General features: G+C 70.5%; 43 protein-coding genes and 1 pseudogene (2 of these 44 running past the window's edge). 23 read left to right on the forward strand and 21 right to left on the reverse strand.

Annotated elements, in window-relative coordinates; translation table 11 throughout:
• On the forward strand, nt 1-980 hold the end of the coding sequence (locus tag ACFY1J_RS05670) for a Dyp-type peroxidase (RefSeq protein ID WP_390730733.1). It extends 1,336 nt beyond the left edge of the window; only the last 980 of its 2,316 coding nucleotides appear in the window; its start codon lies beyond the left edge, outside the window; it ends in the stop codon at nt 978-980.
• Nucleotides 981-1,052: 72 nt separating this feature from the next.
• Here the strand turns inward: ACFY1J_RS05670 and ACFY1J_RS05675 are convergent, their stop codons facing one another.
• Complete coding sequence (locus ACFY1J_RS05675) at nt 1,053-2,582, reverse strand: helix-turn-helix domain-containing protein (RefSeq protein WP_390707437.1); 1,530 nt, start codon at nt 2,580-2,582, stop codon at nt 1,053-1,055.
• Nucleotides 2,583-2,959: 377 nt separating this feature from the next.
• On the opposite strand from ACFY1J_RS05675, the gene acnA reads away from it, so the two are divergent.
• Together acnA and ACFY1J_RS05685 are read left to right on the forward strand one after the other, a co-directional pair.
• Nucleotides 2,960-5,677 (forward strand): aconitate hydratase AcnA, encoded by a 2,718-nt coding sequence (gene acnA / locus ACFY1J_RS05680; RefSeq protein WP_390707436.1) that lies wholly within the window; start codon nt 2,960-2,962, stop codon nt 5,675-5,677.
• 202 nt (nt 5,678-5,879) lie between these two features.
• A complete protein-coding gene (locus tag ACFY1J_RS05685; RefSeq protein ID WP_390730734.1) occupies nt 5,880-7,361 on the forward strand; it encodes an ATP-binding protein in 1,482 nt (493 codons plus the stop codon).
• 71 nt (nt 7,362-7,432) lie between these two features.
• On the opposite strand, the gene ACFY1J_RS05690 is transcribed toward ACFY1J_RS05685, so the two are convergent.
• On the reverse strand, nt 7,433-10,153 hold the full coding sequence (locus ACFY1J_RS05690; protein WP_390707435.1) for a SpoIIE family protein phosphatase: 2,721 nt from the start codon (nt 10,151-10,153) through the stop codon (nt 7,433-7,435).
• A 360-nt stretch (nt 10,154-10,513) separates the two neighbouring features.
• On the reverse strand, nt 10,514-10,927 hold the full coding sequence (tnpA, locus tag ACFY1J_RS05695; protein WP_390707434.1) for an IS200/IS605 family transposase: 414 nt from the start codon (nt 10,925-10,927) through the stop codon (nt 10,514-10,516).
• A gap of 43 nt (nt 10,928-10,970) precedes the next feature.
• On the opposite strand from tnpA, the pseudogene ACFY1J_RS05700 reads away from it, so the two are divergent.
• Both ACFY1J_RS05700 and ACFY1J_RS05705 read left to right on the forward strand, forming a co-directional pair.
• Nucleotides 10,971-11,102, forward strand: a pseudogene (locus ACFY1J_RS05700) (cellulose binding domain-containing protein); the annotation flags it as partial.
• A gap of 318 nt (nt 11,103-11,420) precedes the next feature.
• The gene (locus tag ACFY1J_RS05705) at nt 11,421-14,687 is read left to right on the forward strand and encodes a GH92 family glycosyl hydrolase (protein WP_390730735.1); all 3,267 of its coding nucleotides are present in this window, start codon (nt 11,421-11,423) and stop codon (nt 14,685-14,687) included.
• A 73-nt stretch (nt 14,688-14,760) separates the two neighbouring features.
• Here the strand turns inward: ACFY1J_RS05705 and ACFY1J_RS05710 are convergent, their stop codons facing one another.
• Nucleotides 14,761-15,144, reverse strand: a complete 384-nt coding sequence (locus ACFY1J_RS05710; RefSeq protein ID WP_390707432.1) for a hypothetical protein — start codon at nt 15,142-15,144, stop codon at nt 14,761-14,763.
• A 27-nt stretch (nt 15,145-15,171) separates the two neighbouring features.
• Nucleotides 15,172-18,915, reverse strand: a complete 3,744-nt coding sequence (locus ACFY1J_RS05715; RefSeq protein ID WP_390730840.1) for a GH92 family glycosyl hydrolase — start codon at nt 18,913-18,915, stop codon at nt 15,172-15,174.
• A 402-nt stretch (nt 18,916-19,317) separates the two neighbouring features.
• Here ACFY1J_RS05715 and ngcE point away from each other — a divergent pair, with 402 nt between their 5' ends.
• From ngcE to ACFY1J_RS05765, 10 genes are all read left to right on the forward strand, one after another.
• Entirely contained in the window at nt 19,318-20,763 is a 1,446-nt protein-coding gene (gene ngcE / locus ACFY1J_RS05720; RefSeq protein WP_390707431.1) for an N-acetylglucosamine/diacetylchitobiose ABC transporter substrate-binding protein, read from the forward strand.
• Between the two features lie 65 nt (nt 20,764-20,828).
• Nucleotides 20,829-21,764, forward strand: a complete 936-nt coding sequence (locus tag ACFY1J_RS05725; protein WP_316752706.1) for a sugar ABC transporter permease — start codon at nt 20,829-20,831, stop codon at nt 21,762-21,764.
• A gap of 17 nt (nt 21,765-21,781) precedes the next feature.
• On the forward strand, nt 21,782-22,705 hold the full coding sequence (locus ACFY1J_RS05730) for a carbohydrate ABC transporter permease (protein ID WP_390730736.1): 924 nt from the start codon (nt 21,782-21,784) through the stop codon (nt 22,703-22,705).
• 209 nt (nt 22,706-22,914) lie between these two features.
• Nucleotides 22,915-24,114, forward strand: a complete 1,200-nt coding sequence (locus ACFY1J_RS05735) for an ROK family transcriptional regulator (RefSeq protein ID WP_363294381.1) — start codon at nt 22,915-22,917, stop codon at nt 24,112-24,114.
• Between the two features lie 122 nt (nt 24,115-24,236).
• Nucleotides 24,237-25,340: a sugar ABC transporter substrate-binding protein gene (locus ACFY1J_RS05740; protein WP_390707429.1), complete on the forward strand. Its 1,104-nt coding sequence runs from the start codon at nt 24,237-24,239 to the stop codon at nt 25,338-25,340.
• Nucleotides 25,341-25,586: 246 nt separating this feature from the next.
• Complete coding sequence (locus ACFY1J_RS05745) at nt 25,587-26,378, forward strand: ATP-binding cassette domain-containing protein (protein ID WP_390707605.1); 792 nt, start codon at nt 25,587-25,589, stop codon at nt 26,376-26,378.
• Nucleotides 26,375-27,697 carry a sugar ABC transporter permease gene (locus ACFY1J_RS05750; protein WP_390707428.1) on the forward strand — a complete coding sequence of 441 codons (1,323 nt, stop codon included), beginning with the start codon at nt 26,375-26,377 and terminating at the stop codon, nt 27,695-27,697. Before ACFY1J_RS05745 ends, ACFY1J_RS05750 begins: the two co-directional genes overlap by 4 nt.
• Nucleotides 27,698-27,907: 210 nt before the next feature.
• Complete coding sequence (gene dxs, locus ACFY1J_RS05755; RefSeq protein ID WP_390707427.1) at nt 27,908-29,836, forward strand: 1-deoxy-D-xylulose-5-phosphate synthase; 1,929 nt, start codon at nt 27,908-27,910, stop codon at nt 29,834-29,836.
• 153 nt (nt 29,837-29,989) lie between these two features.
• Nucleotides 29,990-31,513, forward strand: coding sequence for an amino acid permease (locus ACFY1J_RS05760; protein WP_390707426.1), 1,524 nt, complete (start codon nt 29,990-29,992; stop codon nt 31,511-31,513).
• Nucleotides 31,514-31,586: 73 nt separating this feature from the next.
• On the forward strand, nt 31,587-33,035 hold the full coding sequence (locus ACFY1J_RS05765; protein ID WP_390707425.1) for an ArnT family glycosyltransferase: 1,449 nt from the start codon (nt 31,587-31,589) through the stop codon (nt 33,033-33,035).
• On the opposite strand, the gene ACFY1J_RS05770 is transcribed toward ACFY1J_RS05765, so the two are convergent.
• Entirely contained in the window at nt 33,032-33,412 is a 381-nt protein-coding gene (locus tag ACFY1J_RS05770; RefSeq protein ID WP_390707424.1) for an NTP pyrophosphohydrolase, read from the reverse strand. The two genes, ACFY1J_RS05765 and ACFY1J_RS05770, sit on opposite strands and share 4 nt — an antisense overlap.
• A gap of 264 nt (nt 33,413-33,676) precedes the next feature.
• Here ACFY1J_RS05770 and ACFY1J_RS05775 point away from each other — a divergent pair, with 264 nt between their 5' ends.
• Entirely contained in the window at nt 33,677-34,693 is a 1,017-nt protein-coding gene (locus tag ACFY1J_RS05775) for a hypothetical protein (RefSeq protein ID WP_390707423.1), read from the forward strand.
• 18 nt (nt 34,694-34,711) lie between these two features.
• Nucleotides 34,712-35,095, forward strand: coding sequence for a hypothetical protein (locus tag ACFY1J_RS05780; RefSeq protein WP_390707422.1), 384 nt, complete (start codon nt 34,712-34,714; stop codon nt 35,093-35,095).
• A gap of 71 nt (nt 35,096-35,166) precedes the next feature.
• On the opposite strand, the gene ACFY1J_RS05785 is transcribed toward ACFY1J_RS05780, so the two are convergent.
• From ACFY1J_RS05785 to ACFY1J_RS05805, 5 genes are all read right to left on the reverse strand, one after another.
• Entirely contained in the window at nt 35,167-37,296 is a 2,130-nt protein-coding gene (locus tag ACFY1J_RS05785) for a 3-hydroxyacyl-CoA dehydrogenase NAD-binding domain-containing protein (protein ID WP_390730737.1), read from the reverse strand.
• Nucleotides 37,293-38,510 (reverse strand): thiolase family protein, encoded by a 1,218-nt coding sequence (locus ACFY1J_RS05790; RefSeq protein WP_390707420.1) that lies wholly within the window; start codon nt 38,508-38,510, stop codon nt 37,293-37,295. The genes ACFY1J_RS05785 and ACFY1J_RS05790 overlap by 4 nt, the downstream gene beginning before the upstream one ends.
• Nucleotides 38,511-38,787: 277 nt before the next feature.
• A complete protein-coding gene (locus ACFY1J_RS05795) occupies nt 38,788-40,077 on the reverse strand; it encodes an HRDC domain-containing protein (protein ID WP_390707419.1) in 1,290 nt (429 codons plus the stop codon).
• A gap of 171 nt (nt 40,078-40,248) precedes the next feature.
• Nucleotides 40,249-40,911, reverse strand: coding sequence for a response regulator transcription factor (locus tag ACFY1J_RS05800; RefSeq protein WP_263213751.1), 663 nt, complete (start codon nt 40,909-40,911; stop codon nt 40,249-40,251).
• A gap of 266 nt (nt 40,912-41,177) precedes the next feature.
• On the reverse strand, nt 41,178-41,858 hold the full coding sequence (locus ACFY1J_RS05805; RefSeq protein WP_390707418.1) for a DUF3000 domain-containing protein: 681 nt from the start codon (nt 41,856-41,858) through the stop codon (nt 41,178-41,180).
• A 96-nt stretch (nt 41,859-41,954) separates the two neighbouring features.
• Here ACFY1J_RS05805 and hemE point away from each other — a divergent pair, with 96 nt between their 5' ends.
• On the forward strand, nt 41,955-43,022 hold the full coding sequence (gene hemE, locus ACFY1J_RS05810; RefSeq protein ID WP_390707417.1) for a uroporphyrinogen decarboxylase: 1,068 nt from the start codon (nt 41,955-41,957) through the stop codon (nt 43,020-43,022).
• Nucleotide 43,023: 1 nt separating this feature from the next.
• On the opposite strand, the gene ACFY1J_RS05815 is transcribed toward hemE, so the two are convergent.
• Complete coding sequence (locus tag ACFY1J_RS05815; protein ID WP_390707416.1) at nt 43,024-43,848, reverse strand: rhomboid family intramembrane serine protease; 825 nt, start codon at nt 43,846-43,848, stop codon at nt 43,024-43,026.
• 92 nt (nt 43,849-43,940) lie between these two features.
• On the opposite strand from ACFY1J_RS05815, the gene ACFY1J_RS05820 reads away from it, so the two are divergent.
• Nucleotides 43,941-44,228: a hypothetical protein gene (locus tag ACFY1J_RS05820; protein WP_390707415.1), complete on the forward strand. Its 288-nt coding sequence runs from the start codon at nt 43,941-43,943 to the stop codon at nt 44,226-44,228.
• Here ACFY1J_RS05820 and ACFY1J_RS05825 read toward each other — a convergent pair.
• Both ACFY1J_RS05825 and ACFY1J_RS05830 read right to left on the reverse strand, forming a co-directional pair.
• Entirely contained in the window at nt 44,225-45,622 is a 1,398-nt protein-coding gene (locus ACFY1J_RS05825; protein WP_390730738.1) for an FAD-dependent oxidoreductase, read from the reverse strand. The genes ACFY1J_RS05820 and ACFY1J_RS05825 overlap by 4 nt on opposite strands.
• Before the next feature lie 37 nt (nt 45,623-45,659).
• Nucleotides 45,660-46,622, reverse strand: a complete 963-nt coding sequence (locus ACFY1J_RS05830; protein WP_390730739.1) for a DUF4349 domain-containing protein — start codon at nt 46,620-46,622, stop codon at nt 45,660-45,662.
• Nucleotides 46,623-46,778: 156 nt separating this feature from the next.
• Here ACFY1J_RS05830 and hemG point away from each other — a divergent pair, with 156 nt between their 5' ends.
• Nucleotides 46,779-48,233 carry a protoporphyrinogen oxidase gene (gene hemG, locus ACFY1J_RS05835; protein ID WP_390707412.1) on the forward strand — a complete coding sequence of 485 codons (1,455 nt, stop codon included), beginning with the start codon at nt 46,779-46,781 and terminating at the stop codon, nt 48,231-48,233.
• Nucleotides 48,234-48,238: 5 nt separating this feature from the next.
• Nucleotides 48,239-48,970, forward strand: a complete 732-nt coding sequence (hemQ, locus tag ACFY1J_RS05840) for a hydrogen peroxide-dependent heme synthase (RefSeq protein ID WP_390730740.1) — start codon at nt 48,239-48,241, stop codon at nt 48,968-48,970.
• A gap of 429 nt (nt 48,971-49,399) precedes the next feature.
• Here hemQ and ACFY1J_RS05845 read toward each other — a convergent pair whose 3' ends face one another.
• The 5 genes from ACFY1J_RS05845 to ACFY1J_RS05865 form a co-directional block, all read right to left on the reverse strand.
• A complete protein-coding gene (locus ACFY1J_RS05845) occupies nt 49,400-51,058 on the reverse strand; it encodes an alpha/beta hydrolase (protein WP_390730741.1) in 1,659 nt (552 codons plus the stop codon).
• 134 nt (nt 51,059-51,192) lie between these two features.
• On the reverse strand, nt 51,193-51,978 hold the full coding sequence (locus tag ACFY1J_RS05850) for a TIGR04222 domain-containing membrane protein (RefSeq protein ID WP_390707409.1): 786 nt from the start codon (nt 51,976-51,978) through the stop codon (nt 51,193-51,195).
• Nucleotides 51,979-52,074: 96 nt separating this feature from the next.
• Complete coding sequence (locus ACFY1J_RS05855; RefSeq protein ID WP_390730742.1) at nt 52,075-52,848, reverse strand: DUF4142 domain-containing protein; 774 nt, start codon at nt 52,846-52,848, stop codon at nt 52,075-52,077.
• Between the two features lie 146 nt (nt 52,849-52,994).
• Nucleotides 52,995-54,308, reverse strand: a complete 1,314-nt coding sequence (locus ACFY1J_RS05860) for a DUF692 domain-containing protein (RefSeq protein WP_390707407.1) — start codon at nt 54,306-54,308, stop codon at nt 52,995-52,997.
• 145 nt (nt 54,309-54,453) lie between these two features.
• On the reverse strand, nt 54,454-55,203 hold the full coding sequence (locus ACFY1J_RS05865; RefSeq protein WP_390707406.1) for an aminoacyl-tRNA hydrolase: 750 nt from the start codon (nt 55,201-55,203) through the stop codon (nt 54,454-54,456).
• 35 nt (nt 55,204-55,238) lie between these two features.
• Here ACFY1J_RS05865 and ACFY1J_RS05870 point away from each other — a divergent pair, with 35 nt between their 5' ends.
• Nucleotides 55,239-56,120: an ATP-binding cassette domain-containing protein gene (locus ACFY1J_RS05870; protein ID WP_390707405.1), complete on the forward strand. Its 882-nt coding sequence runs from the start codon at nt 55,239-55,241 to the stop codon at nt 56,118-56,120.
• Complete coding sequence (locus tag ACFY1J_RS05875) at nt 56,117-56,788, forward strand: ABC transporter (RefSeq protein ID WP_390707404.1); 672 nt, start codon at nt 56,117-56,119, stop codon at nt 56,786-56,788. Before ACFY1J_RS05870 ends, ACFY1J_RS05875 begins: the two co-directional genes overlap by 4 nt.
• Here ACFY1J_RS05875 and ACFY1J_RS05880 read toward each other — a convergent pair.
• Both ACFY1J_RS05880 and ACFY1J_RS05885 read right to left on the reverse strand, forming a co-directional pair.
• The gene (locus tag ACFY1J_RS05880; protein ID WP_390707403.1) at nt 56,780-56,962 is read right to left on the reverse strand and encodes a hypothetical protein; all 183 of its coding nucleotides are present in this window, start codon (nt 56,960-56,962) and stop codon (nt 56,780-56,782) included. The two genes, ACFY1J_RS05875 and ACFY1J_RS05880, sit on opposite strands and share 9 nt — an antisense overlap.
• 18 nt (nt 56,963-56,980) lie before the next feature.
• A protein-coding gene (locus tag ACFY1J_RS05885; RefSeq protein ID WP_390707402.1) for a polysaccharide deacetylase family protein crosses the window boundary here: on the reverse strand, nt 56,981-57,671 show its 3' portion. Its footprint extends 164 nt past the window's final position; the window shows 691 of its 855 coding nt (coding positions 165-855); its start codon lies off the right edge, out of view; the stop codon is at nt 56,981-56,983.

Consider the following 57,671-nt stretch of genomic DNA (forward strand, 5'->3'; position numbering starts at 1 on the left):
AGAGCCGCACCAACGGCGACCGGAAGACCACCGTGCTGTCCTTCCGGCCCTTCGTGACCACCGAGGGCTCCGTCTACGCCTTCACCCCGTCGATCACCACCCTGCGCGGCCTCACCCAGGGCCGGCTGCAGGCCGCGACCTCGATCGGCGGCACGCAGAACGGAAGCCAGGAGTGGACGACGACGGGCACCGGACAGACCCGCCCGCCGCAGCCGCCCGTGCAACCCGGCCCGGTCGACGAGATCCTGCCCTGGCCGGACACGGAGGAGCGGGCCTGGACCTTCTCCGGCCGCACCGTCCGTGTCGTCGGCACCGGCGCCGCCGAGACCGGCGCGCTCACCACGGGCAGCGACGACCGCACCGGCGTCGTCGTGGACACCGCCGCGGACCTCTCCACCTGGCCCGCGCTGGCCGGGGTCGAACAAATCGACGCGATCGTGCCGGTCCCCGACGAGCAGTCCGTGAACGGCGAGAGCAGCTACTGGCTCTTCCACACCGTGGGCGGCACCCAGGTCTACCGCCGCATCTACATCTCCTGCGACGCCCGGCACGCCTGCCGCAGCGTCGGCGACGACCGGGCACTCAGCGCCTGGCGCTCCCTCAAGGACGTCACCCGGGTCGACGCGGTACTGCCGGTGCCGGACCAGCGCCGCGTCGACGGCAAGACGCAGTACTGGCTCTTCCACACCACCGCGCAGGGCCGGCGCTACCGTCTGATCTCCATCGCCGACGGCGGCATGCACACCGACGAAGTGGTCCGCGGCGACCGCGACCTGACCCAGTGGACCTCCCTGCGGGGCATCACCGAGGTCGACGCCTTCCACTTCGTCCCCGGCAAGTACCGGATGAACGGCCAGACCTGGACCTGGGTCTTCCACGACCGGCGGTACCGCCTCATCAGCATCGCCGACGGCTTCGGCCACGCCGACACCCTGCTCCGCGAGGACCGCCCGAATACCGCGTGGTTCCGCGGGGTCTGACCACCCGACCGAACGGACCGGCCCGGCGGAGCGATGCTCCGCCGGGCCGGTCCGTCGTTCCGATCCGGGACGTCAGATGTCCCGGAAGATCTCGATCTGCGCCCCGATCGAGTTGAGCCGCTCCGCGAGGTCCTCGTAACCCCGGTTGATGACATACACGTTGCGCAGCACGGAGGTGCCCTCCGCCGCCATCATCGCCAGCAGGACGACCACCGCGGGCCGCAGCGCGGGCGGGCACATCATCTCGGCGGCGCGCCAGCGGGTCGGGCCCTCGACCAGCACGCGGTGCGGGTCGAGGAGCTGGAGCCGGCCGCCGAGGCGGTTGAGGTCCGTCAGATAGATGGCCCGGTTGTCGTAGACCCAGTCGTGGATCAGCGTCTTGCCCTGGGCGACCGCCGCGATGGCCGCGAAGAACGGGACGTTGTCGATGTTCAGGCCCGGGAACGGCATCGGGTGGATCTTGTCGATCGGCGCCTCCAGCTTGGAGGGCCGCACGGTCAGGTCCACCAGTCGGGTGCGGCCGTTGTCGGCGACGTACTCCGGGGTGCGGTCGTGGTCGAGGCCCATCTCCTCCAGGACCGCCAGCTCGATCTCCAGGAACTCGATCGGCACCCGGCGCACCGTCAGCTCGGACTCCGTGACGACCGCGGCGGCCAGCAGGCTCATCGCCTCGACCGGGTCCTCGGAGGGGGAGTAGTCGACGTCGGCGTCGATGTCCGGCACACCGTGCACGGTGAGGGTCGTCGTGCCGATGCCCTCGACCTTGACGCCCAGCACCTCCAGGAAGAAGCAGAGGTCCTGGACCATGTAGTTGGAGGACGCGTTGCGGATGACGGTGACGCCGTCGTGCCGGGCGGCGGCCAGCAGCGCGTTCTCGGTCACGGTGTCGCCGCGCTCGGTCAGCACGATGGGCCGGTCGGGCCGTACGGAACGGTCCACCTGGGCGTGGTACTGGCCCTCGGTGGCGGCGATGTCGAGCCCGAAGCGGCGCAGCGCGATCATGTGCGGCTCGATGGTCCGCGTGCCGAGGTCGCAGCCGCCGGCGTACGGCAGCTTGAACCCGTCCATACGGTGCAGCAGCGGGCCGAGGAACATGATGATGGAGCGGGTGCGCACGGCCGCGTCGGAGTCGATGGCGTCCATGTCGAGTTCGGCCGGCGGCACGATCTCCAGGTCGACGCCGTCGTTGATCCAGCGGGTCCGCACGCCGATCGAGTTGAGCACCTCCAGCAGGCGGTACACCTCCTCGATCCGGGCGACCCGACGCAGCACCGTGCGGCCCTTGTTGAGCAGGGTCGCGCACAGCAGGGCCACGCAGGCGTTCTTGCTGGTCTTCACATCGATGGCCCCGGACAGCCGGCGGCCGCCGACCACTCGCAGATGCATCGGGCCCGCGTAGCCCAACGAGACGATCTCACTGTCCAGGGCTTCACCGATTCGAGCGATCATCTCAAGGCTGATGTTTTGGTTGCCGCGCTCGATGCGATTGACAGCGCTCTGACTTGTGCCGAGCGCTTCCGCGAGCTGCGCTTGTGTCCAGCCACGGTGTTGCCGGGCGTCACGGATGAGCTTGCCGATGCGTACGAGGTAGTCGTCTGCCATGAGGCTGAGGCTATCTCAGATATGAGATGGCGCCTGTTGAGGGGTCCATTCGGGTGATGAGGTGTCAGTGTACTTCTTGATGAAGGGGATTCATCAGGTCATATCGCACAGGAGTCTTGCGTACTGATTTGCGAAGAACATCCCGTGTGGGCCGTGTGGGCCATGCCACTGAATATCGGGGCGGTGGATTCGGTCCGGGCATGACCATTCGGCCCCTGTGTACTAGAGTTATCTCGACATCGAGATATCTGGCGAGGAGCACCGCAGCCGCCACCCTGGTAAGGGTTACCTAACTTAGCCTTACCTTAGCGGATTGGCCCAGATGCCGTGGCGGCAGGATCGTGGTGAGTACGCGCACATCAATGAAGGAGACTGTCGTGTCGGCGAACAGCTTCGACGCCCGCAGCACGCTGCAGGTGGGCGACGAGTCGTACGAGATCTTCCGGCTGGACAAGGTGGAGGGCTCGGCCCGGCTGCCGTACAGCCTCAAGGTCCTGCTGGAGAACCTGCTCCGCACGGAGGACGGCGCGAACATCACCGCCGACCACATCCGCGCTCTCGGCAACTGGGACTCGCAGGCCCAGCCCAGCCAGGAGATCCAGTTCACGCCGGCCCGCGTGATCATGCAGGACTTCACCGGTGTCCCCTGTGTCGTGGACCTCGCGACCATGCGTGAGGCCGTCGCGGCGCTCGGCGGCGACCCGGCGAAGATCAACCCGCTCTCCCCGGCCGAGATGGTCATCGACCACTCCGTCATCGCCGACAAGTTCGGCACCAGCGACGCCTTCAAGCAGAACGTCGACCTGGAGTACGGCCGCAACCGCGAGCGCTACCAGTTCCTGCGCTGGGGCCAGACCGCGTTCGACGACTTCAAGGTCGTCCCGCCGGGCACCGGCATCGTCCACCAGGTGAACATCGAGCACCTCGCGCGGACCGTCATGGTTCGGGGCGGGCAGGCCTACCCGGACACCCTGGTCGGCACCGACTCGCACACCACCATGGTCAACGGCCTCGGTGTCCTCGGCTGGGGCGTCGGCGGCATCGAGGCCGAGGCCGCCATGCTCGGCCAGCCGGTCTCCATGCTCATCCCGCGCGTCGTCGGCTTCAAGCTGACCGGTGAGCTGCGGCCGGGCACGACGGCCACGGACCTCGTGCTCACCATCACCGAGATGCTCCGCAAGCACGGTGTCGTCGGCAAGTTCGTCGAGTTCTACGGCGAGGGCGTGGCCGCCACCTCGCTCGCCAACCGCGCCACCATCGGCAACATGTCGCCGGAGTTCGGCTCCACCGCCGCGATCTTCCCGATCGACGGCGAGACCCTGAGCTACCTGCGCCTGACCGGCCGCTCCGACCAGCAGGTCGCGCTCGTCGAGGCGTACGCCAAGGAGCAGGGCCTCTGGCTGGACCCGCAGGCCGAGCCCGACTTCTCCGAGAAGCTCGAACTGGACCTGTCGACGGTCGTCCCGTCCATCGCCGGCCCGAAGCGCCCGCAGGACCGTATCGTCCTCGCCAACGCCGCCGAGCAGTTCAAGACCGACGTCCTGAACTACGTCACCACCGCCGACGAGGCGGGTGAGGAGTCCTTCCCGGCCTCCGACTCCCCGGCCGTCCACCCGAACGGCGCGCCGTCCAACCCGGTCCAGGTCACCGCCCCCGACGGCACGACCTACACGATCGACCACGGTGCGGTGACGGTCGCGGCCATCACCTCCTGCACCAACACCTCGAACCCGTACGTCATGGTCGCCGCCGCGCTCGTCGCGAAGAAGGCCGTGGAGAAGGGCCTGACCCGCAAGCCGTGGGTCAAGACCACCCTCGCCCCGGGCTCGAAGGTCGTCACCGACTACTTCGACAAGGCCGGTCTGACCCCGTACCTCGACAAGGTCGGCTTCAACCTGGTCGGTTACGGCTGCACCACCTGCATCGGCAACTCCGGCCCGCTGCCGGAGGAGGTCTCCAAGGCCGTCAACGACCACGACCTCGCGGTCACCTCGGTCCTCTCCGGCAACCGGAACTTCGAGGGCCGTATCAACCCCGACGTCAAGATGAACTACCTGGCCTCCCCGCCGCTGGTCGTCGCCTACGCCATCGCGGGCTCCATGAAGGTGGACATCACCAGGGATGCCCTCGGCACCGACCAGGACGGCAAGCCGGTCTACCTGACCGACATCTGGCCGACCGAGGCCGAGGTCAACGACGTCGTGGCGAACGCCATCGGCGAGGACATGTTCAACAAGTCCTACGCGGACGTCTTCGCGGGCGACGCCCAGTGGCAGTCCCTGCCGATCCCGACCGGCAACACCTTCGAGTGGGACGCCGAGTCGACCTACGTCCGCAAGCCCCCGTACTTCGAGGGCATGGAGATGGAGCCGGCCCCGGTCAGCGACATCGCCGGTGCCCGCGTGCTCGCCAAGCTGGGCGACTCGGTCACCACCGACCACATCTCCCCGGCCGGCGCCATCAAGGCCGACACCCCGGCCGGCAAGTACCTCACCGAGCACGGTGTGGAGCGTCGTGACTTCAACTCCTACGGCTCCCGCCGTGGCAACCACGAGGTCATGATCCGCGGTACGTTCGCCAACATCCGCCTGCGCAACCAGATCGCGCCGGGCACCGAGGGCGGCTACACCCGCGACTTCACCCAGGCGGACGCGCCGGTGTCGTTCATCTACGACGCCTCGCGCAACTACATCGAGCAGGGCATCCCGCTGGTCGTCCTGGCCGGCAAGGAGTACGGCTCCGGCTCGTCCCGCGACTGGGCCGCCAAGGGCACCGCGCTGCTCGGCGTCAAGGCCGTCATCGCCGAGTCCTACGAGCGCATCCACCGCTCGAACCTCATCGGCATGGGCGTCCTGCCGCTGCAGTTCCCGGAGGGCGCCTCCGCCGAGTCCCTCGGTCTGACCGGTGAGGAGACCTTCTCCTTCTCCGGCGTCACCGAGCTGAACAGCGGCACCACCCCGCGCACGGTCAAGGTCACCACCGACACCGGTGTCGAGTTCGACGCGGTCGTCCGCATCGACACCCCCGGTGAGGCCGACTACTACCGCAACGGCGGCATCATGCAGTACGTCCTGCGCAACCTGATCCGCAAGTAAGCGGCAGCGCACGGCGGAACAGGGCCGCATCCCCGGTGACGGGGGTGCGGCCCTTCGCCATGTCCGGGCCGGGTACGGCGAAGGGCCGCATAGAGGTCAGCACGAAGGCAGCACGAAGGCAGCACGAAGGCAGTGCGAAGGTCATCACCCACGCTCAGACGGAACACAGGCTTCCCCCAGCGAACCGGGACAGGATCGGTACATGAGCCGCCGCCCGTGGGCCCGCTCGCTGCGCACACGCCTCCTGGTCCTCGTCACCGCCACCCTCGTGTGCGTGTGCGCCGCGCTCGCCCTCACCACCGTCCTCGCCCAACGCGCCTATCTCATGGGCAACCTGGACGACCGGGTCAGCGACGCCGCCGAGCGCAGCGTGGGCGGCGCCGCGCTGCACCCCGAACTCCCCGCCGACCTCGCCTTCCTCGGCGAGGGCGGCCACACCGAGGGCCTGCTCGCCGCCCGGCTCGACGCAGCCGGGCACCTCGTCTCCGCCGCGGTCGTCACCCGGGACGCGGCCCCCCGTACCCTCGGCTCCGCCCAGCGCGCCGCCCTCACCGGCATCCGCCCCGACGGCTCGCTGCACACCCGGACGGTGCCCGGACTCGGCACCTACCGGGTCACCGCCCTCGACGCGAGCGGCATCCGCGTGCTCACCGGCCTGCCCATGGACGACGTCCGGGCCACGCTCGGCACACTGGTCGAGATCGAGGCGGTCGTCGGCGCCGCCGGACTGGCCCTCGCGGGCGCAGTCTGCGCGGTCGTCATCCGGCGCCAGCTCCGCCCGCTCGGCCGGGTCGCCGCCACCGCCGTCGAGGTCTCCCGGGTACCGCTCGGCCACGGCCGGGTCAGCGGGCTGCCCCGGGTCCCCGAGCGCGACACCGACCCAGGCAGCGAGGCCGGGCAGGTCGGTGCCGCCCTCAACCGGATGATCGACCACGTCGAGGCCTCGCTCGCCGAACGGCGGCGCGGTGAGGAACGCATGCGCCGGTTCGTCGCCGATGCCAGTCACGAACTGCGCACCCCGCTCGCCTCCATCGCCGGGTACGCCGAGCTGATGAACCGTGTCGCCCCCGACCTCGCCTGGAGCCGGGTCCTCGCCGAGTCGGCGCGCATGACGGAACTGGTCGAGGACCTGCTGCTGCTCGCCCGCCTCGACGAGGGCAGCCCGCTGCACAGCACCGAGGTGGACCTCGCCGCGCTGGTCGCCGAGGCGGTGTGGGACGCACGGGCCGCGGGCGCGGGCCATGTCTGGCAACTCGGCCTCTCCCCGGACACCCCCGCACTGGTCAGGGGCGACGAGGCCCGCCTCCGACAAGTGGTGGCCAAGCTGTTGGCCAACGCGCGTGTGCACACACCTGTTGGCACGACGGTGACCGCCTCCGTCCGGTCCACTCCCACCCAGCACGTCATCCGCGTCCACGACGACGGCCCCGGCATCCCGCCGGAGCTCGTTCCGTCCGTCTTCGAGCGTTTCACCAGGGCGGACACTTCCCGCACCCGGGCCGGGGCGGTGGAAGGCGGATCGGGGCTGGGGCTGGCGATCGCGGCGGCCGTCACGGCGGCGCACGGGGGGCGTATCGACGTGCGGAGCGAGCCCGGCCGCACGGAGTTCACGGTCGTGCTCCCGTCGGCCGGCGACTCGGGGGCGGACGCGCCGACGTGCCGGCCCAGGGCCTCACTGCGGTGAGCACCGGCCCGGATCACGGTCCCGCGTCACGCTCTCGTTGCTCGCCGCTCGCCGCGCTCGCCGGTCGTGGGTCAGTCCGGGAAGAGGTCCTCCGGGATGTCCAGCAGACCGACCTCGTCGAGGTCCGGTGGGGCCAGTTCGGCCCAGATCACCTTGCCCTGCGGGGTGTACCGGGTGCCCCAGCGCTCGGCCATCTGGGAGACCAGGAACAGGCCGCGGCCACCCTCGTCGGTCGTCGCGGCGTACCGCAGATGCGGCGACGTGCTGCTGCCGTCGGACACCTCGCAGGTCAGCGTGCGGTCCTGGATCAGGCGTACATGGATCGGCTCGGAGCCGTAGCGAATGGCGTTGGTGATCAGCTCGCTCAGGACGAGTTCCATGCCGAAGCCCAGCTCGGACAGGTCCCACTCGTCCAGTTTCTCGGAGACGGCGCTGCGCATCCCCGACACGGCGGCCGGATCGCGCGGCACGTCCCAGTCGGCGACCTGGTCGGACGGCAGTGCCCGGGTGCGTGCGATGAGCAGGGCGACGTCGTCCTTGGGGCGCCCGGGCAGCAGCTCCTCCACCACCGCCCGGCAGCTCTCGTCGGGAGACCGGTCGGGGTGGCCCGCCAATGCCTGGCGCAGCAGCTCCATGCCCACGTCCAGATCGCGCGCACGGTCCTCGATGAGGCCGTCGGTGTACAGGACCAGCTGGGTGCCCTCCGCGATGTCCACCTCGGCCGTCTGGAAGGGCATGCCGCCCAGGCCGAGCGGGGGTCCGGCGGGCAGGTCGGGGAAGGTGACGGTGCCGTCGGGGTGGACCAGCGCGGGTGCCAGGTGTCCCGCGCGTGCCATGGCGCAGCGGCGGCTCACGGGGTCGTAGATCGCGTACAGGCAGGTGGCGCCCACGACCTCCAAGGCTTCCGCGCACGCCTCGTCCTGGTCGATGCGGCCGACCAGGTCGTCCAGGTGGCTCAGCAGCTCGTCCGGCGGCAGGTCCAGCGTGGAGAAGTTGTGCACCGCGGTCCGCAGCCGCCCCATCGTCGCGGCGGCGTGCAGACCGTGCCCGACGACGTCGCCGACGGCCAGCGCCACCCGGTTCCCCGGCAGCGGGATCACATCGAACCAGTCGCCGCTCACGCCCGACTGGGCGGGGATGTAGCGGTAGCCGACCTGCAGGGCGCTCAGCTCGGGCAGGGCCCGCGGCAGCAGGCTGCGCTGGAGCGTGACCGCCAGGGCGTGCTCGCGGGTGTAGCGGCGGGCGTTGTCGATGTTCACCGCGGCACGGGCGACCAGCTCCTCCGCCAGCGACAGCTCCTCCTCGTCGAAGGGTTCGTGCCGCTTGGAGCGCCAGAAGTAGGCCATGCCCAGCACCACGCCGCGGGCCTGGATCGGCGCGGAGATGAGCGAGTGGATGCCGTACGCGACGATCTCCCGCGCGCGCTCCGGGTCCTGTGCGCGCCAGTCCGGCGCGTCCGACAGGTTCGTCACCAGCTCGGAGCGGCCGGTGTCATAGCCGCGTGCCTGGGGTGTGGAGGGCACGAGGTCGATCAGCCGGCCCTTTTCGTAGAGCGGATGGTCGTCCCGGATGCCGCACACGGCGACCCGCCGCATGTCGGTCGCCGCGGGGGCCGGTTCCTCGCCGTGGATGACGGCGTCCGCGAGGTCCACGGTGACGAAGTCGGCGAAGCGGGGGACGGCGACCTGTGCCAGCTCGTCGGCGGTCTGGAGCACGTCGAGGCTGGTGCCGATGCTGAGTCCCGCGTCGTACAGCAGCTTGAGCCGCTCCCGGGCGAGCTCCGCGCGGCCGGACACCGCCTGGAGCTCGGTGGAGTCGCGGAGCGTCACCACGGTTCCCCTGGGGCCGCCGTCGCGGTCCGTGGGCCGCTGGTTGACCGCGAGCAGCCGCTCCCCGGCGAAGTGCACCTCGTCGGTGGCCTCGCGCCCGGAGACGAGCAGGTCCACCATGTCGGGTTCGAGGTCGGACAGCTCCCACACGTGCCACCCCTCCGCGTCCGGGGCCAGCTCAAGGAGCCGTCTCGCCTCGTCGTTGGCGAGGAGCAGCCGCCCGTCCTCACCGACGATCAGCACTCCTTCCCGTACGGAGTGCAGCACCGTGTCGTGGTGCTCGTACATGCGGGTCATCTCGTCCGGCGCCAGGCTGTGGGTCTGCCGCTGCAGCCGCCGGCCCACCAGCGCCGTCCCGCCGGCCGCCACCACGAGCGCACCGGTTCCGGCGGCGAGGATGATCGGCAGCTGCCGGTTCACCTCGCTGGTCACGTTCTTGACCTTCATGCCCGCGGACACGAGGGCGACCACCTTGCCGTCGGCGTTCTCGATGGGCACGGTCGCCTGCACCTCATGGCCCAGCGGGCCGTGGACGCTCTCGGTGTAGACCTTGCCTTCCAGCGACGGCTCGATCCGTCCCACGAACCGATGGCCGATCCGGTCCGGCAGGGGATGGGTGTAGCGGATGCCCTTGGTGTCCATGACCACGATGAAGTCGACGCCCGCCGACTTACGTCCCGCCTCGGTCAGCGGCTGGAGCACCTTCGACGGTTTCTTGGTCTTCAGCGCCTCCAGGACGCCCGGGGAGTGCGCGAAGGTCTGCGCGACGGCCACGGAGCGGCGCTTGGCCTCCGTGCTGGTGTCCCGCTCCGACTGCAGGACGAGGGCGAAGACGGCACCGACCACCAGCAACGCGACCAGCGTCAGCTGCAGTACAAAGACCTGCCCGGCGACGCTGCGCGGGCTCTTGCCGGCAAGCGAGCGCCAGGAGAAGCGTCGAAACCGGGCGAATCGGTCCGCCATGCGACATTTGTAGCACCGGCGATTCCCCCTGGCTATGGCCCGGTCCAATGTACGGACAGCGTCATCCCCTTCACGGGCGCCGCTGCCGCCCCTTTTTCACAGAAAGCCCCTTTTCTCACCAGAATTTCTTACCGGAAACTTGCCTTGCCTCCTGGGGGGTCACCCGCCCCTGCGTATCGGGCGTTTACAGCTGTCGCAGTCCGCGCTACTTTCGCAGGAGAGTGGGGTGGGAGCGCTCCCACCCGGTGGACCGGAACCCGCCGTGCGGGCCGCTCCCGCCCCACGCGCCCCTCGGCGCGCATCCGCACACCTTCGGCACGGCCTTCGACCGTCCACATGATGAAGGTGGAACTGTCATGCCTACGACAACACTGAGCGGTCCCTGAATCGCGGGGCGTCCGCGATTACCGCACTCGGCCTCTTGCGGCAGGGCCAGACTGCTCTGGCCTCGGCTGAGTGGCGGACGTGGGCGTCGAACTCCTTGCGCAGCAGCCGGGCGGAGAGGCCCTTGAGGGAGTTGACCAGCTTGGGCAGCCGGACCTTGGGCGGGTGGTGCGCGAGTAGGTGCACGCGGCCCTCTTCGCCGTTGAACTGCTTCAGTTCGGCCTCGAAGTCCTCGCCGACCTCTCGCATGATCTCTTCGCAGCACATCGGCATCTCACCGGTCATGGCCCTGCGCCGGTACTTGGTGACCAGCGCCAAGTGGGCATGCAGGTTGTAGACGACATGACGGCCGGTGCGCGCATCGGGATTTGGATTCCAGCCTGGTGTCATGAGCCAAACCCGTCGGCAAGGCCGGGCGGCACGTCATCTACGCGGGCAGGACGTGATGGTCCACAACACCGACTGGAACGGCTCGCTGAGTCAGGGTCAGAGCGCGACGTTCGGCTACGTCGTCCAGGGCTCCGGCGGTGACAGTGCGACGACTCTGCCCTGCCGGGTCGGCTGAGTCGCTCTGGGCGGACCCGGTGGCGGTGCACACCGGGTCCGCGAGCCGGGCGGGCGAGGGGGGTGCGGCCCGCCCGGGTGGAGCGTGGCTTGTGTCGACGCCGCGATGGCGACAACGTTGTCTATCAGATCTGTGCATGACTCTACCGCCCCAACCGACAACGATGTCAAGCGAGTTGGGATCACCCACCAGAGTGATCCCGGGGCGCGTCGGCAGTGGTGCACGCGGTCTTCCGTGGTACTGCCGACGCGCGTTACTGTCCCTGCGGCTTGTGCGACCTGTGATGCGCGACCCGTCCGAAGGAGGAGGGGCCGCGTCATGCGTTTTCGTCCCACGTCACTGCTGCTCGCCGCGGTACTCGCGGTGGGCGGCGGCACCCCCGCCCTGGCGGCGACCGCCGAACCGCCCGATCTCGTCAAGGACCCCACCGCATACGTCGATCCGTTGATCGGCACCAAGAACGGCGGCAATGTCTTCCCCGGTGCCGTCGTGCCGTTCGGCATGCTCTCCTGGAGCCCCGAGAACACCAGGGGCGACGCCATGCGCACCGCCGCACCCGGCGGTTACCAGTACGACGCCACCCGGATTCGCGGCTTCAGCCTCACCCATATGTCCGGCACGGGCTGTGCGGGCGGCAGCGGGGACATCCCGCTCTTCCCGTACGCGGGCAAGGTCACCTCGTCCCCGGCGAGCGACACCAAGGACGCCGTCTACGCCTCCGACTTCAGCCACACCGACGAGAGAGCCGAACCCGGCCACTACAAGGTGGGTCTCGCCTCCGGCGTCACCGCCGACCTCACCGCGACCGCGCGCACCGGCTCGGCCCGCTTCACCTTCCCGGCGGACAAGCCGGCCTCGCTGCTCGTCCGCACCGCCAACTCCGAGGTGGGGTCGGCCGATTCGACGGTCACGATCGACCCGGCGACCCGCACCGTCTCCGGCTCCGTCACCTCCGGCGACTTCTGCGGCTACCTGGATCCGGAGGGCCAACGCGCCTACTACACCCTCTACTTCACCGCCCGTTTCGACCGCGCCTTCACATCCACCGGCACCTGGCAGGACGACCGGCTGGAGCCGGGAGCCACGACGGCCTCCGGCGGCACGGGCGGCTTCGCCGAGGGCGGGCGGCCCGTCGCGGGCAAGGGCGCGGGCGCGTACGTCGAGTTCGCGCCCGGAATCGGGCCGGTGAACGTCAAGGTCGGTATCTCGTACGTGAGCCGGGCGGGCGCCGAGGCGAACCTCGCGGCCGAGAACCCGTCGTACCGCTCCTTCGACTCGGTCGAGGCCGCGGCCCGGCAGGCCTGGCGCCACCGGCTGGGCGCCATACGGGTCGGCGGCGGCACGGACACGGACCGCACCACCTTCTACACCGCCCTCTACCACTCCCTGCTGCACCCGAACGTGATCAGCGACGCCGACCGCAGATACCGGGGCAGCGACGACGAGGTGCACCGGGTGGGCCGCGGTCACCGGGCCCAGTACGGCACGTTCTCCGGCTGGGACGTCTACCGCGACCAGGTGCAACTGCTCACCCTCCTCGACCCGCGCACCGGCTCGGACATCGCCCAGTCGCTGTACGAACTCGCCCGGCAGAACGGCGGCATCTGGGACCGCTGGCTGCACGGCGCGAGCGGCACACACGTCATGAACGGCGACCCGTCGCCCACCGCCCTGGCCGGTATCCACGCGTTCGGCGGTACCCGCTTCGACCTGCGGGGCGCGCTGGACTCACTGGTGAAGGCGGCGACCGTACCGACCGACAAGGACCTGTCGGCCGCGGGCAAGCCGGTGCTGTCGGTCGGGCAGCGCCCCTCCCTGGACAAGTACCTCTCCCACCACTACATGCCGTCCGTGTCCAACGCCTGGGGCGGCGCGGCCGAGACCCTGGAGATGTCCACCGCCGACTTCTCGCTCTCCGGGCTCGCCGCGGCGGCGGGGGAGAAGGACACGGCGGCGGCCTTCGCCCGGCGCGCCCAGTGGTGGCAGAACAACTTCAACATCGCCGCGGACCCCACCGGCGGCTACATCGCCAACCGCAAGGCCGACGGCAGCTGGGTCACCGGCTTCACCCCGGACACCGGCAACGGGTTCGTCGAGGGCACGGCCGCCCAGTACACCTGGATGGTCCAGCACAACCCGGCCGGCCTGTTCGCGGTGATGGGCGGCACGGACAAGGCGCTGGCCCGGCTCGACGACTTCTTCCACAACGCGGACGGCAGCTGGGCCTTCACCGGCAGCGGCGGCGCCAAGTCCGAGCTGGACAACGAGCCGTCCCTCAACGTCCCCTACCTCTACGACTACGCGGGTGCCCCGTACAAGACGCAGGAGACGGTCCGCGCGGCGATGAGGCAGCTCTGGTCGACGCGGCCCGGCGGCATCCCCGGCAACGACGACCTCGGCGCCATGTCCTCCTGGTACGTCTTCTCCGCGCTCGGCATGTACCCGCAGGTCCCCTCCCGCGCCGAACTCGTCCTCGCGTCACCGCTGTTCGAGCGCGTCGAGATCGACCGTCCGCAGGGGAACGACATCTCGATCCGCGCGAAAGGAGCGGCCGCCGACGCGCCGTACATCCAGTCCCTGAAGGTCGACGGCCGTACCAGTGACCGGCCTTGGCTCCCTGCCTCCTTCGTGCGTGACGGCGGCCGCCTGGACTACACGCTCTCCGCCGCCCCGAACCGGGCCTGGGGTGCCTCCACCCCGCCCCCGTCGTTCCGGGAGGGCGAGCAGCCGTACCAGATCGGCGTCGGCCCGACCGCGGCGACCGTCGCCCCCGGCGGCAGCACGAAGCTCGGCATCCACGCCCTGTCGCTGAGCGGCGGCACCGGCCCCGAGGTCCGCTTCCGCGTCGAGACCCCGGACGGCATCACGGCCACGCCCGCCGAGGGCACGGTCACCGACGGCTCGCAGGAGATCACCCTCTCCGCGGCCGACAGCGCCCGCCAGGGCTTCTACGACGTCAAGGTCACAGTGACCTCGGGCGACACCTCCTACGGGCAGCCGGTCGCGCTGACCGTGGCCGCCCCCGGCACCCTCCTCGCCGCCTACAACAACACCGGCGTCTCGGACGACGAGGGCGATCACGACGAGGCCGACTACGACGGCGGCGGCTGGAGCTACTCCCGCCAGGCCCTCGCTGCGGCGGGTCTGACCCCCGGCGGGCAGGGGACGGTGGGCGGGCTCACCTTCACCTGGCCGAACTCGCCCACCGGCCGCCAGGACAACGCCGCCGCGGCCGGCCAGAGCGTCGAACTGCCCACCCCGGCCGCCAAGTTGTCCTTCATCGGCAGCGGGGTCAACGGAAACCAGCAGAAGAAGGCGACCGTCACCTACACCGACGGCAGCACCGAGGCCGTCGACCTCTCCTTCACCGACTGGACCGTCGGCGGAGGCGGCGGAACCGTCCAGTACGGCAACGAGGTCGTCGCCAAGAGCGCGTACCGCAATGTCGCGGGCGCGGACAAGGACCCGGTGGCGACGTACGTCTTCGCGACGAAGCCGTTCGAGGCGCCGTCCGGGAAGACCATCAGGAGCGTGAAGCTCCCGGACGACACGGATCTGCACGTGTTCACCCTCGCGGTGGGCTGAGCATCCCGTCGGCCGCCCCGGCGCACGAGGCCGCCCCCGGTTCTTTCGGGGGCGGCCTCTTCTCACGCTCTTCTCACGGCACGACGACCCGGACCTCATCGGGCTTGGGGAACGGCATCATCTCCCAGCCAAGCGGCCAGCCACCGTCGAGCACCTCACCGGGCTCGGACTCCAGCAGCCGCGGCACACGCCGGTGCCACCAGCCGAAGCCCCGCTCCCCCTCCCGGCCGGGCCAGGGGACGGTCGCGGCACGGAACTGTTCGTCGATCCGGTCGAGCAAGGGCTTTTGGGCGGTGCGGATCTCCGCGGGCAGCACCGGCCAGAGCCGGGCCAGCCGGGTGCGGCACCAGATGTCGTGGCCGAACTCCGGCGCGCACCATCCATAGCCCTCGTCCAGTCCGCGGACGACGGCGGCCCATGCAGCGAGGAGCCGGTGGGCTTCCTGCGTCTCCTGCATGGGCCGACTGTCTCACGGTGGAACGGGTCAGGCCAGCAGCTCCACCTCCGCCAGCGTCGCCTCGCCGTCCAGGACCAGGCGGTACTTCGCGTACGAGATTGGTGCGGTGACCGTGAAGGCCCGGGTCTGCCGGTCCCAGGCGAACGACTCTCCCGTGCGCCGGTCCAGGGTCTGCCAGGTCGTGCCGTCCGCCGAGCCCTGCAGCGTCCAGCCGGCCGGTGCCTTGCTGCGGTCCGCGGAGGACGTCAGCGTGTACTGGACGGCCTTGGCGGCGCCGCCCACCGGCAGGTCCACCGAGGTGACCGTGGCGTCCGTCGCCGACGTGTTGTCGAACAGGGCGCCGTCGCCCTTCAGCACGTCCGCGCGCGGCGTCGGGACCTTGTCGCCCCGGGTGATGGAGACCGGGGCCGCGTTCTTGCCGGTGCCCCAGGCCGAGGGCTTGGCGCCCATGCGGAAGTCCAGCACCCCGCCCTTGGCGAGCAGCGAGTGGGGGAGCGAAGTCGACGTCCAGGGGTGGCCGTTGACGGTCAGGCCCTGTACGTACACGTTCTTCGCGCTGTTCCTCGGTGCCCTGATCACCAGGTCCCGGCCGTTCTCCAGGTGCACGGTCGCTTTCGTGAACAGCGGGGAGCCGATGGCGTACTCACCGCTGCCCATGACCAGCGGGTAGAAGCCGAGCGAGGAGAACAGGTACCAGGCCGACTGCTCGCCGTTGTCCTCGTCGCCGTGGTAGCCCTGCCCGATCTCGCTGCCGGTGTAGAGGCGGGAGAGCGCCTCGCGGACGTGCTGCTGCGCCTTCCAGGGCTCGCCGGCCGCGTCGTACATGTAGATCACATGGTGCGCGACCTGGTTGGAGTGGCCGTACATGCCCATCCGCACGTCCCGTGCCTCGGTCATCTCGTGGATGACGCCGCCGTAGGAGCCGACGAAGTCGGGGGAGGCGGTCTCCGGGGTGGAGAAGTACTCGTCGAGCTTGTCGCCCAGGGCGCCGCGGCCGCCGTAGAGGTTGGCGAGGCCCCGGCTGTCCTGCGGGGCGGTGAAGGCATAGCCCCAGCCGTTGGTCTCCGTGTAGTCGTAGCCCCACACCCGCGCGTCGTACTTCGACGAGTCCAGGCGCCAGTTCCCCTTGGCGTCACGGCCCTGGAAGAAGCCCGCCTTGGAGTCGAAGAGGTCGACGTAGTCCTGGGCGCGGTTGAGGAAGTACTCGGACTCGTCCTTGTAGTGCTTCTCCTTGGTCTTCTCGTAGAGGGCCTCGCCCATCTTCGCGATGCCGTAGTCGTTGACGTAACCCTCCATCGCCCACGACAGGCCCTCGTGCGTGTCGGTGCTGGTGTAGCCGAGGAAGGGCGAGGTGCTCATGCCCTTGCGGCCCACGCCCGAGGCCGGCGGGACGACGGTGGCGTTCTTCAGGGCCGCGTCGTACGCCGCCTTCGCGTCGAAGCGGACGCCCTTGACGTATGCGTCCGCGAACGCGACGTCGGAGGAGGTGCCGGTCATCAGGTCGGCGTAGCCGGGGGAGGACCAGCGGGAGGTCCAGCCGCCGTCCTTGTACTGCTGCACGAACCCGTCGACCATGTCACCGGCCTGACTGGGTGTCAGGAACGAATAGGCGGGCCAGGTCGTCCGATAGGTGTCCCAGAAGCCGTTGTTGACGTACACCCTGCCGTCCACGATCTTCGCGCCGGTGTGCGTCGGCGTGTCCGGGCCCGGCATGGGGGAGAACGGGGAGGCGTACTGGTCCTTGCCGGCCACCTTCTCGAAGCCGGAGTTGGGGTACAGATGCAGCCGGTACATGCTGGAGTACAGCGTGGTCAGCTGGTCCGGGGTGGCACCCTCGACCTCGACCTTGCCGAGCAGCCGGTCCCAGGTCCGCTGGGCGCGTGCCTTCACCGTGTCGAAGGAGGTGCCGTCGGGGATCTCCTGGCGCAGATTGTCCTTCGCCTGGTCGATGCTGATCAGCGAGGTCGCCAGGCGCAGGGTGACGGTGCGGTCCGCGCCCGCGTCGAACCTCAGATAGCCCTTGACACCGCTGGAGCCGCCGTCCGTCACCGGCTTGTCGAACTGCCCGTACACGAAGAGCCGGGTCGCTCCCGTGGACAGGCCCGACTTCACGTCGGAGTAGCCGGTGACGATCCCGTGGTCCTTGTCGAGGGTGAGGCCCGCCTGCTCGGTCACGTTGTCGAAGAGCACGCTCGCGTCGTCGCCGGGGTAGCTGAAGCGCAGCGCGGCGGCGTGGTCGGTCGGGGTCATCTCGGCCCTGAGCCCGTTCTCGAACCGTACGCCGTAGTAGTACGGCCGTGCCGTCTCGTTCTCGTGCCGGAAGGCCAGTGCCCGTGCCGTGCGGCCGGTGTCCGGGGTGCCGGCGGCGGCCGACGGCATCAGCTGGAAGGTCTGCCGGTCGCCCATCCAGGGGCTGGGCTCATGACTGGCACTGAACGCCTGGATGGTCGGCAGGTTGGCGTCGTTGTCGGCGCGCGCGTACTCGTAGAGCCAGCTCAGCGAGGACGCGTTGGTCACCGGCGTCCAGAAGTTGAAGCCGTGCGGCAGGGCGGTGGCCGGGAAGGTGTTGCCGCGCGAGAAGCTGCCGCTGGAGTTGGTGCCGCGGGTGGTCAGCGCGTAGTCGGACAGATGCGCCCTGGGCGGCTCCGGGGCGATGGGTCGCAGAGCCACGTCGTCGATCCAGCCGCGGAACTTGGCGGGACCGTCCGGGGAGTCGTAGGCCAGCAGGATCCGGTCGACCGTCCTGCCCGCGGCGACCGAGCCGATGCGCGAGGCCACGTTGTTCCACTGGTTCACGTACAGTGCCTTGGCCGCGCCCTGCCCCCGCGGGGAGAGCGGGAAGCCGTGCTGGTCCCTCGCGCCGAGGCCGCTCAGATAGGTGCCGTCGGTGAAGGCCAGGTCGACGGAGACGTTCGTGGCGTCGTAGTCGCGGTCGCCGTCGGCCATCGACGGGAAGATCCGGTACGCCAGCTGTGTGTCCCGGCCGACCTTCACGTTCACGTCGAAGACCTTGTTGTACGAGTACGCGTGGCCGGCCCCCGTGTGCCGCCCGGCGTACCGCAGGGCCCGGGTGCCGGTGAAGCCGGCGCGGGCCTTGGCGGTCGGCGAGCCGCTCGGGCCGCGGTCGACGAGGGAGAGCATGTCCTGCGGGACCGGGCCGGTGCTGCCGCCCGTCGAGAACTGGACATCGGCGAGCTGCACGATGTCCGAGGCGCCGTTGTTCTTCGTGATGTCGAGCCGGAAGTGCCGGTACTCGGCCGGCTGGGCGAGGTCGTACGACTTGGTCTGGAAGCGTTCGGAGAAGGCCTCGCCGGAGCGGGTGTCGAGGGTCTTCCAGTCCTTGCCGTCCGTGGAGCCCTTAAGGGTCCAGTCCTTCGGGTCGCGCTCGTCGTAGTCATTGGCCGACGTGAGCGCGTACGTCATGAGTTCGATGGGTTTGTCCAGGTCGAACTCGACCCAGCCGGTGGGCTCGAAGGCCAGCCACTTCGTGCCCGGTTCGCCGTCGACGAGGTTCTCCTTCACCTCGCCCGCGCCCGAGTTCTCGGCGCTCGCCCGTACATCGGTGACATGGTCGGTCACATTGCCCGGGATGCCGGTGCTGTAGCCGCCGTCGACGCCCGAGGCGCGCTTGCTCCCGTCCGGCTCCGTGTCGACGGTGTTCAGCCAGTCCGGCGCCGGGTCATCAGCTTCGAACGAGGATGCGAACTCCCGGTCGGCGGCGGGCGTCTGGGCGGGCCGGGCGACCGCGGCTCCCTGCGAGGCCACCGCCATGGCGAAGGCGGCCGTGAGCACGGCCGCCGTACCGAATCTGTGCCGAGTTCTCCGCTGCAACAAAACGGGTTCCCTCCCTGCGCGGGCTTCAGACAACGTTGTCAAATTCGTGCGCAGGATCCAGTAGGTGGCCAAGTGGCCGTTGATGTCAAGGGTTTTGGGTGTGGCATTCAGGGGCCTATGTCGCGGACTTTTCCGGCGGCGCGGTCACAGGTGGCTCATATTTCCGTGAGGTCTCAACTCGGAAAAGACCCATGGCCAACCTTGCGTTCGATCTTGCTCCGTCGGCCGGAAGTGGACTATACCTGTCGGCGTTTCCTGCACGACCCAGCGCTACCCGACCGCGGTGCCGGGGAGGATCCGGTTCACCGCCTGAGTCCTGGAGAAGGCGAGGACTTGAGCATGGGATCCCAATCCGCAGCGAACCACGGTGCCGAGGGTGTAGGCCGCCGTGATCTGATCAAGCGGTCCGCCGCACTCGGTCTGCTCACCATTCCGACGGCGGGCTTCCTGTCCGCCTGCGCGAGCGGCGGCGGCGACAGTTCCAACGACGGCGGTGACCAGGGCAAGACGTCCAAGTCGAACCCGTTCGGCGTGAAGAAGGGCGGCAAGCTCGACGTCGTCATCTTCAAGGGCGGTTACGGCGACGACTACGCCAAGGCGTGGGAGTCGGACTACCAGAAGAAGCTCGGCATCACCTCCACCCACACCGGCACCCAGGAGATCACGGGCAAGCTCCAGCCGCGCTTCAACGCCGGCAACCCGCCGGACATCGTGGACGACTCCGGCGCCCAGCAGATCAAGGTCGACGTCCTCTACAAGAACGGCCAGCTGCTCGACCTCGCCGCGGTGCTCGACGCCCCGTCGGTCGACGACCCGGCCAAGAAGGTCCGGGACATGATCATCCCCGGCACCCTGGACGCGGGCATGCAGGAGGGCAAGATCGTCGCCCTCAACTACATCTACACCGTGTGGGGTCTGTGGTACTCCGGCAAGCTCTTCAAGGAGAAGGGCTGGGAGGAGCCCAAGACCTGGGCCGACTTCCTCACCATCTGTCAGGACGCCAAGAAGCAGGGCATCGGCGGCCTGGCCCACCAGGGCAAGTACCCGTACTACATCAACGTCGCCATCATGGACCTGATCGCCAAGACCGGCGGTCTGGACGCGATGAAGGCGATCGACAACCTCGACCCCAAGGCGTTCGTCGGCTCGGACGCGGCCAAGGCCGGTGTCGAGGCGATCTACGAGGTCGTCGAGAAGGGCCTGCTGATGCCCGGTACCAACGGCCTGACCCACACCGAGTCCCAGACCCGCTGGAACCAGTACAAGGCCGCCTTCATCACCTGCGGCTCCTGGCTGGAGAACGAGCAGCTCAAGCAGACGCCCGCGGACTTCGACATGAAGTTCATGCCGATGCCGCTGCTGCCCGGCAGCAAGCTGCCGTTCGAGGCGATCCGGGCCGGCTCCGGTGAGCCCTTCATCATCCCGGCGAAGGCGAAGAACCTGCCCGGGGCGAAGGAGTTCATGCGGCACATGCTCTCCAAGGAGTGGTCGACGCTGTTCGCCAAGGAGGCCAACTCGCTCACCATCCTCAAGGACGGCGTCGACCCCAGCGTCAAGCTCCGGCCGGGCACCCAGTCCACGGTCGAGGCGTCCAAGGCGGCCGGTGACAACACCTTCCGGTACCTCTACACGGAGTGGTACAGCGAGATGGGTGCCGCCATCGAGGCCGCGTCCAACGAGCTGATGGCCAAGCGCATCCAGCCGAAGGAGTGGCTGAAGCGGTGCCAGGCCGCGGTCGACAAGCAGGCGAAGGACCCGGCCTCCAAGAAGAACCACCGGGACTGACCGCACGCCGTATCCCGGGCCGGAGCGATCCGGCCCGGGGGAGGACACCAGGGGCAGGAAGGCCAATGCGCAAAGGGCAGTACAGATTCGTCGCGGGATTTCTCTTCGTGCCCGTGGCGCTTTATGTGATCTTCGTGATCTGGCCGTACATCCAGACGTTCGGCTATTCGCTGACCGACTGGAAGGGCCAGTCGCAGACCTTCAAGTTCGTCGGACTGGACAACTACAAGGCGCTGTTCCAGGACGACGTCTTCATGCAGGCCATCTGGCACAACATCCTGTTCCTGATCTTCATCCCGGTGATCACCATTCTGCTCGCCCTGTTCTTCGCCTTCATGGTGAACGCGGGCGGCCGCAGCAGGGCGGGCGGAGTGCAGGGCGTCGCCGGATCCCGGTTCTACAAAATCGTCTACTTCTTCCCCCAGGTGCTGTCGCTGGCGATCGTCGCGGTGCTGTTCAACGCGGTGTACCGCAGCGACGGCGGCGGCCTTCTCAACGGCTTCCTGATCAAACTCGGACTGGTCGACACCGACAATCCGGTGGAATGGCTCAACGAGCCCAACCTGGTGCTGTGGATGCTGATCGCCGCCGTGGTCTGGCACGGCGTCGGCTTCTATCTGGTGCTGTTCTCGGCCGCCATGCAGTCCATTCCGAAGGACATCTACGAGGCCGCCCTCATCGACGGCGCGGGCCGCAACCAGTCCTTCTTCCGCATCACCCTGCCCCTGCTGTGGGACACCGTGCAGACCGCGTGGGTCTATCTGGGTATCGTCGCCATGGACATGTTCGTCCTGGTTTCCTCCATGACCCAGAACATGGGCGCGTACGGCGGCGGCCCCGATCACCACAGCGACGTGATGTCGACGGTGATGATGCGCAACTTCCAATACTTCGGGAAGAGCGGCTACGCCTGCGCCATGGGCGTGGTCATGCTGGTGCTCACCCTGGTCCTGTCCGTGGTCATGCTGCGCGCCACCCGCCGCGAGCGCGTCGAGTTCTGAGCGGGAGATACGACGACATGAGCGCACCTTCGAAGGAGACCGAGGCCGTTCCCGCCGAGCGGCCCGTCGACAAGGTTTCCGCACGTCCCGGCGAGCAGCGCGGCGAGGGCATCGTCCTGAACGTCTTCTCGCACGGCTTCCTCGCCCTGTGGGCCCTGCTGATCGTGCTGCCGCTGCTCTGGCTGGTGATCAGCTCCTTCAAGACCGACGCGCAGATCGGCGGCTCGGCCTTCGGCTGGCCGCACAACTGGTCCTTCGACGTCTTCCACCGCGCCTGGAACAAGGGCATCGGCGACTACTTCCTGAACACGGTCATCGTGCTGGTGTTCAGCGTGCCGCTGACGATGCTCTTCGGCTCGATGGCCGCGTACGTCCTGGCCCGCTACCAGTTCTGGGGCAACCGGCTCCTCTACTACTTCTTCGTCGCCGGCGCGATGTTCCCGGTGTTCCTCGCCCTGGTCCCGCTGTTCTTCATGGTCAAACGGCTGGACATGCTGAACACCTACCAGGGCCTGATCCTGGTCTACATCGCCTACTCGATGCCGTTCACCGTGTTCTTCATGCACGCCTTCTTCCGGACCCTGCCCACGGCGGTCTTCGAGGCGGCGATCCTGGACGGCGCCTCGCACACCCGGACCTTCTTCCAGGTGATGCTTCCGATGGCGAAGCCGGGCCTGATCAGCGTCGGGATCTTCAACACTTTGGGCCAGTGGAATCAGTTCATCCTGCCGACGGTCCTCATGCAGCCGCAGAGCGGCTCGGACCCCGAGCGCTATGTCCTCACCCAGGGCCTCATCCAGCTCCAGCAACAGCAGGGATACGCATCTGACCTGCCCGTTCTCTTCGCGGGCGTGACGATCGCCATGATCCCGATGCTGGTCGTGTACCTCTCCTTCCAGCGTCAGGTGCAGGCCGGACTGACCTCGGCGACCCTGAAGTAGTGCCTGTTCACAGGCGCTCGGCGTAGCGCTTCGAAACGGTCCGTACGCGCGCCGTTCCCGGGTTCGGGGGCGGCGCGCGGTCGTGTGGGCAAGACCCCGGAAACAGTTCAACCTCTTGACGGGAGCCGACCCGAACGGCTCAGCTTAGAGTTCACTAGTTGGACATAGACGGGACCTCGCCGAGGCGGTCCCGTGCGCAGGAGGTCGTCGTGGAGACTCCGGGGTCGCAGTCGTCACTGCACCGAGCCAACCTGGAGAGGGTCGTGCGCGCCGTACGACTCGCCGGGTCGCTCACGCAGGCGGAGATCGCACGGACCACGGGCCTGTCCGCAGCAACGGTCTCCAACATCGTGCGGGAACTGAAGGACGGCGGAACGGTCGAGGTCACGCCCACGTCGGCGGGTGGCCGCAGGGCCCGCAGCGTCTCCCTGAGCGGGGACGCGGGCATTGTGATCGGTGTCGATTTCGGCCATACGCATCTGCGGGTCGCGGTCGGCAACCTGGCCCATCAGGTACTGGCCGAGGAGTCCGAGCCGCTGGATGTGGACGCCTCCGCGGCACAGGGCTTCGACCGGGCGGAACAGCTGGTCAACCGCCTGATCGGGGCAACGGGAGTGGATCGGTCCAAGATCGCCGGCGTGGGTCTGGGCGTACCCGGCCCGATCGATCTGGAGTCCGGCACGCTCGGCTCGTCCGCGATCCTGCCGGGCTGGAGCGGCACCAGACCCGCCGAGGAGCTGCGGGGGCGGCTCGGCGTGCCGGTGCACGTGGACAACGACGCCAACCTGGGCGCCCTGGGCGAGCTGGTCTGGGGCAGCGGCCGGGGGGTTCGTGATCTTGCCTACATCAAGGTCGCGAGCGGTGTCGGCGCCGGCTTGGTGATCGAGGGGAAGATCTATCGCGGCCCGGGCGGCACAGCGGGCGAAATCGGGCATATTACCCTGGATGAGTCCGGCCCGGTCTGCCGCTGCGGCAACCGCGGCTGCCTGGAGACGTTCGCGGCCGCGCGCTATGTGCTCCCGCTGCTCCAGTCCAGTCATGGCACCGACCTGACCATGGAAGGCGTCGTGCGACTGGCCAGGGACGGCGATCCGGGCTGCCGTCGGGTGATCGCCGACGTCGGCCGCCACATCGGCAGCGGAGTGGCCAATCTCTGCAATCTGCTGAACCCGAGCCGGGTGGTCCTCGGCGGTGATCTCGCGGAGGCCGGAGAGCTGGTTCTGGGGCCCATCAGGGAGTCCGTGAGCCGCTATGCGATCCCCAGTGCCGCCCGTCGGCTCTCCGTGCTCCCAGGGGCGCTCGGAGGTCGCGCGGAGGTGCTCGGCGCGCTCGCTCTCGCCCTCAGCGAGATGGGCGATTCAACCCTTTTGGACGGAAGTCTGACCGCCGCGGCACCTGCCTTCACTTAGAGAACGCATGACGCCGTTGCCATCTCGTTAAGTATTTACTTCTTGACGTCGAACTTGCGGCCGAGTTGACTTCGAGCCACCTCGGCCGCAGCGTTGCGGCCCTGTCAGGGAGGCACCCCCAAATGAACGCAACGATGCGCAGAGTCGTCATCGGTACGGCCGCGGTTTCGATGGCACTGTCCATGGCCGCTTGTGGCAAGGCCGGCGACAAGAAGGACGACTCGTCGAGCAGCAACAGCTCCTCCGGCGGCAAGACCATCGGTCTGCTGCTCCCCGACAGCGTGACCGCGCGCTACGAGAAGTTCGACCACCCGCTCTTCGAGGCGAAGGTCAAGGAGCTCTGCTCGGACTGCAAGGTCGAGTACGCGAACGCCGCCGGTGACGCGGCCAAGCAGGCCCAGCAGGTCAGCAGCATGATCACCAAGGGCGTCAAGGTCCTCGTGATCAGCGCCCAGGACTCGGCCGCCATCAAGTCCTCCATCCAGACCGCCGTCGACAAGGGCATCAAGGTCGTCGCGTACGACCGCCTCGCCCAGGGCCCGGTCTCCGCGTACGTCTCCTTCGACAACGTCAAGGTCGGCGAGCTCCAGGGTCAGGCGCTGCTCGACTCGCTCGGCTCCAAGGCCACCAAGAGCTCGAAGGTCGTCATGATCAACGGTGACGACGCCGACCCGAACGCCGGTCAGTTCAAGAAGGGTGCCCACAACATCCTCGACGGCAAGGTCGACATCGCCTACGAGCAGTCCGGCCTCTGGAAGGACACCGTCGCCGCGCAGAAGATGAAGGCGGCCATCACCCAGCTGGGCGCCAAGAAGATCGCGGGCGTCTACGCCGCCAACGACGGCATGGCCGGCGGTATCGCCACCACGCTGAAGGGCGCCGGCATCAGCGGCATCCCGCTGACCGGTCAGGACGCGGAGCTCGCGGGCATCCAGCGCATCGTCGCCGGCACCCAGTCCTCCACCGTCTACAAGGCCTTCAAGCCGGAGGCGGACGCCGCCGCCCAGCTCGCGGTCAACCTGCTGCAGGGCAAGGACATCAAGTCCCTCGCCAACCAGGAGCTGACCAGCGGCTCCGGCGACAAGGTGCCCTCGCAGCTGCTGACCCCGGTGTCGGTCACCAAGGCCAACATCAAGGACACGGTGATCAAGGACCAGCTGTACACGGTCCAGGACATCTGCACCGCCGAGTTCGCCAAGGCCTGCAAGGCTGCCGGCCTCGAGTAATCACTCGGCCCAAGCCCGGTGAGGCGCGTACGAGCCTCACCGGGCCCCGACCGCTCACGGCGGTCCCGCGAAACCCCTCCGACGCCCGCCCCGGCCTCCATACCCCGCTGCCGGGACGGGCGTCGGACGGAACCGTTGCCAAGGGCAGCGGATTCGCGCATGTTCATCTTGTAAACCTCGTGCTTCGTGCACGTCCCTCCGCGCCTGTCCAAGCGCGGCATCCCCGCCGGTCAGGCGGCGAAGGAGATGGTTCACGTGTCCGCTACGCCCGTGCTGGCGTTGCGCGGAGTCTCCAAGCGGTTCGGTGCGGTCCAGGCCCTCACCGACGTTGAGCTGGAGGTCCACGCCGGAGAAGTGGTCGCCCTGGTGGGCGACAACGGCGCAGGAAAGTCGACCCTGGTCAAGACGATTGCAGGTGTCCACCCCATCGATGAGGGCGTCATCGAGTGGGAGGGCAAGCCGGTCAGCATCAACAAACCGCACGACGCCCAGGGACTCGGCGTCGCGACGGTCTACCAGGACCTCGCGCTGTGCGACAACCTCGACGTGGTCGGCAACCTCTTCCTCGGTCGCGAGCTGCTGCACCGGGGAGTCATCGACGAGGTGTCGATGGAGAAGCAGGCACGTGAGCTGCTGAGCACGCTCTCGATCCGCATCCCCAGCGTGCGTATCCCGATCGCGAGCCTCTCCGGCGGTCAGCGCCAGGTCGTCGCCATCGCCCGCGCCCTGATCGGTGACCCGAAGGTCGTCATCCTCGACGAGCCCACCGCCGCGCTCGGGGTCGAGCAGACCGCGCAGGTCCTCGACCTGGTCGAGCGGTTGCGCGAACGCGACCTCGGCGTCATTCTCATCAGCCACAACATGGCGGACGTGAAGGCTGTCGCGGACACCGTCGCCGTCCTGCGCCTGGGCAAGAACAACGGCTCCTTCCCCGTGAAGAGCACCAGCCACGAAGAGATCATCGCCGCGATCACGGGAGCCACGGACAACGCCGTGACTCGTCGTGCGGAGCGTCGCACCACGGAGGCGGCAAAGTGAGTGACACGTCCAAGGTCGAGAAGGTCGACCCCGCCGCCCCGGTCCAGGACACCGTGGCCCCCGCCGACGACCCCACGGCCGCGCCGGTCGCCGTCGTCGACCCCCGCCTGCTGGTCCGCGAAGAGGGCTTCAAGGGCTACATCACCGAGTTCAAGCGCAAGATCAAGGGCGGCGAGCTCGGTTCGCTGCCGGTCTTCGTCGGTCTGGTCGTCATCTGGACGATCTTCCAGCTGAAGAACGACCTCTTCCTCAGCGCCGACAACCTGTCGAGCATCAGCTACTTCCTCGCGGCCACCGGCATGCTCGCCATCGGCCTGGTGTTCGTGCTGCTGCTGGGCGAGATCGACCTCTCCGTCGGCTCGGTCAGCGGTCTGGCGTCCACCGTGTTCGCGGTCTTCGTCGTCAACCACGGCATGAACGGCTGGCTGGCGCTGGTCCTGTCCGTCGTGACCGGTATCGCCATCGGCGCGCTGCAGGGCTGGTTCTTCGCCAAGATCGGCGTACCGGCGTTCGTCGTGACCCTGGCCGGCTTCCTCGGCTGGAACGGTCTGATGCTGTGGCTCCTCGGCGACAGCGGCACCATCAACATCCCGGCCGAGTCCGGCCCGGTGCACCTGCTCGGTCAGAGCTCCTTCTTCATGGACCAGGCCATCGTCGGCGCCTACCTGCTCGCGGGCCTCGGTGTCGTCCTGATGGCCGTCGGCTCCTTCAACGAGCAGCGCCGCCGCCGCGCCGCCGGTGTGCCCTTCCGGCCCACCAGCGAGATCCTGATCCGGGTCGTCCTGCTCGCCATCGCGTCCTTCGCCGCCGCAGCCGTGCTGAACAACGCCTCCGGTGTCTCCAACGCCCTGGTGATCTTCCTCGCCGCGCTGGTGATCGTCGACTTCGTGCTGCGTCGTACGACCTACGGCCGGAAGGTTTTTGCAGTCGGTGGTGGCATCGAGGCCGCGCGCCGTGCCGGTATCAGCGTGCCGATGGTCCGGATCACCGTGTTCGCCATCTCCGGCGGCTTCGCGGCGATCGGCGGTATGTTCTTCGCCGGCCAGACCGCGAGCGCCACGCTCAACGCCGGTGGCGGCAACACCCTGATGCTCGCCATCGCGGCGGCCGTCATCGGTGGTACCAGCCTCTTCGGCGGCCGCGGCTCCGTCTGGTCCGCCCTGCTGGGCATGCTGGTCATCCAGTCCATCCAGACCGGTCTCGACCTGCTCAACATGAACACCTCGATCCAGTACATGATCACCGGTGGAGTGCTTCTGGGTGCCGTCGTCATCGACTCGGTCTCCCGCAGGAGCCAGAAGGCGGCGGGCCGCGCATAACGCGCAATTCCCTCGCCGTAGCTCACAACAGAACCCTGTGCCCGGCACCAACGGCGGTGCCGGGCACAGCTGTGTCTCGGGAACCCTTCTGGTGGGTACGGCCGTTCGCGTGACGTACGACGCACAGCCCGGGCGTCGGTCGCAGAGGCGGAACATTAGACTCGACAGGCCCGGCAACAGCTCGATCAGCTCTACTGCAAGGAGGCACGGGTGCCGCTGCTGACCCGCATCAGGGGACCGCGCGATCTGGACCGGCTCAGTCTGGAGGAGCTGGACCAGCTGGCAGAGGAGATCCGGACCTTCCTCGTCGACGCCGTCTCCAAGACAGGCGGACATCTCGGACCCAACCTGGGCGTGGTCGAGCTCACCATCGCCCTGCACCGTGTCTTCGAGTCCCCCAAGGACAAGGTGCTGTGGGACACGGGCCACCAGTCCTACGTGCACAAGCTGCTCACGGGCCGGCAGGACTTCTCCAGGCTGAAGATGAAGGGCGGTCTGTCCGGCTACCCCTCGCAGGCCGAGTCCGAGCACGACATCATCGAGAACTCGCACGCCTCGACGGTCCTCGGCTGGGCTGACGGTCTGGCAAAAGCCAATCAACTCCGCAAAAAGGACAGTCATGTCGTCGCCGTCATCGGCGACGGCGCCCTCACCGGCGGCATGGCCTGGGAGGCGCTCAACAACATCGCCGACGCCAAGGACCGCCCGCTGGTCATCGTCGTCAACGACAACGAGCGCTCGTACGCGCCGACCATCGGCGGCCTCGCCAACCACCTCGCGACGCTGCGCACCACCGACGGCTACGAGCGCTTCCTGGCCCGCACCAAGGAGGTCCTGGAGCGCACCCCGGTCGTCGGCAAGCCGCTCTACGAGACCCTGCACGGCGCGAAGAAGGGCCTGAAGGACTTCATCGCCCCGCAGGGCATGTTCGAGGACCTCGGCCTGAAGTACGTCGGCCCGATCGACGGCCACGACATCGAGGCCCTGGAGTCGGCACTGGCCCGCGCCAAGCGGTTCGGCGGCCCGGTCATCGTGCACTGCCTCACCGAGAAGGGCCGCGGCTACCAGCCCGCCCTCCAGGACGAGGCCGACCGCTTCCACGCCGTCGGCAAGATCCACCCCGACACGGGCCTGCCCATCGCCAGCTCCGGCGCCGACTGGACCTCCGTCTTCGGCGACGAGATGGTGAAGCTGGGTCATGAGCGGGAGGACGTCGTCGCCATCACCGCCGCGATGCTCCAGCCGGTCGGACTCGACCGGTTCGCCAAGGCCTTCCCCGAGCGGGTGTACGACGTCGGCATCGCCGAGCAGCACGGCGCCGTCTCCGCCGCGGGCCTCGCGACGGGCGGGGTGCACCCCGTCTTCGCCGTGTACGCCACCTTCCTCAACCGCGCCTTCGACCAGGTGCTGATGGACGTGGCCCTGCACAAGTGCGGTGTGACGTTCGTGCTGGACCGTGCGGGTATCACCGGCACCGACGGCGCCTCCCACAACGGCATGTGGGACATGTCGATCCTGCAGGTCGTGCCGGGGCTCAGGCTGGCCGCGCCGCGCGACGCCGACCAGGTGCGCGCGCAGCTGCGCGAGGCCGTCGAGGTGAAGGACGCGCCGACCGTCGTGCGCTTCTCGAAGGGCGCGGTCGGTCCCGCCGTACCGGCCCTGGGACGCGTCGGCGGCATGGACGTGCTGCGCGAGCCGGGCACCGACACCCCGGACGTGCTGCTGGTCTCCGTGGGCGCCCTCGCCCCGATGTGCCTGGAGATCGCCGGCCTGCTGGACCGGCAGGGCATCACCACCACCGTCGTCGACCCGCGCTGGGTCAAGCCCGTCGACGAGGCCATGGCCCCGCTCGCCGAGCGGCACCGCGTGGTCGTCACCGTCGAGGACAACTCCCGCGTCGGCGGCGTCGGCTCGGCCGTCGCCCAGGCCCTGCGGGACGCCGGCGTCGACGTCCCGCTGCGCGACTTCGGCATCCCGCCGCGCTTCCTCGACCACGCCTCCCGCGCCGAGGTCATGGCCGAGATCGGGCTGACCGCCCCCGACATCGCCCGCCAGGTCACCGGTCTGGTCTCCAAGCTGGACGGCCGCTTCGACCGCCCGACGAGCGAGGTCGACTCGGTGGAGCCCGCGCGCGACTAGCAGCAGGGAACTCGGGGAGCGTCCTTCCGGGCCGGTTTCGCCACTGTCAAGAGTGGTGAAACCGGCCCATTTGCGTGAATGAGCACGCCTCGGGGCATACGTACCACGCCCCCTCTCGATCATGTCGAGGACGACAAGCGTGGGAGGTACCCCGTGAGCAGTTCCCTCTTCCGGACGAAAAAGGTGGAGCAGTCCATCCTCGATACCGAGGAGCCAGAGCACGCGCTCAAGAAATCCTTGTCCGCGCTGGATCTGACCGTCTTCGGCGTCGGTGTCATCATCGGCACCGGCATCTTCGTCCTGACCGGCAAGGTCGCCAGGGAGAACGCGGGCCCCGCGGTCTCCCTGGCCTTCGTCGCGGCCGGCGTCGTCTGCGCCCTCGCCGCGCTCTGCTACGCGGAGTTCGCCTCCACGGTCCCGGTGGCCGGGTCCGCGTACACCTTCTCGTACGCGTCCCTCGGTGAACTGCCCGCCTGGATCATCGGCTGGGACCTCGTCCTGGAGTTCGCGCTCGGCACGGCGGTGGTCGCCGTCGGCTGGTCCGGCTACATGCGCTCGCTCCTGGACAACGCCGGCTGGCACCTGCCCGACTACCTCGCCGGCCGGGACGGAGCCCACGGCTTCGGCTTCGACATCCTCGCCGCCGCGCTGGTCCTGGTGCTCACCGCCATCCTCGTGATCGGCATGAAACTGTCCGCGCGGGTCACCGAAGTGGTCGTCGCCATCAAGGTGACGGTCGTCCTGATCGTGATCGTCGCCGGTGCCTTCTTCATCACCAGCGCCAACTACAAGCCGTTCATCCCCAAGGCCCAGCCGGTGGAGGCCGGGGGCACTCTCAAGGCGCCGCTCATCCAACTGATGGCCGGCTGGGCGCCGTCCAACTTCGGCGTGATGGGCATCTTCACCGCCGCCTCCGTCGTCTTCTTCGCCTTCATCGGCTTCGACGTCGTGGCCACCGCCGCCGAGGAGACCAAGAACCCGCAGCGGGACATGCCGCGCGGCATCCTCGGCTCCCTGCTCATCTGCACGGCGCTGTACGTGGCGGTGTCCATCGTCGTCACGGGCATGCAGCACTACACCGATCTGTCCGTGGACGCCCCGCTCGCCGACGCCTTCAAGGCCCTCGGACACCCCTGGTACGCGGGCGCGATCAGCTTCGGCGCCGTCATCGGCCTGACCACCGTGTGCATGATCCTGCTGCTCGGTCAGACCCGGGTGTTCTTCGCGATGAGCCGCGACGGTCTGCTGCCCCGCTTCTTCTCCATCGTCCACCCCCGGTTCCGGACCCCGCACCGGCCGACCATCCTGCTCGGTGTGCTCATCGCGGTCATCGCGGGCTTCACCAGCCTGAGCGAACTCGCCGAGCTGGTGAACATCGGCACGCTGTTCGCCTTCGTGGTCGTCGCGCTCGGCGTGATCATCCTCCGCCGCACCCGCCCGGACCTGCACCGCGCCTTCCGCACCCCGTGGGTGCCCTTCATCCCGGTCCTGTCCGTCGCCGCCACGCTCTGGCTGATGCTGAACCTGCCCGCCGAGACCTGGCTCCGGTTCGCCATCTGGATGGTGATCGGCTTCGCCGTGTACTTCGCGTACGGCCGCTCGCACAGCCGCCTGGGACGCCACGAGGAGACGACACCCGACGAGGTCGACAGGCGGCCGGGCGGAGACACCCCGTAGCCGGCCCCGTGGACGCACCGGCCCCGTATGTCCTGTTTCGGTGGAGACCGCGGGGCCGGATAGCGTGCTCCCCATGTCCGCCGCGTCGCTCGCCCCATCACGTTCCGTAGTCGCACGAAAGGCGTACTGGACGCGGCTGCTGCCGCTGCTGGCGGCCCTGGCCTGTGTGACCCGTGTGCCGTCCTTCGCGCGGCCGCTGTGGAACCCCGACGAGGGCTTTCTCGCCGTGCAGGCCCGGATGCTGGCACACGGCGGGCAGTTGTACGAGACGGTGGTGGACCGCAAGCCGCCCATCGTGCCCTGGCTGTACCAGGCCGCGTTCGCGCTGGGCGGCTCCGGCTCGCTCACACCGGTGCGGATCCTGGCCGTGCTGGCACAACTGCTCACCGCCGTCCTGCTGGCCTCGCTCGCCCGGCGCCGGTGGGGCGACACCGCGGGCCGGACGGCCGGGGTGCTGTATCTGCTGGTCTCCGTGGGGCTCAACCCCGAGGACGCGCAGGCCGCCACGTTCGAGGTGTTCATGCTGCCCTGCACGGCCGCCGCGATGTGGTGCGCGGACCGCCGCCGCTGGGGCACGGCCGGCGCGGCCGTCGCCTGCGCCCTGCTCACCAAGCAGACCGGCGGGGCGGTGCTGGTGCCGGTGCTGTGGCTCGCACACCGGTACGGCGCCCCGCGCGGCGCGGTGCTGCGGCTGGCCGCCGGGGTGGCCCTGCCGGTGCTGGGCGCAGCCCTGGTCACCGATCCGGCCGGCTTCGTCTTCTGGACGGTCACCGGATCAGGGGCGTACGCCTCCTTCACCGGGTCCGAACTGCACGCCCTGGTCCGGGCGCTGACCAACACGGCGATCCTGGCCGTGGCCTGCGCGGGCCTGATCCCGCCGGTGGTACGGGTACTGCGGCTGGCCCGCACGGGGGCGGCCGACCTGTGGCTGTGGCTCGCCTCCTCGGCCCTGGCCGTGCTCCTCGGCTTCCACTTCTTCGGCCACTACTACCTGCAGCTCATCCCGCCGCTCGCCCTGCTGGCGACGGCCGCGCTGCAGATCCTGCCCCGGCAGCGGCTGACGGCGTCGGTCCTCACCTCGGCCTGCTGCTGCGTCCTCTTCCTGGCCTGGGGTCTGCTGGCGCCCCGCCCCGAACTCACCCACGCCCAGCGCCTGGCCTCCGCCGTGGCCCACCGCACGGCGCTCACCGACCGGGTCCTCGTGTGGGGGATACACCCGGAGACGTACTGGCTGTCCCGGCGCACCCCCGCCAGCCGCTATCTCACCGCGGGGCTCCTCACCAACTTCAGCGGCGGCCGGGGCAGCCCCCAGGTCGGCGAGAAGTACGCCGTTCAGGGCACCTGGCCCGTCTTCCGCGAGGAAATGACCACCCACGCACCTGCTTTGGTGGTCGACGACTCCAGGGGCAAGCCGTACGCCCCGGAACGCGTCCCGGGCCTGCGCCGGCTCCTTGCGGCACGGTACGAGCCGGTGGGGGAGGTGGACGGGGCGGTGCTGTACGCGCGGGTGACGCGGGACTAGGGCATGCCCCCGAGCACCGCCCGTGGGCCCGTCACCTCCGCGTCCAACTCCGTCACCCTGCGCCGCAGTTCGCGGTCGGCCGTGATGACCAGGGTGGGGCGGCCGCGGTTCTCCTCGACCAGCTCGACGATACGGTCGTCGCCGCTGCCCCGCGCCGACTCCACCCGCAGTCCGGGCGCGGACTGAACGCCGCGCGCCGCGCCCTCGACGACCAGCACGATCTCCACGGGGTTCGGATGACCGGGCAGCCCCTCCGACGCCAGCCGGTCCCGCAGCCGCTCGGCGGCCCCCCTCCGGTCCCGCCACCATCCGTCGGGCACCGACCCGACCACGTTCGCGGCATCGACGATCACGAGCAGCGGCGCATCCTCGTCCATACGCCAAGCGTCCCACGGCGACGCGCCCGGAACACCGACAGAACACCGGCGCGTGGCCGCTCTCGGGCTTCCGGCAGGGGCGCGGGTGTTGGCGGAGAGAGTCGGACGGGGCTGTCGGCCCATCGTGGGCGCCTTGGTCCTCCGGCCGGCGGCGTCTCCCGCTTGCACCCTGGGCGAGCGCCACCGGGTTCGTGCAGCGCACCCGCTGCGGTGACCGGCAGGGTCGGGCCCAGGTCAATCGTTCGTCCGGCATAGAGTGATGCGGTGAACGGCGACTGGCTCATACGCGGCCGTGACGGCCGGCTCAGTGTCTACCTGCCGTCGGGCGAAGCCGTCCTGTGCCGGGCGGAGCGCGGGCCCGGTGGTCCCTGGGGCGCCCCGCGGAAGGTCGGCGGCGACCAGCGGCTGCACCCCGTGCTCGGCGTCGGTCAGGGCGCCGACGGCTACGCCCATCTGGTCTCCTGGCGGCCCACGGCGGCCGGTGAGTCGGGCCTGGTGCACTCCACCCACTTCCGGCCGCATCTCGCCGCCCTGGACTGGGCTCCGGTCGGACACCCCGACAAGAAGGGCGAGCGCACCGGCACCCCGGCGGTCGCCGTGGACGCACAGGGCCGGGCCCATGTCTTCGTACGCAACAAGGGCGGCGGAGTGAGCCTGCTGGCCCAGAAGGAGAAGGGCGGCTGGGATCCCTGGCGCGACCTGAAGGGCCGGGACGTCCAGGAGGAACTCGCTGCAGTGACGGGGGAGTCCGGCCGGGTCGAGCTCTACGCGACCGTCCCCGGCGCCGTACTGCACTGGCGCCAGGAGGAGGCGGGCACCGAGCCGGTCCTGGAGGAGGCGCTGGAGGCACCGGCCCGCCCGGGCACCCTGCACGCCCTGGCCACCTCCCCCGACAGCACCACCCTCTTCTACACCGCCGACTCGGGCGACATCTGCGCCTGGCGCCCCGGCGGCAAGCCCGTCGCCCTGCTCCCGGCCGCCGGCGACGGCCCGGTCGCGGCGGTCCGCTGCGAACTGGACGGCCACGACTGCACCCTCCTCGCCCAGCGTTCGTCGAGCGGCCGCGTGGCCTTCGCCGCGTATCCGACCCAGGACGAGACGGCGGGTGCCTGGTGGACCGAGTCGGGCCCCCAGCTCCCCGCGGACGCCGTGGTGGCCCTCGCGCTGGACGAGAACGGCCGCGTGGCCGCGGCAACGTTGTCCCCGTCGACCGGCCAACTCCTGGTCACCCGCCGCAAGGAGGAGCCGGGACTGGCACTGGAGGCATGGCGGGAGGTCTGAGTGCGCGAAGATGACCGCGTGGACACCGAGACACTCATCGACACATGGCGCCGTCTCCTCGCCGGATCCGGAAAATCGTGGGTGCTCTTCGAGCACGGCACCTGCGTGGTGCTGGAGGAGCCCGAGGGGCAACTCGACGAGCGGGCCACCGAGCTCCTGCGGGAGTTCGGGCCCGTGCAGGTGGCCGGGCCCGCGGGCGACTTCCGCGTGCTGGAGCTCAAGAACGACGAGGGCTGGCTGGTGACGGGCCATCACCCGGACGTGGTCACCTTCGTCGGGCTCGACGAACCCGCCGACCTCTCGCACCTGGCCGTCGGGATCCATGGCCGGTCCAAGCGCGACCAGGACGGCCGGGAACTGCACGTCGTCCATGTCGAGGACGCCCGTCCGCCCGCCTCCTGAAACGCCGATGCCCGGCACACCACTCGGGTGCGCCGGGCATCGTCCGTGCGTACGGAACGCCGCGGAACCGGTTACGCCGGGACGCTCGCCGTGCCCGGAGCCAGGAACTTCTTGCCGTTCACCCGCTCCGAGACGCCCTCACGGTCCAGGTACGGCGTGATGCCGCCCAGGTGGAAGGGCCAGCCGGCGCCGGTGATCAGGCACAGGTCGATGTCCTGGGCCTCGGCCACGACACCCTCGTCGAGCATCAGACCGATCTCCTGGGCCACCGCGTCGAGGACGCGGTCCCGGACCTGCTCCTCGGTCAGGACGACATCGCCCTGCTTGAGCAGCGCCGCGACCTCGGGGTCCAGCTCCGGCTTGCCGCTGTCGTAGACGTAGAAGCCGCGCTTGCCCGCCTTGACGACGGCCGCGAGGTTCGGGGAGACCTTGAAGCGGTCCGGGAAGGCCCGGTTGAGGGTCTCCGAGACGTGCAGACCGATCGCGGGGCCGACCAGTTCCAGCAGCACCAGCGGGGACATCGGCAGGCCGAGCGGCTCGATGGCCTTCTCGGCGACCTCGACCGGGGTGCCCTCGTCGATGACGTTCTGGATCTCGCCCATGAAGCGGGTCAGGATGCGGTTCACCACGAACGCCGGGGCGTCCTTGGTGAGGACCGCGGTCTTCTTCAGCTTCTTGGCGACCGCGAAGGCGGTGGCCAGCGAGGCGTCGTCGGTCTGCTCGCCCCGGACGATCTCCAGGAGCGGGAGGACGGCGACCGGGTTGAAGAAGTGGAAGCCCACGACCCGCTCGGGGTTCTTGAGCTTCGACGCCATCTCCGTCACCGACAGGGAGGAGGTGTTGGTCGCGAGGATCGCGTGCGCCGGGGCGACCGCCTCGACCTCCGCGAACACCGTCTGCTTGACGCCGATCTCCTCGAAGACGGCCTCGATGATGAAGTCGGCGTCCGCGAAGCCCTCGGCCTTGTCCAGGACACCGGTGACCAGCGCCTTGAGGCGGTTGGCCTTGTCCTGGTTGATACGGCCCTTGCCGAGCAGCTTCTCGATCTCGGCGTGGACGTAGCCCACACCCTTGTCGACGCGCTCCTGGTCGATGTCCGTGAGGACGACCGGGACCTCCAGGCGGCGCAGGAAGAGCAGGGCGAGCTGGCTGGCCATCAGGCCCGCGCCGACCACGCCGACCTTGGTGACCGGGCGCGCCAGGTTCTTGTCCGGGGCACCGGCCGGGCGCTTGCCGCGCTTCTGCACCAGGTTGAACGCGTAGATGCCGGAACGCAGTTCGCCACCCATGATCAGGTCGGCAAGCGCCTTGTCCTCGGCGTCGTAACCCTGCTGCAGGTCGCCGTTCTTGGCGGCCGCGATGATGTCCAGGGCACGGTAGGCGGCCGGTGCCGCGCCGTGCACCTTGGAGTCCGCGATGAAGCGGCCCTTGGCGACGGCCTGGTCCCAGCCCTCGCCGCGGTCGATCACCGGGCGCTCGACCTCGACGTCGCCCTTGAGGACGTTCGCGGTCCAGATCAGCGACTGCTCCAGGAAGTCGGCGCCCTCGAAGATGGCGTCGGCGATGCCCAGGTCGAAGACCTGCTGGCCCTTGAGCTGCTTGTTCTGGTTGAGGCTGTTCTCGATGATCACCGAGACGGCCTTGTCGGCGCCGATCAGGTTCGGCAGGATCGTGCAGCCGCCCCAGCCCGGGACCAGACCGAGGAAGACCTCGGGCAGGGAGAACGCCGGGATCGCCTTGGAGACGGTCCGGTAGGCGCAGTGCAGACCGACCTCGACGCCACCGCCCATGGCGGCACCGTTGTAGTACGCGAAGGTCGGGACGGCGAGGCCCGCGAGGCGCTTGAAGACCTCGTGGCCGCCCTTGCCGATGGCGAGCGCGTCCTCGTGCTTCTTCAGCAGCTCGACGCCCTTGAGGTCGGCGCCGACCGCGAAGATGAACGGCTTGCCGGTGATGCCGACACCGACGATGTCGCCGGCCGCGGCCTCCGCCTCGACCTGGTCGATGGCGGTGTTGAGGTTCGCCAGCGAGGCCGGGCCGAAGGTGGTCGGCTTGGTGTGGTCGAAGCCGTTGTCCAGCGTGATGAGCGCGAAGCGCCCGGCGCCGAACGGCAGGTCGAGGTGGCGTACGTGCGCGGACGTCACGACCTCGTCGGGGAACAGCTCGGCCGCACCCTTCAGAAGCTCAGCGGTGGTGCTCACTTGTCCCCCTCGAAGTGCGGGTTCTCCCAGATGACCGTCGCGCCCATGCCGAAGCCGACGCACATGGTGGTCAGGCCGTAGCGGACGTTCGGCTGCTCCTCGAACTGGCGGGCCAGCTGCGTCATCAGACGGACGCCGGAGGAGGCGAGCGGGTGGCCGTAGGCGATGGCGCCGCCGTACTGGTTGACGCGCGCGTCGTCGTCGGCGATGCCGTAGTGGTCCAGGAGGGCCAGGACCTGGACGGCGAAGGCCTCGTTGATCTCGAAGAGACCGATGTCGGAGATGGACAGGCCCGCCTTGGCGAGGGCCTTCTCCGTGGCCGGGATCGGGCCGTAGCCCATGACCTCGGGCTCGACGCCCGCGAAGGCGTAGGAGACCAGGCGCATCTTGACCGGCAGGTTGTTCTCGCGGGCGAAGTCCTCGCTCGCGATGATCGAGGCGGTGGCGCCGTCGTTCAGACCGGCCGCGTTACCGGCGGTGACCCGGCCGTGGACGCGGAACGGGGTCTTCAGACCGGCGAGGTTCTCCAGGGTCGTACCCGGGCGCATCGGCTCGTCGGCCGTGACCAGGCCCCAACCGGTCTCGCCGGCCTCGGGGTTCGTACGACGCACCGAGATCGGCACCAGGTCCTGCTGGATCTTGCCGTCGGCGTACGCCTTGGCGGCCTTCTCCTGCGAGCGCACCGCGTACTCGTCGGCGCGGAGCTTGGTGATCTGCGGGTAGCGGTCGTGCAGGTTCTCGGCGGTCATGCCCATGAACAGGGCGGACTCGTCGACCAGCTTCTCGCTGACGAAGCGCGGGTTCGGGTCCACGCCCTCGCCCATCGGGTGGCGGCCCATGTGCTCGACGCCACCGGCGATGACGGCGTCGTAGGCGCCGAACGCGATCGAACCGGCGGTGGTCGTCACGGCGGTCAGGGCGCCGGCGCACATGCGGTCGATCGAGTAGCCCGGGACGGACTGGGGGAGACCGGCGAGGATGCCGGCCGTGCGGCCGAGGGTCAGGCCCTGGTCACCGATCTGCGTGGTCGCGGCGATGGCGACCTCGTCGATCTTCTTGGGGTCGAGGCCGGGGTTGCGGCGCAGCAGCTCCCGGATCGCCTTCACGACGAGGTCGTCGGCGCGGGTCTCGTGGTAGATGCCCTTCGGGCCCGCCTTGCCGAACGGGGTGCGGACGCCGTCGACGAAGACGACATCCCTGACGGTACGAGGCACGATGGCTCTCCTCCAGGGTGCGGGATGGCACTGCTGCGACGCGCAAGAGCTGAGCGCGCGCTCAGGGCTCATGCTACTTGTGGGTAACGTAGCTGCACACCCCTGACGCGGGGAGCGGCGAACGTCACATCGGCGGGGATGCGACCGTCATCGGGAAACGCGTGGAAGCGCGTGGACCGGGCCGCCTGGTCAAAGGCGGCCGTCCTTCCTCGTCCGGGGCGTCCCAGGATCTTGGCGTGATCTCGACGCCGCGGTGCGTGACCAACCGCTGTGGCGGCTACGCGTCCTTCACCGACAGTGCGTCGACGAGCGCCGGCGTCACCTGCGCCACCTGCCACGGCCGCGCACCGTACCCGGACAGCGCACCGCTCACGGAGTCGATGTCGACAGACTTCGGCGGCTCCCAGCAGAGCCGCCGCACGGTGTCCGGAGCGATGAGATTCTCCTGGGGCATGGTGAGCCGCTCGGCCAGGGCCGACACCGCGGCGCGCGCGGCGGAGAGCCGGGCCGCTGCGGCCGGGTCCTTGTCGGCCCAGGCCCGGGGCGGCGGCGGCCCGGCGACGGGCTGTCCCGGCTGCGGCAGCTGCGCCTCCGTCAGGGCCTTGGCCCGGTCCACCGCGGCCTGCCACTGCTCCAGCTGGCGCCGGCCCATCCGGTGCCCGAACCCGTTCAGCCCGGCGAGCGCGTGCACATTGACCGGGAGGGACAGCGCCGCCTCGACGATCGCGGCGTCACCGAGCACCTTCCCGGGCGAGACGTCCCGCCGCTGGGCGATGCGGTCCCGCGTCTCCCACAGCTCCCGCACCACGGCCAGCTGTCGCCGGCGCCGCACCTTGTGCATCCCGGACGTGCGACGCCAGGGGTCCTTGCGCGGCTCCGCGGGCGGGGCGCCGGCGATCGCGTCGAACTCCTGGCGGGCCCACTCCAGCTTGCCCTGCCGGTCCAGCTCCTTCTCCAGGGAGTTGCGCAGGTCGACGAGCAGTTCGACGTCCAGGGCCGCGTACCGCAGCCACGGATCGGGCAGCGGCCGGGTCGACCAGTCGACGGCGGAGTGCCCCTTCTCGAGTACGTATCCGAGCACACCCTCGACCATCGCGCCCAGGCCGACCCGGGGGAACCCGGCGAGCCGGCCGGCCAGCTCGGTGTCGAACAGGCGGCTGGGCACCATGCCTATCTCGCGCAGGCAGGGCAGGTCCTGGGTGGCGGCGTGCAGCACCCACTCCACACCGGACAGGACCTCGCCGAGCCCCGACAGATCGGGGCAGGCGACGGGATCGATCAGCGCGGTACCGGCGCCCTCGCGGCGCAGCTGCACCAGGTAGGCGCGCTGGCCGTAGCGGTAGCCGGAGGCGCGCTCGGCGTCCACGGCCACGGGGCCGGAGCCGGCGGCGAAGGCGGCGATCACCTCGGACAGCGAGGCCTCGTCGGTGATCACCGGCGGAATGCCCTCGCGCGGTTCGAGCAAAGGGATCGGCGCCCCCGCCGCTGACGATCCGCCGTCGTCCGGAGGGGTCCCTCCGGTGGTGCGCAGTGGCATGTCGGCTGCGGTGTCTTGGGCGTCGGTCACCTGTCAAGGGTATCTGTGTGTGGACAGCGCCCGTCGACGGAACGTTCCGTCGACGGGCGTCAGGGGGTCGTAAACCAGTCAGGTCGGTGAAACATCTCGTTCACGTGAGTGAACGAACACGGTAGGTGGGTGCGGGGCCTCCGGCGGGTTCGGCGTACGGTTTCGGCCGGTTCAGTGGATGATCCCGGTGCGCAGGGCCACCGCGACCATTCCGGCCCGGTCGCCGGTGCCGAGCTTGCGCGCGATGCGGGCGAGGTGGCTCTTGACGGTCAGTGCGGACAGGCCCATCGAGACGCCGATCGCCTTGTTCGACTGGCCCTCCGCGACCAGCCGCAGCACCTCGACCTCGCGGCCGGACAGTTCGCGGTAGCCACCCGGGTGGCTCGGGGAACCCGGGGGGCGGCGGTGCATACGGGCGGCGGTGGCGCCGATGGGGGAGGTGCCCGGTCTGGTGGGGAGCCCGATGTTGGTCCGGGTCCCGGTGACGACATAGCCCTTGACCCCGCCGGCCAGGGCGTTGCGCACGGCGCCGATGTCGTCGGCGGCGGACAGTGCCAGCCCGTTCGGCCAGCCTGCGGCACGGGTCTCGGAAAGGAGGGTCAGGCCGGAACCGTCGGGAAGGTGGACGTCGGCGACGCAGATGTCGCGGGGGTTGCCGATGCGGGGACGAGCCTCCGCGATGGACGAGGCCTCGATGACATCACGCACACCGAGCGCCCACAGATGACGGGTGACGGTGGAGCGGACGCGCGGGTCGGCCACGACCACCATGGCGGTCGGCTTGTTCGGGCGGTAGGCGACCAGGCTTGCGGGCTGCTCAAGAAGAACGGACACCAGGCCTCCTGGAGTGCGGGACGGGGCCGGCTCTGGGGATGAAGCCGGGACGAACCGTGCTTTCAAGGTCACAGCTGTCTTCGGCATCAAACCTGTCCGCCTTTAGAGAATGATCACGATCTAGTGAGTAACAATCCGTGCAATTCGGACACGCGATCGATCACCCGAAGATCGAGTCGGCTCAAGTCGTGGCGATTACGGGACTGAAAGTGGCCGTATCGACAAAGAGATGGTCAACGAGATGATGATCAACCGAAAGCCGGCGGTCAACGGGACTGCGGTCCCCTGCGGCGCTGCGGAAGGGTCACCACCGAGGCGTCGCCCGGGGCGGCCGGCGGCAGACCCGCGACCTGGGCCAGCAGATCGCACCAGGACGCCAGATGCGCCGCGCTGTCCGGGACTCCGCCCAGGCCCTCACGGGGCGTCCAGGAGGCACGGATCTCGATCTGCGAGGCGGCCGGGCGCTCGGCCAGCCCGCCGAAGTAGTGCGAGCTCGCGCGCGTGACCGTGCCGCTCGGCTCGCCGTACGACAGCCCGCGCGCCTGGAGCGCCCCGGTCAGCCACGACCAGCACACCTCGGGCAGCAGCGGGTCCGCCGCCATCTCCGGCTCCAACTCGGCGCGCACCAGCGTCACCAGCCGGAAGGTGCCGTGCCAGGCCTCGTGCCCGTCCGGCTCGTGCAGCAGCACCAGACGGCCGTCGGCGAGTTCCTGGTCGCCGTCGACCACCGCGGCCTCCAGGGCGTACGCGAACGGGGCGAGCCGCTGCGGCGCCGGCGTCGGCTCCACCTCGACCTGCGGCCGCAGCCGCGCGCTCCTGATCGCCTCGACCGCGGCCCGGAAGGCCGGCGGAGCCGCCTTGTCCTTGTGCCGCTCCGCCTCCCCCGTCTCCTTCGCGTCGTCCATTTCGCCAGCGCCGTCCGACAGTCGTCCCTGAGCCGCAGCCATGCGGGGAAGATTAAGGGGAACGGGGCCTCCGCGCAGGGAGAGACACCCTCAAGGCCGCGGCCACGTCGGCTTCCGGACCGTGCGAGACTTGCCGTCGTGAGTGCCAACGCAAGCCCCACGGGCCAGCAGCCGACAGCGACGTACGACAGTGCCTTCCTCAAGGCGTGCAGGCGCGAACCCGTGCCGCACACCCCCGTGTGGTTCATGCGGCAGGCCGGGCGCTCGCTGCCGGAGTACCGCAAGGTGCGCGAGGGCATTCCGATGCTGGAGTCCTGCATGCGGCCCGAGCTGGTCACCGAGATCACGCTCCAGCCGGTGCGCCGGCACAACGTGGACGCCGCGATCTACTTCAGCGACATCGTCGTACCGCTCAAGGCCATCGGCATCGACCTCGACATCAAGCCCGGCGTCGGCCCGGTCGTCGAGCGCCCGATCCGCACCCGCGCCGATCTGGCCCAGCTGCGCGACCTCGGCCCCGAGGACGTCTCCTACGTCACCGAGGCCATCGGGATGCTCACCCGCGAGCTGGGCTCCACCCCGCTGATCGGCTTCGCCGGTGCTCCTTTCACCCTCGCGAGCTACCTCGTCGAGGGCGGTCCGTCCCGCACGTACGAGAACGCCAAGGCGATGATGTACGGCGACCCCGAGCTGTGGGCCGACCTCCTCGACCGGCTCGCCGAGATCACGGCCGCCTTCCTGAAGGTCCAGATCGAGGCGGGCGCGAGCGCGGTCCAGCTGTTCGACTCCTGGGCCGGAGCCCTGGCCCCGGCGGACTACCGCCGCTCGGTGCTGCCCGCCTCCGCCAAGGTCTTCCAGGCCGTCGCCGGGTACGGCGTCCCGCGCATCCACTTCGGTGTCGGCACCGGTGAGCTGCTGAAGCTCATGGGCGAGGCCGGCGCGGACGTCGTCGGCGTCGACTGGCGCGTCCCGCTGGACGAGGCCGCCCGTCGCGTCGGCCCCGGCAAGGCGCTCCAGGGCAACCTCGACCCGACGGTGCTGTTCGCCACCAAGGAGGCCGTCGAGGCCAAGACGCGCGAGGTGCTCGACTCGGCCGCCGGTCTTGAGGGCCACGTCTTCAACCTCGGCCACGGTGTGATGCCCTCCACCGACCCGGACGCCCTGACCCGGCTCGTGGACTACGTCCACACGCAGACCGCCCGCTGACTCACCAGGTGTGCCGGGGCCGGGCCTGCCTGCCGAACAGCAGGCTGCGCGGCTCCGGCGGCGGCGGGGTGCCGGGCTTGAGCGGCCAGGCGAGCAGCATCCCCGCCACGAAGCCGACCACATGCGCCGCGTAGGCCACCGTCCCGGCGCCGGAGACACCGTGGCCCGACGAGTACACCGCCTGGAGCACGAACCAGAAGCCCAGCACCAGCCAGGCGGGCAGCCGTAGCGGCAGGAAGATCAGGAACGGGACCAGGACCCACACCCGCGCCCTGGGATACAGCACCAGATAGGCGCCCAGGACCCCGGCGATCGCCCCGGACGCGCCGATCAGCGGGTCGCCCGAGGAGGCGTTGAGCAGCGCGAAGCCGTAGCCGGCCGCGTAGCCGCAGACGACGTAGAAGAGGAAGTAGCGGATGTGGCCCATCCGGTCCTCGACGTTGTTGCCGAAGATCAGCAGGAAGAGCATGTTGCCCAGCAGGTGCAGCCAGCTGCCGTGCAGGAACATCGCCGTGAACACCGACAACTGCGGCGACTTGGCGTAGCGCGGCGGGGCCACCACGCACCCGGGGCCGTGCGAGCCCAGCCCCACCTCGCCCGTCGGGACCAGCCGGGGCAGCTGATGGTGGATCAGTTCTCGGGGCACGGCCGCGTAGTGGTCCATGAACGCCTGGAGATGGCACAGCTGGGCCAGGTCACTGCCGCCGGCCACGGAACCGGCTATGCCGGGCGTGGACACGAAGACGAGGACGTTCGCGGCGATGAGCGCATACGTCACCCAAGGGGTGCGGCGTACCGGGTTCACGTCATGCACGGGGATGACCACACAGAAGTAGTGCCCCCGATGCGGCCCGCGAATCGATGAACGGGCCCGCCCGTGCACGCGTATCACTGGTCAACCGACGTGAGGATCAGGCGATGAACGAGCGAGTTGCTCCTGCGATGCAGGCTCTGCCCGACGGGGAGGCGGAGCTCTCCCTTGTCGTGAAGCTCCCCTGGGAGGATGTCGCCAGACTCGGCCAGGAGGCCGGGCGGCTGGCCACGCAGATGCAGCGGCCGGTGACGCTGGACGAGGCCGTCAGCAACCGTCTGCGGTCCACCCGCCCGTCCGCCGCGCACGCCAAGCCGGCGGGCGAGCAGCCCGCACCGGCGACCTCGACGAGCGCGGGCGTGACGGCACTCCCGCGGATCAGCGGGTCGGCCTAGGCGCTGTCGCGCACCTTCGCCGCCGCCTTTCTCGCCGCCACCAGGACCGGGTCCCACACCGGCGAGAACGGCGGGGCGTAGCCCAGGTCCAGGGCCGTCATCCGTTCCACCGTCATGCCCGCCGTGAGGGCCACCGCGGCGATGTCGACCCGCTTGGCCGCGCCCTCCCGGCCGACGATCTGCACGCCGAGCAGCCGTCCCGTGCGGCGTTCGGCGAGCATCTTCACCGTCATGGGGGAGGCGCCGGGGTAGTAGCCCGCCCGACTGGTCGACTCGACGGTGACCGTCTCGAAGCGCAGACCGACCCGGTGCGCGTCCTTCTCGCGCAGGCCGGTGCGGGCGATCTCCAGGTCGCAGACCTTGCTCACCGCCGTGCCGACCACGCCCGGGAAGGTGGCGTAACCACCGCCCACGTTGGTGCCGATGACCTGGCCGTGCTTGTTGGCGTGGGTGCCCAGCGCGATGTGCCGCTCCTGGCCGGAGACCAGGTCGAGGACCTCCACGCAGTCGCCGCCGGCCCAGATGTTCTCGTGGCCGCGGACCCGCATCGCGAGGTCGGTGAGCAGACCGCGCCGCCCGCCGAGCGGAAGTCCCGCCGCCTCGGCGAGGGCGGTCTCCGGGCGCACGCCGATGCCGAGCACCACCACGTCCGCCGGGTACTCCGCGTCCTGCGTGGCCACCGCGCGCACCCGGCCGTCCGGTCCGGTGGGCATCCCGACGACCTCGGCGTCATTGACCATGGTGATGCCCAGGCCCTCCATCGCCTTGTGCACCATGCGGCCCATGTCCGGGTCGAGCGTGGCCATGGGCTCCTTGCCACGATTGACCACCGTCACCTCGTACTCCCGGTTGATGAGGGCCTCGGCCATCTCCACGCCGATGTATCCCGCACCGACCACGACCGCTCGGCGTCCGCGCGTGCGTGCCAGCGTGTCGAGGAGTGCCTGGCCGTCGTCCAGGGTCTGTACGCCGTGCACTCCGGGGGCGTTCACGCCCGGCAGGTCGGGGCGGACCGGGCGCGCGCCCGTCGCGATCACGAGCTTGTCGTACGACGTCCAGGACTCGGCGCCGGAATCCACGTCACGCGCGCGTACCCGCTGCCCGGCCACGTCGATCTCGGTGACCTCGGTGCGCAGCCGCAGATCGATCCCGCGCGCGCGGTGCTCCTCGGGCGTGCGCGCGATCAGCCGGTCCCGGTCGGGGACGTCGCCGCCCACCCAGTACGGGATCCCGCATGCCGAGTACGAGGTGAAGTGGCCGCGCTCGAACGCCACGATCTCCAGCTCGCCGGGTCCGCGCAGCCGGCGCGCCCGCGACGCCGCGGACATCCCCGCGGCGTCGCCGCCGATCACGACCAGCCGTTCCGTCCCGCCCCGCCCACCGCTCATGCTCATGTGAACACGCTACGGGGACGGGCCATTTCGGGCTCGGTCAGCTCTCCTCGCTCTCCTCGCTCTCATCACCGGGTTCCCGGCCGCTCGCCGGCAGCGGACCCGCCCCGGCCGCGGGAGCCGCACGCAGCGGCAGCCGGCGCCGTACGATCCGCAGCCACACCAGCACCAGCAGCGCCACCAGCGCGGCGAACGGCAGCACCGCGCCGAGGGCCAGGGCGATCCAGCGCAGCATCGTGACGAAGACGTGCCAGCCGCCGGACACCGCGTCCACGAAGCCGGGGGAGTCGTCCTTCGCGGCCTTCTTCACCGGCGTCTCGGACAGCGACAGGGTGATGGTGGCCAGGCTCGTGCGGTCCTTCAGGGACGCCTGCCGGGCGAGCAGCGCCTCCAGGTCGGCCTCCCGGTTGCTCAACTCCCCTTCCAGGGTGACCACGTCGCTGAGCTTGGTCGCCCTGTCCATCAGCTCCCGGACCCGGGCCACGCTGGCCCGCTGCGACCGGATGCGGCTGTCGACGTCCACCACCTGGTCGGTGACGTCCTGCGCCTTGGACGTGCGGTCGATCAGCTTGCCCGTGCCCTGGAGGTCGGCGAGGACCTCGTCGTACTTCTCGACGGGGACGCGCAGGATCACGCGGGTGCGCTCGTGGCCCCGGGCATCGCGGGTGGTGCTCTCGTTGCCGATGTAGCCGCCCGCGTTCTCGGTGGTGGTACGGGCCTCGTCCAGCGCCTTGGGCACGTCCTTGACCTGCACGGTGAGGGAGGCGGTGCGGATGATGCGGTTCGCGGTGAGGTCGGGTGCCTTCGCCGCGGAGCCCTTCGCGGCGTCGCCGGAGTAGCTGTCGGCGGCGCCCCGCTGGGGCGCGCTTCCCGCGGCGGCCTTGGCGTCGCTCGTGCCACCGCCGGAGGAGTCCGAGCCGCCGCAGCCCGCGAGCGCGAGCGTGGCGGCGAGCAGGATCCCGGTCAGGGCCCGGGTCGGTCGTACGGAACGTCGTGTGCGCATGTGGCATGCCCCCGAGGGTCGTGACGATGACGCTCCTTGGACGCCGGGCCGGGCCGGGACGTTTGGCGGGGCGAGTCCCGATGCGGTCACGGTCGGGACTCGGCAGGGCCACATGGCCCTGGCGGGAGTGCCGGCCGGGTCTGAGAGGGTGGAGCCATGAGCGGATCACCTACGGGCACGGGTCATGTCGTCGTCATCGGGGCCGGTATCGCGGGGCTGGCCGCCGCGCACCGGCTGCTGGAGCGCGGGGCGCGCGTGACCGTGCTGGAGGCGGGCCGCAGACTCGGCGGCAAACTGCGCTCCGGGGAGATCGAGGGCGTGCGGGTCGACCTCGGCGCCGAGTCGATGCTGGCCCGCCGCCCCGAAGCGGTCGGGCTCGCGCGCGAGGTGGGCCTCGGCGACCGGCTCCGGCCGCCCGCCACCGCGGCCGCCTCGATCTGGACCCGCGGCGCCCTGCGCCCCATGCCCAAGGGGCATGTGATGGGCGTGCCCGGCACCGCCTCCGCCCTGTCCGGTGTGCTGTCCGACGAGGGCCTCGCCCGTATCGAGCGCGACGCCGACCTCCCCCGCACGGAGGTCGGGGAGGACGTGGCGGTCGGGGAGTACGTGGCGGCGCGGCTCGGCCGCGAGGTCGTCGACCGCCTCGTCGAACCCCTGCTCGGCGGGGTGTACGCCGGCGACGCCTACCGCATCTCGATGCGGTCGGCGGTCCCGCAGCTCTTCCAGGCCGCCCGGACCCACGACTCCCTGACGGAGGCCGTCCGCGAGATCCAGGCGAAGGCGGCGGCCGGCGGGCAGACCGGGCCCGTGTTCATGGGCATCGAGGGCGGTGTCGGCGCGCTGCCCCTCGCCGTCGCCGAGTCCGTCACCGCGCGCGGGGGCGAGATCCTCACCTCGCGGCCGGCGACGGAGCTGCGCCGGGAGGCCGCCGGCGGTTGGCGCGTGACGGCCGGCGACCGCGTCCTGCACGCCGACGCCGTGGTCGTCGCCGTCCCCGCGCCCGCGGCCGCGGACCTGCTGGCCGCGGAGTCCCCCGGGGCCGCGGCCGAACTACGGGCCGTCGAGTACGCCTCCATGGCCCTGATCACCCTCGCCTATCGGCGCAACGAGGTCGCGCTGCCCGACGGCAGCGGCTTCCTCGTCCCGCCCGTGGACGGCCGTACCGTCAAGGCGTCGACGTTCGCCTCCCGCAAGTGGGGCTGGATCGCCGAGGAGGACCCCGACGTCGTCGTCCTGCGCACCTCGGTCGGGCGGTACGGCGAGACGGAGATCCTGGAGCACGAGGACGCCCACCTGGTCGACGTGTCCCGGCACGATCTGAGGGCGGCCATCGGCCTCGACGCCACACCCGTGCGGACGGTCGTGACCCGCTGGACCGACGGCCTGCCGCAGTACCCCGTCGGCCACTACGCGCGCGTGGCCCGCATCCGCGAGCACGTCGCCAAGCTGCCGGGGCTGGCCGTGTGCGGAGCGCAGTACGACGGCGTGGGCATCCCGGCCTGCATCGCGAGCGCGTACGCCGCCGTGGACCGGCTGGGCGGCGATTCGAGCGGTGTGCAGGAGCTCACCGCCAACCCGGTGCAGAGCCTTCATGGCGGAGCGGGAGAATAAGGGACATGAGTGACGACGCACCCACCACCGAGACCGGCAGGATCCCGAACAAGGGCAAGCTGGCCAAGGACCTCAACGAGGTCATCCGCTACACCCTGTGGTCCGTCTTCAAGCTGAAGGACGTGCTGCCCGAGGACCGCGCGGGTTACGCGGACGAGGTCCAGGAGCTGTTCGACCAGCTCGCCGCGAAGGACGTGACCATCCGCGGCACGTACGACCTGTCCGGTCTGCGCGCCGACGCCGACGTCATGATCTGGTGGCACGCCGAGACCAGTGACCAGCTGCAGGAGGCGTACAACCTCTTCCGCCGCACGAAGCTGGGCCGCGCGCTGCAGCCGGTCTGGTCGAACATGGCGCTGCACCGTCCGGCGGAGTTCAACCGCTCGCACATCCCGGCGTTCCTCGCCGACGAGACGCCGCGCAACTATGTCAGCGTGTACCCCTTCGTGCGCTCGTACGACTGGTACCTGCTGGCCGACGAGGACCGCCGCCGCATGCTCGCCGACCACGGCAAGATGGCCCGCGGTTTCCCGGACGTCCGCGCCAACACGGTCGCCTCGTTCTCGCTCGGCGACTACGAGTGGATCCTGGCCTTCGAGGCCGACGACCTGCACCGCATCGTCGACCTCATGCGCCACCTCCGCGGCTCGGAGGCCCGCATGCACGTCCGCGAGGAAATCCCGTTCTACACGGGCCGCCGCAAGGAGATCGCCGAGCTGATCGCAGGGCTCGCCTGACCGGCTGCGGAGTTTTGTGGGTGGGCCCGCGAGGAGCTCGGTGAGCTGACGCGGGCCTGCCTGGTGGGGCGCGCGGTTTTCTGGGTCGGCCGGGGGGCGGGGGTGTCTGCCGGCGGGTGCCGTGCGGGCCGCCGCAAGGTGAAAGGCGAGTTGACCGCCGGGCTTGCGCGATCGGCCGCGTCCTCATCCGGGTCGGCCGGGGGGCGGGGGTGTCTGCCGGCGGGTGCCGTGCGGGCCGCCGCAAGGTGAAAGGCGAGTTGACCGCCGGGCTTGCGCGATCGGCCGCGCCCTCATCCGGGTCGGCCGGGTGCCGGGGGTCACCCCCCGGCGGGTGCCGTGCGGGCCGTCGCAAGGTGATCGGTGGGCTGATCGCGGGCCTGCCCGGTCGGGGCTGTGGAGCTCGTCGGTCCCGTCCGGGCCCGTGAGGGCTCAGTGCTCGTCGGCCTTTCCCTTCAGGGCGTCCCGTTGCGACTGGTGCTGGGAGGGGGCGGCCGGTGTTCGGGGCCTTGGTTCCGGGTGGGCGGCGCAGGACGCGTGGCGGTTCGGGAGGCGGCCCTGTAGGAGGTACGCGTCCAGGTGGGCGTTGACGCACTGGTTGGGGCCGCCCGCGACACCGTGTGTGCCGGCGTCCCGCTCGGTCACCAGGACCGAGCCGGCCAGCCGCCGGTTCATCTCCAGCGCCCCGTCATAGGGCGCGGCAGCGTCCCGCTCGGCGGCCAGGATCAGCGTCGGCGGCAGCTCGTCCGGCCCGGTCCGCACGTCGAGCGGCACCTGCCGGGGCGCCTTCCAGTAGGCGCACGGCAGATTCGCCCACGCGTTGTCCCAGGTCTCGAAGGGCGCCACGCGCGCGAGCCGGGTGTTGTCGCGGTCCCAGACCGCCCAGTCCGTCGGCCAGGGCGCGTCGTTGCACTCGACGGCCGCGTACACCGCGCTCGCGTTCTCGGCCTCGGCGGCCGGCCCCGCCCCGCCGGCCGGTGAGGCGATCTTCACCAGTGGCCCGGTGTCGCCCTTCAGATACGCCGACAGCGCCTCGGCGCGGCTCGGCCAGACGTCGTCGTAGTACCCGGCCATCAGGAACGCGCCCTGCAACTGCCCCGGCCCGACCTTGCCGCCCCCCGGCTCCGCGGCCAGCGCCGCCCGCACCCGGTCGTAGCTGCGCTGCACCTTCTCGGCCGTGGCACCGAGCCCGTACACGTCGTCGTGCCGGGCGACCCACTCACGGAAGTCGGTCCAGCGATTCTCGAACGCGGCCGACTGCTCCAGGTTGCTGCGGTACCAGATCTGCGCCGGGTCCGGGTTCACGGCCGCGTCCAGCACCATCCGCCGTACGTGCGAGGGGAACAGCGTCGCGTACACGGCCCCGAAGTAGGTGCCGTACGACGCGCCCATGAAGGTCAGCTTCTCCTCGTCCAGTGCGGCACGCAGGACGTCCAGGTCACGTGCGTTGTTGAGCGAGTTGTAGTACTGCAGTCCGCTTCCGGCGCGCTTGGCGCAGTCGTACGCGTACGCCTTCGCCTCCGCGATCCGCTCCTTCTTGTACGACTCCGAGGGGTGCGTCGGCGCCTGCGAGGGCCCCTTGAAGAACCGCTCCGGGGCCTGGCAGGACAGCGGCGCCGACCGGCCCACCCCGCGCGGGGCGTACCCGACGAGGTCGTACGCGGCCGCGATCCGCTGCCACTCGGGCAGTGCGCCGACGAGGGGGAAGGCCATGCCGGAGGCGCCCGGACCGCCGGGGTTGTAGACGAGCGAGCCCTGCCGGGGCACCTTCCGCTTGCTGTTGCGCGGGTCCTTGTGCGTGGCCGCGGTCCGGCTCACGGTCAGTTCGATCTGCTTGCCGTCGGGATGCGCGTAGTCCAGCGGGACGCGCACCGTGCCGCACTGCAGGCTGTCCGGAAGGCCGTCCGCGGCGGGGCACCTCCCGAACGCGATGCCTTGCGCACGGGCACGCGCGGCGGCGACGGCCGTGCCACGCGTCTCGGTCGCCGCGCCCGGGACACCCGAAGCACCGGGCGCGCCGCCGGCCGGCGCGGCGGCGAGGGTGGTCAGCAGCAACGACCCGGCGGCCGAGTAGAGGGCGGCAGTTCGCATGGCGAATCCCTTCGGTGCGCCGCAGCACTGGCACTGCGTCAACAAAAGGGATATTTCGTTCGGGTGTCGGCGAAGGCAAGCACCACCCCGCCGGTGTCGGCGTCAATACTCCCTGTGCGCCCCCGCGGACGCGGTCACTCCCGCCAGGGCTGGTCGCGATGGGCGAACGCCGCGCGCAGCTCCGGTTCGCCGATCGCGCGGATTCCGCGCACGGCGACGGAGGTCAGATAGGTGCGGTCGTCACCCGCCCCGGTCGCGCGCCGGGTCAGCGCGCCGAGCAGCCGCTGCCCGGCCGGGGAGGCCCAGCGCGAGTACGGGTGCACCTCGACCCTGGCGATGGCCAGGCAGCTCAGGGTCAGGGCGAAGGGAAGCGCGAACCAGGCGGCGACCAGGTCGCGCGGCATGTCGGTCTGAGCCGGCGTCAGCAGCGCGGTCGCGCCCAGGACGACGACGGCCAGCGCGGCCACCCGCACCTGACGGACCCCGGACGCCACGGTCGTACGTGCCCCGTCGGGCACCGCGAGCCCCGCCCGGACCAGCCCGTCGGCGATGCTGCGCACGGCGTCGGCCCCGGCCGCGGCGGAGCGCACGGGCTCGATACGGGACTGGCCCTCCGGCCCTATGGCCCCTATGACGGACCGCTCCATCTCGTCCCGGCCCCGCGGGTCGACGACGGTCGCCCAGCCGGTGTGCGCGAGCAGCAGCCGCCGCTGCCGAGCCATGGAGACCATGGTGAGATCGGCGACCCGTGCGGGTCCGCCCGACAGGAACGCCGCCTCGTAGAGCGTCAGATCGTGCCCCCGGTCCGCGGTCGCACCCTCCGCGTCGACGGCCGCCGCACGTACGGCGGCCAGGCACAGCCGCGTACACGCCGTGCCCGCGACGGCCCAGGCCAGCAGCAGGAGAAGGACCCAGAACATGACGTTTTTCTATGCCAGGGGCCTGGGAAACACCATGCCCTTTTCACCATCCGGACGGAGTGTTGTCGGTACGTGACGTTCCGCTTCCCGGGTGGATCAGGAGCCGTCGCCCGGCGGCGGGCTGGAGGCGGCCGGCGGAAGCGAGTACGTGGGCGAGGGCGGGGAGGCGATCGGAGTCGCCGAACCGGGCTGGACCACCGGCGGCGACGGCACGGGCGAGGCGGCGGCCGCCAAGTCCCGGGCCAGCGCGGCGAAGTCCACGTAGCCGGTCGCCTCCAGCACCTTGATGTGATCCAGCACGGTGGTGTTGGCGTCGTCGGCGAGATCGCGGACCAGCGAGTTCTGGGTACTGGCCCGCACCTGGGCGACGACCGAGAACACCCTGCCGTGGGCCAGCCGCAGGATGTTGGCGAACTCGCGGTCGAAGTCCTGCCCCTGTGCCGCGCTCAGGGTGGCGAGCCACTGTTGCTGCTGCTCGTTGGGCTGGTTGGGCAGCGGCAGGCCGAGCCGGGTGGCGACGGTACGGACGTGCGCGTCCAGGGACGTGTGCCCGGCAATGAGATGCTGCCCGGCCGCCCGTACGGCCGCGGTGGTGCCCTTCGTCTCGGCCAGCTGACCGGCCGGCAGCTCCCACAGCCCGGCCAGCCGGACCTTGGTGACGAAGTCCCGGTCCGCCTGGGACAGCGGGCCGTACTGGGTCGTCACGGACTGGGCGTTCAGCACGTCGGCGCCGGTGCCGGCGGTCCCCGTCCGGTCCGCGTACGACCAGACGGGAAACAGCAGCGCCGCCAGCGTCGCGGCCAGGCCCGTGATGATGAGCCCGGTCCCGCTGAAAATGCCTCTGCCCTTGATCGGGGGTCGCGGTCGCATGGTGCCTCCTGCTTGCGGCACCGCACGCCAGTGCGCTCGGGTGGGTGCGAGTTGGCATATTACTGCGGAGTCAGGGCCAACCGCCGTGCGGGCGCAGGGACAGAGGGTGTGCGAACCCGTCAAATGGGATGCCGGTGTTACGGCTGTCACCCTCTCCGCAGCAGCACCCTCCGCGCCGCCCGGGCCGCCCGCACCACCGGCCGTCGCGACCGGGGCACCGGCCCCGACCGCTCCAGCCACCACTCCCGCAGCTCCCGCCGCACCCCCGCGTCCTCGATCCGCCCCGCGAACAGCAACTGCCCCGCGAAGTCCAGCGCGTCCTGCCGGTAACCCCCGGTCATCGGGTGCCCGTGGGCGTAGTCGAGGAACGCCGGCCGGTACTCCGCCCCCAGCATCACCGCCAGCTCGGGCGCGATCTTCGCCACCACGTCCGCCCGCTTCGCGGCGAGCGCCCGCGCCTGAACCCCCATCCGCACCCGGTCGAACCCCTCGGGCACGGGCGTCCCGGCGACCAGCGAGGACAGCACCGCGGTCTGCGCGAGCGCGAGCCGTTCCCGGGTGTCGTCGTCGGCGGCGGCGACGGGCGGGGTCACGGCACCGGCCCGTGACGCCGCCCCGGAACCGGAGCGCATCGCCCGCCCCTCCTCCACCGCTCCCCGAATCGACTCCAACTCCCTCTCCAGCTCACCGGGTTCGGGGAAGTTCTCGTCCCGCTCCAGCAGCACGCCGGGCGGCGCCACCCGCGAGGCGAGGTTGGTCAGGATGTCGAGCACCGGTCGCGGTACGGGGTGGGCGTGGCTGTCGTGCCAGACGCCGTCCCGCTCGAAGCCGCCCGCGACATGCACATACGCGATGGCCTCCAGCGGCAGCTCGGCGAGCGCCTTGGCCGGGTCCTCGCCCCGGTTGACCTGGTTGGTGTGCAGGTTCGCCACATCGATGAGCAGCCGCACCCCGGTCCGCTCGGCCAGCTCGTACAGGAACTGCCCCTCGGTCAGCTCCTCGCCGGGCCAGGAGATCAGCGCGGCTATGTTCTCGACGGCGAGCGGCACGGGCAGCGCCTCCTGGGCGATGCGCACGTTCTCGCACAGCACGTCGAGGGCGTCCCGGGTGCGGGGCACGGGCAGCAGATGGCCCGCCTCCAGACGCGGGGAGGCGGTCAGCGGACCGCCCGCGCGCACGAACGCGATGTGCTCGGTGACCAGCGGCGCGCCCAGCGCCGCCACCCGCTCGGCGAGTGCGGTCAGCCGCCCCTCGTCGGGCCGGTCCGCGCCGCCGAGGCCGAGCGAGACACCGTGCGGCACCACGGTCACCCCGCGCCCGCGCAGCCGCAGCAGCGACTCGGGGAGGTGGCCGGGGCACACGTTCTCCGCCACGACCTCCACCCAGTCGATGCCGGGCATGCGCTCCACGGCGTCCGCGATCTCCGGCCGCCAGCCGATCCCCGTTCCCAGTCGCCGCATGGCCCTTCCCCCTCCTTCGCGTGACGGGGGTATCACCCCGGCGCCCGGCTCCGAACCACACCGCCCGCACCTTCAGAGCAACATTTGAGGTTCGCGGCAGAGCGGGATCCGAGATGCGCGGCCCGGAACCCGGCCCGGACCCGGCCTACCCGGGCACGCCCCGCGAGTCCACCGGATCCCGCCGCAGCGCCGGATGGTCGGCGACCACCGTGCAGGAGCCCGGCGCGATCTCCGTGAAGCCCGCGTCCCGTACCAACGGCAGCCCGCTGTCCGTCAGCCGGCCCCACTCGGCCGGGTCCGCGGTCCGTACCGAGAGCGGGAAGCCCGCGGCACGCCAGGCCGCGCGCTCCTCGTCGGACAGCTCCCACCAGGCGAGTTGGGCGCCGTGCCCGGCCTGGGCCATCGCCTTTCCGGCCGACATGCCGAGTTCGGGATTCATCCAGAGCACGGGCTGAGCACGGTCGGGTCCGGCAGGCGGCTCCGGGTCGTCGAGGTCGGTGCCCGACACCTGGAGCTTGGCCAGGTCCTTGGGCCAGCCGTCGAGCGGGACGGGCGGGAAGACCCGTACCTGCGCCGACCTGCCGGTCACCGTGATCCCGGGCAGCGCCTCCGCCCGCCGCCACTCCGCGCCACGGGCCCGCCGTACGACCTTGCGGATCCGGGCGTCCTGCCAGTCCCGCACGGCCTCGGCCCACTCGCCGTCTCCCAGCGCCCGCTCGTCGGCGAGCAGCACCAGCACGGAACGCGCGGCGGTCTCCAGCGCATCTGTACGGGCGGGCGGCGCACCGCGTTCGATGCGCACGACCAGCGGCAGCACGAACTGCGGCGCCTCGTCACGCGCACTGCGCTCGGACCGGAAAGGACTGTCACCGGGGGATGTCGAAACGTGGCTCACAACAGCCAACCCTAAAGCCGGACCAAAATGGCCCCATGCGACGTGATCTTCGGCTGGCCCGTGTAGGCCGCCGCTACGGCATACGCGGCCCCTGGGTGTTACGAGGCATCGACCTCACCGTCACGCCCGGCTCGCTCATCCGCGTGGAAGGAGCCAACGGCAGCGGCAAGTCCACCCTGCTCCGCATCCTCGCCGGGCTGGACGCGCCGACGGAGGGCCGTATCACCGGCCGCCCCCGCACGGCGTACGTCCCGGAGCGGTTCCCCTCGGCGCTCCCCTTCACCGCCGCCGGCTATCTCACCCACCTCGGCACCGTCCACGGCCTGTCCCGCCGGACCGCGGCCGGCGCCGCCGTCGCATGGCTGGACCGCTTCGGCGCCGCCGCCCATGCCGAAACGCCGATGGCCCAGCTGTCCAAGGGCAGCAGCCAGAAGGTCGCGGTGGCCCAGGCCCTGCTCGCGGAGCCCGAGTTCCTGGTGCTGGACGAGGCCTGGACCGGTCTCGACGCCGCGGCCAGGGCGGAACTGGAGCGGGCGGTCGCCGAGCGCACGGCCGCCGGATGTGCCGTCGTGTTCGTCGACCACGACCCGCACCGCCTGGCCGGGGCGCCCGACGCGACGTACACCGTCGTCGACGGCGCCCTCAACCTCCGTACCGGGAAGGAGAGTTCACCGGCCGGCCGGTACGCCGTCGTCATCGCGCAGGGCCCCTCGGGCGGACAACTGCCCCCCGACGCGGCACGGACGGTCACCTCGGCCGAGGAGACCGAGCCCCGTACCCACCGGCTCACCGTCCCCGAGTCCCACTCCGACGTCCTGCTCCGTGCCCTGCTGGCGGCCCGCCCGCCCTGGCACGTGGTGAGCGTGAGCCCCGGTACACCCCCCAAGACGCCGCCCGATCCCGAAAGCCGCCCATGACCGCACTCCTGCGTTACCAGACCGCACTCCTCGTACGCTCCCAGCGCTGGCTGCCGCCCGTCGTCCTGTACGCGGCCTTCCTCGCCGTCGGCGTGCAGAGTGGCCAGCCGGTGCTCGACTCGCTCGGCTACACGGCCGCGGCGCTGCTGCCGGTCGCCGCCTGGCTGGTGCGGATCTGTGTCACCAACGAGCCGCCCGCGGCCCGCGCCTGCGTCGCCGCCGCGGCCGGACCGGCCAGGGCCCACCTCGCCTGTCTCCTGGCGGCTCTCCTCGCGTCGGCGGCGCTCGGCACCGTGGCGACCCTGGCCGTCACGCTGATCAGCGACCCGGCGGCCAACGGCCATCGCGCCCACGTCCCACGCTTCGAGGCGGGCGCGGCCGGGCTCCTGGCCGGCCTCTCCTGCGCGCTGCTGGGCACGGCCGTCGGCGCGCTCACCAACTGGCCGCTGCTGCGCTCGCCCGGCCGGGCGGTGCCCGCGATGCTGCTGGCCGCGCTGCTGTCGGTGGTCGTCGCGGGCTCACCGGCGCAGGCGGCGGTGAAGGGGCTGGTCACCGGCTCGCAGTCGGGCCGGGTCCCGGTGCCGCTGCTGCCACTGGCCGCGGCGGCGCTGTTGACCGCCGCGGCCTTCGCCGTGGCCTGCGCGCTCACCCGCCGCCGGTCACCCTGAGCAGGCCGTGCGCTGCGCCTCCTGCCACTCACAGACCGGGCACAGCGTGATGCCCCTGTACGACGCGGGGTACTCCGTCGGCTTCCGGCACAGCACGCACTCCGCGTACGGCGGCCCGTCCGCGGGCTGCGACTCGGTGGTGTCGATGATCGTGCAGTAGTCCTCGTCGCTCATCTCTTCAGGGTAGGCCGGTCACCGGTGGCCACCGGTCTGGCCGATCAGCTCGGACACCTTCACGAACCTGAAGCCCCGCTTACGCAGTTCCGGTACGACCGTGCGCACCACCTGCTCCGTCGTCGGGGCCGCGCTGCGGGTGCAGTGCATCACGACCACCGAGCCGGGCTTCACCCCGTCCAGCACCTGCCGGGTGACGGCGTCGGCGTCGGTCGCGAACGCGTCCCCGCTCACCACGTCCCACTGCACCGCGGTGACGCCCAGGCCGCTCAGTGCGCGCAGCGCCTTCTGGTCGTAGCAGCCGCCGGGGAAGCGGAAGTACGGCATCGGCTTCGCCACCCCGGCCCTGCGGATCGCGGTGTACGCCCGCTCCACGTCCGTCCGCATCTTGTCGTCGCCGACGGTCGGCAGGCCGTAGCAGTCGCCGGTGAAGGCGTAGTGGCTGTAGGAGTGGTTGGCGACCTCGAACAGCGGGTCGTTGCCGAGGGAGCGGGCCTCGGCCGGGTACTGGTCGGCCCACCGGCCGGTCATGAAGACGGTGGCCGGGACCTTCAGATTGCGCAGCGTGGCGATGAGCGCCGGATTGTCGAAGTGCTCGCCGGAGGCCGCTCGCGGGCCCTGGTCGGCGGTCATGTCGGCGTCGAAGGTGAGGGCGACGGTCTTGCCCTGTGTGCGCGGGCCGTTCGTGAAGACCGGGGTGAGGCCGCCC

The sequence above is a fragment of the Streptomyces sp. NPDC001406 genome, from assembly GCF_042895285.1.
Taxonomy (GTDB): Bacteria; Actinomycetota; Actinomycetes; order Streptomycetales; family Streptomycetaceae; genus Streptomyces.

What these genes read in the sequence shown, in the direction of transcription:
- ACFY1J_RS05845 (WP_390730741.1), bottom strand. Translation starts at nt 51,058, where the DNA reads ATGCGAACTGCCGCCCTCTACTCGGCCGCCGGGTCGTTGCTGCTGACC.
- ACFY1J_RS05675 (WP_390707437.1), bottom strand. Translation starts at nt 2,582, where the DNA reads ATGGCAGACGACTACCTCGTACGCATCGGCAAGCTCATCCGTGACGCC.
- ACFY1J_RS05690 (WP_390707435.1), bottom strand. Translation starts at nt 10,153, where the DNA reads ATGGCGGACCGATTCGCCCGGTTTCGACGCTTCTCCTGGCGCTCGCTT.
- ACFY1J_RS05830 (WP_390730739.1), bottom strand. Translation starts at nt 46,622, where the DNA reads ATGCGCACACGACGTTCCGTACGACCGACCCGGGCCCTGACCGGGATC.
- ngcE (WP_390707431.1), top strand. Translation starts at nt 19,318, where the DNA reads ATGGGATCCCAATCCGCAGCGAACCACGGTGCCGAGGGTGTAGGCCGC.
- ACFY1J_RS05715 (WP_390730840.1), bottom strand. Translation starts at nt 18,915, where the DNA reads ATGGCGGTGGCCTCGCAGGGAGCCGCGGTCGCCCGGCCCGCCCAGACG.
- ACFY1J_RS05820 (WP_390707415.1), top strand. Translation starts at nt 43,941, where the DNA reads ATGAACGAGCGAGTTGCTCCTGCGATGCAGGCTCTGCCCGACGGGGAG.
- ACFY1J_RS05875 (WP_390707404.1), top strand. Translation starts at nt 56,117, where the DNA reads ATGACCGCACTCCTGCGTTACCAGACCGCACTCCTCGTACGCTCCCAG.
- ACFY1J_RS05805 (WP_390707418.1), bottom strand. Translation starts at nt 41,858, where the DNA reads ATGGCTGCGGCTCAGGGACGACTGTCGGACGGCGCTGGCGAAATGGAC.
- ACFY1J_RS05765 (WP_390707425.1), top strand. Translation starts at nt 31,587, where the DNA reads ATGTCCGCCGCGTCGCTCGCCCCATCACGTTCCGTAGTCGCACGAAAG.
- ACFY1J_RS05860 (WP_390707407.1), bottom strand. Translation starts at nt 54,308, where the DNA reads ATGCGGCGACTGGGAACGGGGATCGGCTGGCGGCCGGAGATCGCGGAC.
- ACFY1J_RS05825 (WP_390730738.1), bottom strand. Translation starts at nt 45,622, where the DNA reads ATGAGCATGAGCGGTGGGCGGGGCGGGACGGAACGGCTGGTCGTGATC.
- ACFY1J_RS05730 (WP_390730736.1), top strand. Translation starts at nt 21,782, where the DNA reads ATGAGCGCACCTTCGAAGGAGACCGAGGCCGTTCCCGCCGAGCGGCCC.
- ACFY1J_RS05745 (WP_390707605.1), top strand. Translation starts at nt 25,587, where the DNA reads ATGGTTCACGTGTCCGCTACGCCCGTGCTGGCGTTGCGCGGAGTCTCC.
- hemQ (WP_390730740.1), top strand. Translation starts at nt 48,239, where the DNA reads ATGAGTGACGACGCACCCACCACCGAGACCGGCAGGATCCCGAACAAG.
- ACFY1J_RS05850 (WP_390707409.1), bottom strand. Translation starts at nt 51,978, where the DNA reads ATGTTCTGGGTCCTTCTCCTGCTGCTGGCCTGGGCCGTCGCGGGCACG.
- ACFY1J_RS05870 (WP_390707405.1), top strand. Translation starts at nt 55,239, where the DNA reads ATGCGACGTGATCTTCGGCTGGCCCGTGTAGGCCGCCGCTACGGCATA.
- hemG (WP_390707412.1), top strand. Translation starts at nt 46,779, where the DNA reads ATGAGCGGATCACCTACGGGCACGGGTCATGTCGTCGTCATCGGGGCC.
- ACFY1J_RS05770 (WP_390707424.1), bottom strand. Translation starts at nt 33,412, where the DNA reads ATGGACGAGGATGCGCCGCTGCTCGTGATCGTCGATGCCGCGAACGTG.
- ACFY1J_RS05725 (WP_316752706.1), top strand. Translation starts at nt 20,829, where the DNA reads ATGCGCAAAGGGCAGTACAGATTCGTCGCGGGATTTCTCTTCGTGCCC.
- ACFY1J_RS05740 (WP_390707429.1), top strand. Translation starts at nt 24,237, where the DNA reads ATGAACGCAACGATGCGCAGAGTCGTCATCGGTACGGCCGCGGTTTCG.
- ACFY1J_RS05880 (WP_390707403.1), bottom strand. Translation starts at nt 56,962, where the DNA reads ATGAGCGACGAGGACTACTGCACGATCATCGACACCACCGAGTCGCAG.
- ACFY1J_RS05710 (WP_390707432.1), bottom strand. Translation starts at nt 15,144, where the DNA reads ATGCAGGAGACGCAGGAAGCCCACCGGCTCCTCGCTGCATGGGCCGCC.
- tnpA (WP_390707434.1), bottom strand. Translation starts at nt 10,927, where the DNA reads ATGACACCAGGCTGGAATCCAAATCCCGATGCGCGCACCGGCCGTCAT.
- ACFY1J_RS05685 (WP_390730734.1), top strand. Translation starts at nt 5,880, where the DNA reads ATGAGCCGCCGCCCGTGGGCCCGCTCGCTGCGCACACGCCTCCTGGTC.
- ACFY1J_RS05855 (WP_390730742.1), bottom strand. Translation starts at nt 52,848, where the DNA reads ATGCGACCGCGACCCCCGATCAAGGGCAGAGGCATTTTCAGCGGGACC.
- ACFY1J_RS05705 (WP_390730735.1), top strand. Translation starts at nt 11,421, where the DNA reads ATGCGTTTTCGTCCCACGTCACTGCTGCTCGCCGCGGTACTCGCGGTG.